Annotated in this window: 43 protein-coding genes, 1 pseudogene and 1 CRISPR repeat array (1 of these 45 cut by a window edge); of the genes and pseudogenes, 13 read left to right on the forward strand and 31 right to left on the reverse strand. The window is 70.7% G+C overall.

Annotated elements, in window-relative coordinates; translation table 11 throughout:
* Nucleotides 1-788, reverse strand: the 5' portion of a protein-coding gene (locus ACEZDE_RS13840) for a cation diffusion facilitator family transporter (RefSeq protein ID WP_380536142.1). Its footprint begins 187 nt before the window's first position; only the first 788 of its 975 coding nucleotides appear in the window; the start codon lies at nt 786-788; its stop codon lies off the left edge, out of view.
* Nucleotides 789-824: 36 nt separating this feature from the next.
* Between ACEZDE_RS13840 and ACEZDE_RS13845 the strand changes: the two genes are divergently transcribed.
* Nucleotides 825-1,025, forward strand: a complete 201-nt coding sequence (locus tag ACEZDE_RS13845) for a hypothetical protein (protein ID WP_380536150.1) — start codon at nt 825-827, stop codon at nt 1,023-1,025.
* Nucleotides 1,026-1,250: 225 nt separating this feature from the next.
* On the opposite strand, the gene ACEZDE_RS13850 is transcribed toward ACEZDE_RS13845, so the two are convergent.
* Both ACEZDE_RS13850 and ACEZDE_RS13855 read right to left on the reverse strand, forming a co-directional pair.
* Nucleotides 1,251-1,718 (reverse strand): serine O-acetyltransferase, encoded by a 468-nt coding sequence (locus tag ACEZDE_RS13850; protein WP_380536048.1) that lies wholly within the window; start codon nt 1,716-1,718, stop codon nt 1,251-1,253.
* Nucleotides 1,719-1,853: 135 nt separating this feature from the next.
* Nucleotides 1,854-2,510: a TetR/AcrR family transcriptional regulator gene (locus tag ACEZDE_RS13855; RefSeq protein ID WP_380536050.1), complete on the reverse strand. Its 657-nt coding sequence runs from the start codon at nt 2,508-2,510 to the stop codon at nt 1,854-1,856.
* Nucleotides 2,511-2,631: 121 nt separating this feature from the next.
* Between ACEZDE_RS13855 and ACEZDE_RS13860 the strand changes: the two genes are divergently transcribed.
* From ACEZDE_RS13860 to ACEZDE_RS13875, 4 genes are all read left to right on the forward strand, one after another.
* Nucleotides 2,632-2,814, forward strand: coding sequence for a hypothetical protein (locus ACEZDE_RS13860; RefSeq protein WP_380536052.1), 183 nt, complete (start codon nt 2,632-2,634; stop codon nt 2,812-2,814).
* Nucleotides 2,815-2,881: 67 nt separating this feature from the next.
* Nucleotides 2,882-3,811, forward strand: coding sequence for an ABC transporter ATP-binding protein (locus tag ACEZDE_RS13865; RefSeq protein WP_380536054.1), 930 nt, complete (start codon nt 2,882-2,884; stop codon nt 3,809-3,811).
* A 14-nt stretch (nt 3,812-3,825) separates the two neighbouring features.
* A complete protein-coding gene (locus ACEZDE_RS13870) occupies nt 3,826-4,653 on the forward strand; it encodes an ABC transporter permease (RefSeq protein WP_380536056.1) in 828 nt (275 codons plus the stop codon).
* Between the two features lie 51 nt (nt 4,654-4,704).
* Nucleotides 4,705-5,124 (forward strand): DUF2218 domain-containing protein, encoded by a 420-nt coding sequence (locus tag ACEZDE_RS13875; RefSeq protein WP_380536058.1) that lies wholly within the window; start codon nt 4,705-4,707, stop codon nt 5,122-5,124.
* 52 nt (nt 5,125-5,176) lie between these two features.
* On the opposite strand, the gene ACEZDE_RS13880 is transcribed toward ACEZDE_RS13875, so the two are convergent.
* From ACEZDE_RS13880 to ACEZDE_RS13900, 5 genes are all read right to left on the reverse strand, one after another.
* Nucleotides 5,177-6,445 (reverse strand): permease, encoded by a 1,269-nt coding sequence (locus ACEZDE_RS13880; protein WP_380536144.1) that lies wholly within the window; start codon nt 6,443-6,445, stop codon nt 5,177-5,179.
* Between the two features lie 138 nt (nt 6,446-6,583).
* A complete protein-coding gene (locus ACEZDE_RS13885; protein WP_380536060.1) occupies nt 6,584-7,507 on the reverse strand; it encodes a hypothetical protein in 924 nt (307 codons plus the stop codon).
* A 92-nt stretch (nt 7,508-7,599) separates the two neighbouring features.
* Nucleotides 7,600-8,034 (reverse strand): hypothetical protein, encoded by a 435-nt coding sequence (locus tag ACEZDE_RS13890; protein ID WP_380536062.1) that lies wholly within the window; start codon nt 8,032-8,034, stop codon nt 7,600-7,602.
* A gap of 110 nt (nt 8,035-8,144) precedes the next feature.
* On the reverse strand, nt 8,145-9,428 hold the full coding sequence (locus ACEZDE_RS13895; protein WP_380536064.1) for an MFS transporter: 1,284 nt from the start codon (nt 9,426-9,428) through the stop codon (nt 8,145-8,147).
* On the reverse strand, nt 9,425-10,570 hold the full coding sequence (locus ACEZDE_RS13900) for a PLP-dependent cysteine synthase family protein (protein WP_380536066.1): 1,146 nt from the start codon (nt 10,568-10,570) through the stop codon (nt 9,425-9,427). The genes ACEZDE_RS13895 and ACEZDE_RS13900 overlap by 4 nt, the downstream gene beginning before the upstream one ends.
* 780 nt (nt 10,571-11,350) lie before the next feature.
* On the opposite strand from ACEZDE_RS13900, the gene ACEZDE_RS13905 reads away from it, so the two are divergent.
* Complete coding sequence (locus ACEZDE_RS13905; RefSeq protein WP_380536068.1) at nt 11,351-11,749, forward strand: nuclear transport factor 2 family protein; 399 nt, start codon at nt 11,351-11,353, stop codon at nt 11,747-11,749.
* Between the two features lie 19 nt (nt 11,750-11,768).
* Here ACEZDE_RS13905 and merB read toward each other — a convergent pair whose 3' ends face one another.
* Nucleotides 11,769-12,755 carry an organomercurial lyase gene (gene merB, locus ACEZDE_RS13910; protein WP_380536070.1) on the reverse strand — a complete coding sequence of 329 codons (987 nt, stop codon included), beginning with the start codon at nt 12,753-12,755 and terminating at the stop codon, nt 11,769-11,771.
* Between the two features lie 84 nt (nt 12,756-12,839).
* Between merB and ACEZDE_RS13915 the strand changes: the two genes are divergently transcribed.
* Together ACEZDE_RS13915 and ACEZDE_RS13920 are read left to right on the forward strand one after the other, a co-directional pair.
* Nucleotides 12,840-13,232: a heavy metal-responsive transcriptional regulator gene (locus ACEZDE_RS13915; RefSeq protein WP_380536072.1), complete on the forward strand. Its 393-nt coding sequence runs from the start codon at nt 12,840-12,842 to the stop codon at nt 13,230-13,232.
* A gap of 144 nt (nt 13,233-13,376) precedes the next feature.
* The gene (locus tag ACEZDE_RS13920) at nt 13,377-13,982 is read left to right on the forward strand and encodes a hypothetical protein (protein WP_380536074.1); all 606 of its coding nucleotides are present in this window, start codon (nt 13,377-13,379) and stop codon (nt 13,980-13,982) included.
* A gap of 56 nt (nt 13,983-14,038) precedes the next feature.
* Here the strand turns inward: ACEZDE_RS13920 and ACEZDE_RS13925 are convergent, their stop codons facing one another.
* From ACEZDE_RS13925 to ACEZDE_RS13950, 6 genes are all read right to left on the reverse strand, one after another.
* The gene (locus ACEZDE_RS13925; RefSeq protein WP_380536076.1) at nt 14,039-15,082 is read right to left on the reverse strand and encodes a serine hydrolase domain-containing protein; all 1,044 of its coding nucleotides are present in this window, start codon (nt 15,080-15,082) and stop codon (nt 14,039-14,041) included.
* A gap of 94 nt (nt 15,083-15,176) precedes the next feature.
* Nucleotides 15,177-16,277, reverse strand: coding sequence for a glycosyltransferase family 4 protein (locus tag ACEZDE_RS13930; protein ID WP_380536077.1), 1,101 nt, complete (start codon nt 16,275-16,277; stop codon nt 15,177-15,179).
* Nucleotides 16,274-16,810 (reverse strand): dCTP deaminase, encoded by a 537-nt coding sequence (locus tag ACEZDE_RS13935; protein ID WP_380536079.1) that lies wholly within the window; start codon nt 16,808-16,810, stop codon nt 16,274-16,276. The genes ACEZDE_RS13930 and ACEZDE_RS13935 overlap by 4 nt, the downstream gene beginning before the upstream one ends.
* Nucleotides 16,810-17,346, reverse strand: a complete 537-nt coding sequence (gene dcd, locus ACEZDE_RS13940; RefSeq protein ID WP_380536080.1) for a dCTP deaminase — start codon at nt 17,344-17,346, stop codon at nt 16,810-16,812. The genes ACEZDE_RS13935 and dcd overlap by 1 nt, the downstream gene beginning before the upstream one ends.
* The gene (locus ACEZDE_RS13945; RefSeq protein WP_380536082.1) at nt 17,343-18,581 is read right to left on the reverse strand and encodes a metallophosphoesterase; all 1,239 of its coding nucleotides are present in this window, start codon (nt 18,579-18,581) and stop codon (nt 17,343-17,345) included. The genes dcd and ACEZDE_RS13945 overlap by 4 nt, the downstream gene beginning before the upstream one ends.
* The gene (locus ACEZDE_RS13950) at nt 18,578-19,858 is read right to left on the reverse strand and encodes a UDP-N-acetylglucosamine 1-carboxyvinyltransferase (protein WP_380536146.1); all 1,281 of its coding nucleotides are present in this window, start codon (nt 19,856-19,858) and stop codon (nt 18,578-18,580) included. The genes ACEZDE_RS13945 and ACEZDE_RS13950 overlap by 4 nt, the downstream gene beginning before the upstream one ends.
* Nucleotides 19,859-20,945: 1,087 nt before the next feature.
* On the opposite strand from ACEZDE_RS13950, the gene ACEZDE_RS13955 reads away from it, so the two are divergent.
* Nucleotides 20,946-22,208, forward strand: a complete 1,263-nt coding sequence (locus ACEZDE_RS13955; RefSeq protein ID WP_380536084.1) for a helix-turn-helix transcriptional regulator — start codon at nt 20,946-20,948, stop codon at nt 22,206-22,208.
* A complete protein-coding gene (locus ACEZDE_RS13960) occupies nt 22,190-22,723 on the forward strand; it encodes a GNAT family N-acetyltransferase (RefSeq protein ID WP_380536086.1) in 534 nt (177 codons plus the stop codon). The genes ACEZDE_RS13955 and ACEZDE_RS13960 overlap by 19 nt, the downstream gene beginning before the upstream one ends.
* Nucleotides 22,724-22,823: 100 nt before the next feature.
* On the opposite strand, the gene ACEZDE_RS13965 is transcribed toward ACEZDE_RS13960, so the two are convergent.
* The 4 genes and pseudogenes from ACEZDE_RS13965 to ACEZDE_RS13980 all read right to left on the reverse strand — a co-directional run bounded on the left by ACEZDE_RS13965 (nt 22,824) and on the right by ACEZDE_RS13980 (nt 26,210).
* Nucleotides 22,824-23,939, reverse strand: coding sequence for a hypothetical protein (locus ACEZDE_RS13965; protein ID WP_380536087.1), 1,116 nt, complete (start codon nt 23,937-23,939; stop codon nt 22,824-22,826).
* Nucleotides 23,940-24,138: 199 nt separating this feature from the next.
* Nucleotides 24,139-24,309, reverse strand: a pseudogene (locus ACEZDE_RS13970) (transcriptional regulator); the annotation flags it as partial.
* Nucleotides 24,310-24,436: 127 nt separating this feature from the next.
* Complete coding sequence (locus ACEZDE_RS13975; protein WP_380536089.1) at nt 24,437-25,363, reverse strand: undecaprenyl-diphosphate phosphatase; 927 nt, start codon at nt 25,361-25,363, stop codon at nt 24,437-24,439.
* A gap of 157 nt (nt 25,364-25,520) precedes the next feature.
* Entirely contained in the window at nt 25,521-26,210 is a 690-nt protein-coding gene (locus tag ACEZDE_RS13980; RefSeq protein ID WP_380536091.1) for a DedA family protein, read from the reverse strand.
* Between the two features lie 160 nt (nt 26,211-26,370).
* Between ACEZDE_RS13980 and ACEZDE_RS13985 the strand changes: the two genes are divergently transcribed.
* Entirely contained in the window at nt 26,371-27,165 is a 795-nt protein-coding gene (locus ACEZDE_RS13985) for a phosphatase PAP2 family protein (protein ID WP_380536093.1), read from the forward strand.
* Between the two features lie 3 nt (nt 27,166-27,168).
* Complete coding sequence (locus ACEZDE_RS13990) at nt 27,169-27,591, forward strand: hypothetical protein (RefSeq protein WP_380536095.1); 423 nt, start codon at nt 27,169-27,171, stop codon at nt 27,589-27,591.
* A 21-nt stretch (nt 27,592-27,612) separates the two neighbouring features.
* Here the strand turns inward: ACEZDE_RS13990 and ACEZDE_RS13995 are convergent, their stop codons facing one another.
* From ACEZDE_RS13995 to ACEZDE_RS14010, 4 genes are all read right to left on the reverse strand, one after another.
* A complete protein-coding gene (locus ACEZDE_RS13995) occupies nt 27,613-28,815 on the reverse strand; it encodes an MFS transporter (protein ID WP_380536097.1) in 1,203 nt (400 codons plus the stop codon).
* 40 nt (nt 28,816-28,855) lie between these two features.
* Nucleotides 28,856-29,785 (reverse strand): M48 family metalloprotease, encoded by a 930-nt coding sequence (locus tag ACEZDE_RS14000; RefSeq protein ID WP_380536099.1) that lies wholly within the window; start codon nt 29,783-29,785, stop codon nt 28,856-28,858.
* Nucleotides 29,786-29,789: 4 nt separating this feature from the next.
* Nucleotides 29,790-30,179 carry a BlaI/MecI/CopY family transcriptional regulator gene (locus ACEZDE_RS14005; protein ID WP_380536101.1) on the reverse strand — a complete coding sequence of 130 codons (390 nt, stop codon included), beginning with the start codon at nt 30,177-30,179 and terminating at the stop codon, nt 29,790-29,792.
* Nucleotides 30,180-30,582: 403 nt separating this feature from the next.
* Complete coding sequence (locus ACEZDE_RS14010; protein WP_380536103.1) at nt 30,583-31,719, reverse strand: hypothetical protein; 1,137 nt, start codon at nt 31,717-31,719, stop codon at nt 30,583-30,585.
* A 593-nt stretch (nt 31,720-32,312) separates the two neighbouring features.
* Here ACEZDE_RS14010 and ACEZDE_RS14015 point away from each other — a divergent pair.
* Complete coding sequence (locus tag ACEZDE_RS14015; protein WP_380536104.1) at nt 32,313-32,627, forward strand: hypothetical protein; 315 nt, start codon at nt 32,313-32,315, stop codon at nt 32,625-32,627.
* Nucleotides 32,628-33,036: 409 nt separating this feature from the next.
* On the opposite strand, the gene cas2e is transcribed toward ACEZDE_RS14015, so the two are convergent.
* The 8 genes from cas2e to ACEZDE_RS14055 form a co-directional block, all read right to left on the reverse strand.
* Nucleotides 33,037-33,351 carry a type I-E CRISPR-associated endoribonuclease Cas2e gene (gene cas2e / locus ACEZDE_RS14020; protein WP_380536106.1) on the reverse strand — a complete coding sequence of 105 codons (315 nt, stop codon included), beginning with the start codon at nt 33,349-33,351 and terminating at the stop codon, nt 33,037-33,039.
* Nucleotide 33,352: 1 nt separating this feature from the next.
* Nucleotides 33,353-34,336: a type I-E CRISPR-associated endonuclease Cas1e gene (gene cas1e / locus ACEZDE_RS14025; RefSeq protein WP_380536108.1), complete on the reverse strand. Its 984-nt coding sequence runs from the start codon at nt 34,334-34,336 to the stop codon at nt 33,353-33,355.
* Nucleotides 34,333-34,986 carry a type I-E CRISPR-associated protein Cas6/Cse3/CasE gene (locus tag ACEZDE_RS14030; RefSeq protein WP_380536110.1) on the reverse strand — a complete coding sequence of 218 codons (654 nt, stop codon included), beginning with the start codon at nt 34,984-34,986 and terminating at the stop codon, nt 34,333-34,335. The genes cas1e and ACEZDE_RS14030 overlap by 4 nt, the downstream gene beginning before the upstream one ends.
* Before the next feature lie 64 nt (nt 34,987-35,050).
* Complete coding sequence (gene cas5e, locus ACEZDE_RS14035) at nt 35,051-35,815, reverse strand: type I-E CRISPR-associated protein Cas5/CasD (protein WP_380536111.1); 765 nt, start codon at nt 35,813-35,815, stop codon at nt 35,051-35,053.
* Nucleotides 35,812-36,954: a type I-E CRISPR-associated protein Cas7/Cse4/CasC gene (gene cas7e, locus ACEZDE_RS14040; RefSeq protein ID WP_380536113.1), complete on the reverse strand. Its 1,143-nt coding sequence runs from the start codon at nt 36,952-36,954 to the stop codon at nt 35,812-35,814. The genes cas5e and cas7e overlap by 4 nt, the downstream gene beginning before the upstream one ends.
* Entirely contained in the window at nt 36,954-37,655 is a 702-nt protein-coding gene (gene casB / locus ACEZDE_RS14045; protein WP_380536115.1) for a type I-E CRISPR-associated protein Cse2/CasB, read from the reverse strand. Before casB ends, cas7e begins: the two co-directional genes overlap by 1 nt.
* On the reverse strand, nt 37,652-39,238 hold the full coding sequence (gene casA, locus ACEZDE_RS14050; RefSeq protein ID WP_380536117.1) for a type I-E CRISPR-associated protein Cse1/CasA: 1,587 nt from the start codon (nt 39,236-39,238) through the stop codon (nt 37,652-37,654). Before casA ends, casB begins: the two co-directional genes overlap by 4 nt.
* Before the next feature lie 198 nt (nt 39,239-39,436).
* Nucleotides 39,437-41,743, reverse strand: a complete 2,307-nt coding sequence (locus ACEZDE_RS14055) for a CRISPR-associated endonuclease Cas3'' (protein WP_380536118.1) — start codon at nt 41,741-41,743, stop codon at nt 39,437-39,439.
* 232 nt (nt 41,744-41,975) lie between these two features.
* Nucleotides 41,976-45,908: a CRISPR direct-repeat array (repeat unit 29 nt; unit sequence CTGCTCCCCGCCAACGCGGGGGTGATCCG).
* Nucleotides 45,909-46,069 lie beyond the last annotated feature (161 nt).

Here is a 46,069-nt window from a genome sequence, read left to right on the forward strand (position 1 = left end):
AGCGCGTGTCCGATCCAGCGCAGTCGCACCTGGCCGGTGCCCAGTACGCCGTCGACCTCGCGCAGCGCGGCTTCGGCGGTGTCGACCAGGGCCGGGTCCACGGAGTCCATCAGGCGGCGGTAGACCTCGCGGGCCGCGCCCTTGAGGACCATCACGATGGCGACGGTGATCAGCAGGCCGACCACCGGGTCCGCCCAGCGCCAGCCGATCGCGGCCCCGCCCGCGCCCAGCAGGACGGCGAGGGAGGTGAAGCCGTCGGTGCGGGCGTGCAGGCCGTCGGCGACCAGGGCGGCGGAGCCGATCCGGCGGCCGGTGGTGATGCGGTAGCGGGCGACCCATTCGTTGCCGATGAAGCCGACCACCGCGGCGATGGCCACCGCCCACAGGTGGCTGACGTCGCGCGGGTTCAGCAGCCGGTCCACCGCCGTGTAGGCGGCGAGCGCGGAGGAGGCGGCGATGGTGAGCACGATGGCGATGCCGGCCAGGTCCTCGGCGCGGCCGTAGCCGTAGGTGTAGCGGCGGTTGGCCGCTCGCCGGCCCACCCAGAAGGCGATCCCCAGCGGGAGGGCGGTCAGTGCGTCGGCGGCGTTGTGGATGGTGTCGCCCAGCAGCGCCACCGATCCGGACAGCGCTACGACGAGCGCCTGGATGATGGTGGTGGTGCCGAGGATGCCCAGCGACAGCCACAGGGTCCGCATTCCCTCACGGGAGGTCTCCATCGCGGAGTCGATCTTGTCCATCGCCTCGTGGCTGTGCGGGGTGACCATGTGCGCGACCTGGTGGCGCAGGCGTCGCCACCGCCCCTCGCCGTGACCGTGCTCCCCATGGCCGTGGCCGTCGGGGGCGTGATCCGCGTGCTCGCCGCCCTCCGTGCCGTGATCGTGGTGGTGCGGCTCGGCGTGCGGGTGGTCGTGGACTCCGGTGGCGGGTGCCACCGCATGGTCGTGATGGTGCCCGTTGTCCTGCATACGGGCTACCGTGTCATGCCTGACCCGTTGCAGCCACTGCCGTCATACCTGCTCTGAGCAGCTGCGATGCCGGTGCTGTTGCGCCTGTGGTGCAGCCGGGTCTACCGTCCTGGCCCTTCGGCAATGACCCGGGCAGTCGATCGGCGTACGTCTGCCTGGGCCCGTAGCGCGTGCGGTCACCACGGCAGGTCCCTCCAGTTGGTCGCACGGATCAGGTTGGAGCGCGTGAGCGGTTGCCTCGCCGAGGATGATGAGGATCGCTGAGATGCCCCGCGCCCCAGCTCACGTGCTGGCGGCGGCTTCGGGGGTGTGCGGTGTGGTGCGGGTGCCGACGCGGCGGGCGGGGGCTCCGGCCCAGATCTCGCCCGGGCCGGTCGAGGTGGTCAGGACGGCGTTGGCGCCCACGATCGTCCCGCGGCCGATCGTCAGGACGCCCTGTTTGCAGACGACCTTCGCACCGGCGCACAGGCACGCGCCGTCCTCGACGACGATCCGTTCCATGGCGCTGTCCTGCTGCGCAACCCAGGGATCGGCGCGGCCCAGGGTGACCCCGTTGTAGAGGGTCACGTCTGCGCCCAGCGTGGTGTAGGGGTGCAGGACCGTGCCGAAGCCTCGGTGGAAGACCTTCAGCCCCGGGCCGATCTCGGCCGCGGCGGGGACCTCCATGCCGTACAGGGCCAGGGCCTCTTGGACCAGGCGGCCAAGGACGCGGTGGCGGCGGCGGTAGATCAGCGCGGTGACCAGGGACATGGGGTCATGCTCGCCGAACCGGTGCCGCTGCCCCGCCAGCTTGGGCGGAAGTCACCGTCACGGGTGACGGGTTGCGGCCCCCTGTGCGATCCCGCGACGTGAACGCCGGAGCAGGGGAAGCCCGCATCGGTCCGGTCAGTGGCGGCCGTGGCGGTGGTGTTCGTGAGGGGCGTGCTGCTGGTCCGCCCCAACGGTCGCGGCGGGGTCACCGGACCCGGCAGCGGGGCGCAGTCCGGCCAGGGTGACGGTCACGAGGCGGTGGACCGCGGCCTCGTCCGGCAGGGTTCCGGCTGCCGAGAGGGCGTGCAGGCAGTAGGTGGCCAGCTCGGCGGGGGTGACGTCGGTGCGCAGGGCGCCGGTGGCGGCTGTCTCGGCGAGGAGGTCCGCGAAGAGGTCCAGGAGCTGCTGTTCGGCGCGGGCCAGGGGTTCGCCGCGGTGGACCAGGGCGGCGAAGTCGGTGCCGGCGTGGCGGGCGCGGTGGTGGCAGATGAGCGCGTAGGCCCCCAGCACCTTGTGCAACCGCTGGCCGGGGGTGCCCGGTTGGTCGCGCAGCTCGGCCAGTTGGGCGAGGTGGGCTGCGACGTGGTGCTCGTGGACGGCGATCAGGATCGCGTCGACGTCTGGGAAGTACTTGTACAGCGTCGCGCGCCCGATACCGGACTGCTCGGCGATCTGCGTCATCTTCACCGACGCCAGGCCGTGTTCGGCGACCAGGGCCGCGGTGGTCTCCATGATCGCGTCGCGCACCGCGTGGCGGTGCGCCTCGATCGTCTCGTTCCACAGCTTCGGCACACCACCATGCTACATGCCGACGCCATCGAGACAGTTAGAGTTGACAGCGACACTATGTCTCGCAAAACTGGCAGTGGTTCCACCGCAGGCGTGCCCCGCACGCGACGACAGGAGAAGTTCCATGGCCGAGTTGCCCGCCCACCACGACACCGGCGACAGCCCCGACGGGGGCCCTGTCCTCGCCGCGCCTCCCGGCGGCAGGCCCGGCTGGCTGGCCCCGGCCGGCATCGCGCTCGCGGTCGGCCTGGTGGTGCTGATGGTGGTGCTGCACCTGCTCGGGGTTTTCGGCCCCGGCTCCCACTAACGAGGACCGACAACGTGTGTTGTCCGCGCAGTCCCAAGGGCACAGCAGACCAGCAGGGAGTTGGACGATGATCGAGGCGATCGGCCTCAGCAAGCGCTACGGCGACACGGTGGCGGTCGACGACCTGTCGTTCACCGTTCCGCCGGGGCAGGTGACCGGGTTCCTTGGCCCCAACGGGTCCGGGAAGTCCACGACGATGCGCATGATCCTGGGCCTGGACGCCCCGACCACGGGCTCGGTGACCGTGGGCGGCCGTCCCTACACCGGCTACCGGCGCCCGCTGTTCGAGGTCGGGGCGCTGCTGGAGGCCAGAGCCGTGCACGGCGGGCGCAGTGCGCGCGACCATCTGCGCTGCCTGGCCCTGAGCAACGGGATCGGCCGGGCCCGGGTGGAACAGGTCCTGGACCAGGTGGGCCTGCGCGCGGTCGCGGACCGGCGGGTGGGCGGCTTCTCGCTGGGGATGGGGCAGCGGCTGGGCATCGCGGCGGCGCTGCTGGGCGATCCGCCGGTGCTGATGTTCGACGAGCCGGTCAACGGCCTGGACCCCGAAGGTGTGCTGTGGATCCGCACCCTGCTCAGGGCCCTGGCGGCGGAGGGACGCACGGTGTTCCTGTCCAGTCATCTGATGAGCGAGATGGCGCTGACCGCCGACCGCCTGGTGGTCATCGGTCGCGGGCGGCTGCTCGCGCAGACCAGCGTGGCGGACTTCGTGGGCAGCGGCACCGGGAGCTTCGTACGGGTCCGCACCAGCGGGCGTGACGCGCTGGCCGCCCTGCTCACGGCCCAGGGTGCGAGCGTCGTGGCCGAGGGCCCGGACACGCTGAAGGTCACCGGGGTCAGCGGTGACGCGGTGGGCGAACTGGCCCGGGTCAACCACCTGGGCCTGCAGGAACTGTCCACGCACCAGGTGTCCCTGGAGGAGCGGTACATGGAACTCACCGCGCAGACCGTCGACTACCGCACGGCCGACGCCGCACTCGCCGCGGCCCCGAACTGAAGGACGCCCCTGACATGCAGGCCACCGCAGTACCGCACCCGGCTCCTTCCCCGCTGACCTCCGCCCGCCGCCCGCTGGCGGGCTTCGCCGACGTCCTGTTCTCGGAGTTCTGGAAGCTGCGCTCGGTGCGCTCGACCCGGTGGACGCTTGTGGCGGCAGTTGCTGCCAACGTCGTCCTGGCGGCGCTGGCCGCCGTGTTCCTGCCCAGCCGGCTCAGCGCCCAGGACATGGCGAGCGTGGACCCGATCCGGCTGAGCCTGGCCGGCCTGCACCTGTCCCAGATCGCCATCGGCGTCCTGGGCGTGCTCACCATCACCAGCGAGTACGGCACCGGCATGATCCGCACCACGCTCACCGCCGTGCCCCGGCGCCGGGCGATGCTGGCCGCCAAGACCCTCGCCTTCGCGGCCACCGCCCTGCTGGCAGGAGTCGTGGCGTGCTTCGCCGCCTACTTCGCCTTCCAGGCATTCGTGTCCCGTGGCCCGTTGGTGTCCTCGATCGGCGACCCCGGCATCGTGCGGGCGGTGGCCGGAGGAGGCGTCTACCTGGCCGTGCTCGGCCTGCTGGGCCTTGGCCTTGGGGCCGTTCTGCGCAGCAGCGCCGGGGCGATCGCCACGCTGTTCGGCTTGCTGTTCGTGCCGGTGATCCTGCTGGACCTGCTGCCGCACACCTGGCGAACCACCATCGGCCCCTACCTTCCGATGAACGCGGGCGACGCGATCTACTCGCTCCACCCCGAAGCCGGCGGCCTCAACGCCGCTGGTGGCCTGGGCGTGCTGGGCCTGTACGCGGCAGCTGCCCTGGTCCTCGGCTTCACCGTCATCAAGCACCGCGACGCCTAACCCGCCGTCCAGCAGGCCGTCACCGCGAATCCCCAGGGTCGGGAGGTCCACATGCACAGCCCCCGCTCACACACCTCGGCCATCCGCGCCCACCTCGGCGCCGCATCCACCTGGCTGCGGGCCCGCGCCACCCCCCGGCACAGGGGCAGGACGGCGACCGCGGCGGGCACCGGCCCGTTGGTCAGGGCCCAGGCCCGTGTTCCGACGGACCGCAGCGCCCGGTACGCCAAGCAGTTGTGCAGCCACGCCGCCTGGAAGACCCCGCACGCGCAGTGGACCGAGCCCCACGGCGTGATCGAGTTCCCGGACGGTGCGGGCACCTGCCGCATCACCGCGGAACCCGACTGCCTGATCCTGGCCGTCGAGGCGGCCGGCCCCGAAGACCTGGAGCGGATCCAGCAGATCCTGGGCAGCAACATCGAACGGTTCGCCGCCCGCGAGCACCTGACCGTCCAGTGGACACCGGCCTGATCCGGCCGCCGGAATCCGGATCCGGTGCTGTTCGGTGGGTGGGGTGGCGGCGTCAGTGGTGGTGCCCATGGCCGTCCTGGGCTCCGTGGTCGTGCTGACCGTGGTCCGGGGACTGCGCAGGGGCGGAGCCGTCGTGCCGGTCGCCGGCGTGCATCTGCTCGTGCCCGTGGTGGCTGTGGTCGTGGCCGGTGTCCGGGGCGCCTCCCATCATGGCGAGCATCGCGCGTCCCCCGGTGCGCAGGAAGCGGACCAGCAGGGCGGCGGCCAGGACCAGGAAGGCGATGTTGAGGAAGGTGGTGTAGTTCCAGCTCACGCCCTCCATCGGGATGGTGGCGGTGGCCTGGTCCGGGATCAGTCCCAGGCCCCCGAAGGTGAACTCGACCACGTATCCGGCGGTCACCATGGCGGCGTAGAAGGTGACGGCGAGGAAGACGGTCATCCGCCACCCGTAGTACTTCCTGTAGATCGACAGGATGGGCAGGATCAGCAGGTCGGCGAAGATGAAGGACACGACGCCGCCGAAGCTGATGCCGCCCTTCCACAGCACCACCGCCAGCGGCACGTTGCCGATCGAGCAGACGAAGGACACCACCGCGACCAGCGGCCCGATCAGCGGTCCCCAGAGCTTCGATGCCAGGGGGTGGCCGTCGAAGAAGAAGGTCCGCCAGAACGAGTCCGGTACCCAGGCGGCGATGGCGCCTGCGATCAGCAGGCCGATCACCAGGTCGCGCAGGATCGCGGCCCACTCCATGACGAACACGTGCGCGACCGAGGTGTAGCCCTCACGGGAGAGCAGCCGCCGCGCGAAGGAGCCCTCGCGTTGGACGGACATGTCCATCGCCGCGTGGCCCTCCATCGACCCGGCCGCCCCGCGGTCGGCCACCTCGCGGGCCTCGCGCAGGAGCCTGTCGCGCAGGAAGATCCGGAACAGCACGGCCAGGACCACGATCATGATCGGGCCGCCGACGAACTCCGCGGCCGTGAACTGCCACCCCATCAACAGCGCCAGGATCACCCCCAGTTCCACCACCAGGTTGGTTGACGCGATCTCGAAGGCCATCGCCGCGGTGAAGTTCGCGCCCTTGCGGAACAGCGAGCGCGCCAGCGCGACGGCCGCATACGAGCACGAGGAGGAAGCCGCCCCCAGCAGCGAGGCCAGCGCGAGGGTCCTGGGCCGGTCATCGCCCAGCAGTCGGACGATGGTGGACTTGCGCACCACGGCCTGCACGACCGCGGACAGGGCGAAGCCCAGGATCAGGGCCCAGGTGATCTCCCAGGTCATCGAGCCGGTGATGGACAGTGCGTGCCAGATCGCGTGCATCGTCGCCCCTGGATGGGTGTCGTGGGCCAAGTCGTGCCGGTCGGGAACGGGAACGAACATACCCCCTAGGGGTATTCCTATGGTGCGACAAGCGGGCCGGAGCGCCACCGCTCGGGCAGCGCCCCGGCCTACCCTCGATCAGCTCACGTGCACGGTGATCGCGGCGGTGTGCAGGGTTCCGGCGGTCTGGAACTGGAGGAACAGCCGCCAGTCGCCAGCTTGGGCGAGCTCGGGGTGGAAGGACAGGGTCGGGCCGCCGTGGTCACCGGTGACGGCAGTGGTGGGGTGCAGGTGCGCGAACGCGCCGTCACCGGAGTGGAAGGCGGTCAGGTGGGCGTAGGTGTCCAGGTAGGGCTGGAGGTTGGTGACGGGCTTGCCGCCCTTGGTGATGGTGACGGTCAGCGGGTGGGCCATGCCCGCCATCAGGTCCCCGGCCAGGGTGACGGTGTAGCCGTCGACGGTGGTGCTGGCCGATGCCGCTGGCAGGGCGGTGTCCATGGGCATACCGGACACGGTGAGTGTGCGGCTGAGGACGAAGTCGGTGCCCTTGCCGGAACCGGTGGCCGGGGTGAAGGTGGCGAACAGCCGCCAGGTCCCGGCGCTCAGGGCGGCCAGGGGCGCGGTCCAGGTCCCGTCGGCGGCCATGGTCGGGTGGATGTGCTGGAACCCGGTCAGGTCGGATCGGATCGCGTAGAAGTGCAGCGTCTTGGTCTGGTCGACCGCGAAGCCGGTCACCGGCTTGCCGTTGGGACCGGTGATCGTGAACCGGTAGCCGGACGCCTTGCCCGCGGGCAGTGTGGCGGTCGTGGAGGTGAGGGTGTAGCCGCCGTTGGTGGCGGCCAGGCCGTCGCCCGAGGCCATCGCGCCCATGCCGTCCATGGTGGGCATGGCCGACGCCGTGGCGGTGGCGCTCATCGACGGCATGGCGCTGGCGCTGTCCATGCCCGGCATCGCGGGCATGGTCGAGGCGGAGGAGCCGCAGGCGGACACGGTGAGCGCCAGCGCGGTGGCCGCGAGGCTCGCGGCCAGCATCCGGCGCGTGGGCAGGGTGAACGAAGACATGGGTGTGGTCTTTCGGGTGGGCGCCGCATCGGCGCGCGGAGGTGGGCAGGAGCCGGTTCCGGAGCCCTCACGGGGAGGGTCCGGTGGTCCTGTCAGGTCCGCGCGATGCACACCCGCAGCAGTATCTGCCGCCCACCGCCCGGTGGACCCCGGCGGCCGGCACGACCGGCTTGCCGGGGCGTGCCGGGTCCGAGCAGGCCCGTAAACAGCACCAGCGCGGTCAGGGCCGCCAGCGCCGGGGAAGCAAGGAACTGGTGGTCGCGGGTCCCGGTGGACAGGCACAGCCCGCTCATCGCATCCGTCCCGGCGGCGCTCTGCCCCTGGACCTGGGCGGCGGGATGCGCGGCGTCCATCGGGTTCGCTGCGGCCATGGGGTGCGCTGCGGCGGGCAGCGTCAGGGTCAGGGCGTCGTGGCAGCCGCCCATGGCGGAGGTCGGGGCGCCGTGCATGAGGAACATCCCGACCAGGACCGCGAGGACAGCAAGCAGCCGGGCGGTGCCCGTTCGCCGTGCCGTGACCTGGTCCACTGCCGCCGGATCCTCTCCGCCACCCGTTCGGTCCTGCTCCAGGACCGTACCAGGCCCACCTGGAGCCCCGCGGCGCCGACTTGGTTCTGGTGACCGGGTGCCGGGGCGGTTCACGCGGGGGCGGCCGAGGCCGTCGGGACCGGGGCCTGCAGCTGCCCGCCGCGCACCAGCGCCGCGACGCTCGCCGCGCAGAGCACTCCGACCGCGGTCAGCACCAGCCAGGGCAGGCGCGGATGACCCGTGCGGGCGGCGGCGTCCCACAGGGCCCCGGTGGCGATGTTGCCCACCGTGATGCCCACTCCGGACACGGTGTTGTAGAGGCCGTAGTAGGTGGCGACCAGCCGCCCGCCGGCCAGCGCGACGATGGTGTCCATCTCGAACGGGTAGACCAGCGCGGTCCCCAGCGCCAGCAGGGCGGCGCAGGCCATCAGCGGCACCATCGCCTGCGCCCAGTGCACCAGCCCGGAGGAGGAGGTGGCCACATGGTTGGCGGCCAGCGGCGGTACGAAGGCCGCCCCCAGCACTACCAGCCCGTAGACTAGGGACCGCTGCTGGGACCAGCGCCCCCTGGCCCACGCGGTGACCTTCAACTGCCCGGCGGCGGCCACCAGTGCGGACAGTGCGAACAAGGCCATCGTCACCGCGTTGCCGTGACCCGGCGCCGCCCGCTCCGCGCCCAGCGGCAGCGCCAGGTAGACCTGGAACGTCAGGATGTAGGAGCCGATCATCGCCAGCGAGAACAGTACGAACGGCCGGTTCGCCAGCACCTGCCGCCAGTCCCCGAGCACCCCGCGCAGCCCGGCTCCGCCCTGCCGGGTCTGCCTGCGGTCGGGCAGCGCCCGCGTCTGCACCACCGTCAGCACGGCGAACAGCAGGGCCGCGACCAGGCACACCGCCCGGAAGTCGACTGCCAGCAGCGCCAGCCCGACCAGCGGGCCGATCAGCATCCCGGACTGGTAGAAGACGTTGAACAGTGCGAACGCCTCCACCCGCCGCTCACCCGCGTCGGTGGCTAGGTAGGCGCGGACCGCCGGGTTGAACAGGGCCCCGGCGAAGCCGGTCGCGGCCGAGGCCGCGACCAGGGCGGGCAGGGAGGCGGTGAAGCCGAGCAGTGCGAACCCGGCGGTCCGCAGTACGCACCCGGCGATGATCATGCGTTTGTAGCCCAGGCGGTCCGCGAGGGTGCCGCCGAGCAGGAACATGCCCTGCTGGGAGAAGTTCCGCACCCCCAGCACCAGCCCGACCGCCCAGGCCGCCATGCCCAGGCCGTGGGCCAGGTGCTCGGCCAGGTAGGGCATCAGCATGTAGAAGGCGGTGTTGATGGTGAACTGCTGCACCATCAGCAGCCGGACACTCCCGGGGAAGGACCGGAAGCGGGCCAGGAGTGTGATCACTGGGCCACCGCCAGCGGGAGGGCGCCGTCCTGGCCGGTGCGCTCGGCGCGGTCCAGCGGGTCGCTTACGGTCGTGCACCGGGTCCAGGTGGTGGCCTCGTGCTTGCCGGGGTGCGCGATGACCCCAGGATCCCCCGGCTCGGTGAGGCCGAGCAGGTCGTGGTCGCGGCAGAAGGTGTCGTTGAACACGGTGCCCGCGTAGCGGGTCGGGCCGTCGGGGAACACCGCGGCGATGACCGTGTCCGGCGGCAGGGTGTCGGCCAACCAGCGGGCGACCAGCGCCACCGCGCCGACCGACCAGCCACCACTGGCATAGTGGGTCCGCGCCAGCGCCCGGCACGCCCACACCGCCTCGGCCGGGGCCACCCAGTGCACCTCGTCGAACACCGGGTAGTCCACGTTGGAGGGGTGGATGCTGCTGCCCAGGCCCCGCATCAGCCGGGGCCGGTCGGGCTGGCCGAAGATGACCGAGCCGACCGTGTCCACCCCCACCACCTTCAGCTGCGGGAACCGCGCCTTCAGCCGGCGCGCGGTCCCCGCGCTGTGGCCCCCGGTGCCCACCGCCGCCACCAGCACGTCGACCCGGCCCAGTTGGCCGACCAGTTCATCGGCCAACGGGGTGTAGGCGGCCGTGTTGTCCGGGTTGTGGTACTGGTCCGGGCACCACGCGCCCGGCTCGGCGGCCAGCAGTTCCCCGACAGCCGTGCGCCGGGCCTGCTGCCAGCCTCCCACCGGGTCCGGGGCCGGCGCCGTGACCACCTGGGCGCCGTAGGCGGCCAGCATCCGCAGCAGCCCCGGCTCCATGCCCGGGTCGGTCACCAGCGTCACCGGGTGCCCGTAAGTGAGACCAGCCAGGGCGAGTCCCAGGCCAAGGGTTCCCGAGGTCGACTCCACGATCCGCGCCCCGGGGGCGAGGTCGCCCCGGAGGCGGGCGCGCTCGACCATGAACAGGGCCGGCCGGTCCTTGATCCCACCCGGATTGGATCCCTCCAGCTTCGCCCAGAAGGCACCACGGGCGGTGAAGGGCGGACCGATCCGCAGCACCGCGGTGCCGCCGACCTGGCCCGCGGGGGTGGACCGGGGCGTGGTGGGTACGGCGTCCGGGCGCGGGAGGGCAGCGCGGGACGATGTGACGGCGTGCATGGGCGCACTCCTCGAACAGGGCGCGCGAATAGAACGCGCGCAGTGACGGCGGGAGACCTGTCGCGCCCGAACGCACTCCCCTTTGGCGGGAGCCGTGTTCAGGACGCGGGCGCCCTCACGTCCGCCAGACGCACACCAACTCGTGTACGGGCACCGCTCTTGGCCACTCGCCGACGCCCACGGTCCACCGGTTCCGGGTCGGACCTGGTGGCTGATCATCAAGTGCTCGGGCACTGGTATCGGCTGCCGGGACCGGCAGCGGCGACTGGGGGCCCGCGAGGCGTACCCCCAGTGCGGCGTGACTGCCGCCGCAGCACTCCCCGGGCGCCGGGGCGCTCGTCGCAGAGACGGTAGGAGTGGCCATCGTGCGCGCTACGGAAACGTACGCCGTCCCACCGAGCCCGGGTCGGGCCGGGGACTGCCCGTCAGCTGCACCGCAGCAGCCGCCCAGGCAGAGCATCGCCCCCAGGATCCCCAGGACCGCCAGCCATAGCACGCAGGCCCCGCGCGGTGATCGACGCGGCACCACAGCGGCAGGCATGAACAGCAACATACGCAGCCAAGAGCCACCAGAAGCCCATTGATACCGGATACCGGCCCAAATACACTCGATCGGTTGGCTGTCCATGAAGTACCGACAGCGCTTGCCGACAAGCGGAGACGGCACCGCGGATCTCGGGTAATCCGCGTCGCCGCGATTTGACGGCATGGCTGGTCTTGCCAGCGGTCCGCTACGGTGCTGTGGTCGGTGGATACCCGATCCAAGCCAGGAGGGACACGATGACATCGACGACCCGGGCTGTCGCCGAACGGCTGCGGGCGGCGTTCGCGGCCAAGGACCTGGCCCTGCTGGGACCGGTGCTGGACCCCAAGGTCCGCTGGGGCGGCCCGGAGGAGACCGAGCAGACCTGCCACTCACGCTCCGACGTGCTGGCCTGGTACGGCCAGGCCCAAGCCGCGGGCATGGACGCCGAGGTCACCGAGACCATCGCGCTCGATGCGGCCGTGGTGCTGGCACTGGCGATGTCCGGACCCGCACTGGGCCCGAACGCGAAGCGTCCCGGCACCGTCTTCCAGGTGTTCCACCTCGCAGACGGCCTGGTCGTCGACATCCGCGGCTTCGAGCGGCGCGCGCAGGCCGTCGCGTTCGCCGACAAGCCGCTCCGCGCCCGGGGCTGACGCCGCCAGCCGCAGGAGACTACCCGGCGGTGGTGGTCTCCAGCAGACCGCCGAAGATCCCGACGCCGAGGGCGACGGCCTGGTCCTGATCCACCACGTCGCCGACGACGTCCGGGTGGGAGTCGGCCCACTGGCGGGCTGAGGCGGGGCTGGTGAAGAAGTTCAGCACGTCGCAGCACACCGCGGCGGCGGCCCCCTCGCAGCAGCGTCGGCCGACGAAGACCACCGCCCCGGCCGGCTCCCACACCATCCGACCGTCGGTGCTGCTGACGGTGACCGCCTCCCCGGTGACCGGGTCCGCGGAGCTGATGACCGCGTCGGCGCCGACCATCGCCGGGATGCCCAGCGCGTCGATGGCGCACATCGACCACACCACGGCGCCGCCCGCGATGGTGGCCTGGTGGGCGGTGGGCACCGCCGAGAACGGATACGCCGCCCGGATCTGACCCTGATCGTCCAGGGTCAGGAAGTCCTGGTCCGCCAGCTCGGCCAGCACCTCGGCCACCGGGCGGCCCGACGGGGCCGCAGCCGGTGCCAGCACCGCCGCGTCGGGAGCCTGTCCGGTGGTGGCGAAGTGCCCAAGCACCGCCTGCTGGACCGCCCGCAGGCCCCGCTCCACCGGCGCGAGACGTCCGCGTCCTCCCCGCCCCACTGGGTCGAGCACGTCCACTACCAACGCCTGACGGGCCTCAACGGTTGCCGGCGGACCGGCCGAGTCCAGAGCCCGGCGCAGGTCCTCCACCCCGGGTGAACCCTCCACACGGCCATCCGCGCCCCGATACAGGCGACAGGACACGCTCGGGTCCGCCCCGGGCACCGCGAACGGGTCCACACCGTCGAGCAGCACGGTCGGCGAGCCGGTCATGCCCCACCGGGCGGCCTGGTCCTGGTCGCTCACCTCCACCAGGTGCACGCGGACGTCACGGCCGTCCAGCGCGGCGGTGATCCGCTCCTGGACCACGGGGCCGTTCGGACAGTCGGGGACGGTCAGCACAGTGATGCGCATGGCTTTGTTCTCCCAGATCAGAGGCTTCACGCCCCACGCTAGACCTTCCAGTGCAGGGGAAGGTCAAGCGTTACCCTGGGGTTCATGCGCATCGGCGACCTCGCGACCACCAGCGGACTGAGCACGAAGACCATCCGCTTCTACGAGCAGGCCGACCTCCTGCCCCCGCCACCACGGACCACCGGCGGCTACCGCGACTACCCCGCCGAGGCCGTGGCACGGCTGGGCTTCATCCGCGACGCCCAGGCCGCCGGGCTCACCCTCGCCGAGATCCGCGGCATCCTGGACCTGCGCGACAGCGGCCAGGCACCCTGCGGCCACGTCTCCGGACTGATCGCGCAGCACCTCGCCGAGATCGAACAGCGCCTGGTCGAGCTCCGCAAGACCCGCACCGCCCTGCGCGACCTCGCCCAACGAGCCGCCGACACCGACCCGGCAACCTGCACAGACATCTGCAGCATCCTCACCCGCACCTGAGTCACAAGTGGTCGGCAATCAATGAGACGAAATCGCGAACGAGAGCCTTCGGTGAGACCAGACATGTGGATCGTCACGTAGCCTCACCCAATGCACCGTGTACGTAACAATGAAGGTGCAGGTCAGGCGGGGCTTCGGCCTTCTGTGAGCGAGGCCGACCTGCACGCGATCCTGCACGCCGGGCGGATACGGCTGCACCAGCTCGCCCTCGCAGAGCAGGGCCTGGCCGAGCAGTTCTACGCCACTCTCGCCAGCCGCCGGGCGGATCTGGCCGTAGCCACGGCCCGCGCCATCGCCGCCAGTCGTTCCAGAGGAATCGCCGAGCTGCAGGCAATGGGTTCCTCTCAGTACGGAACCGCACTCCACGACTCGGACATCGACCTCTACGCGCCGATCCCACCGACCTGCGCGGACCTCGGCACACTGCGAGCGCTGCTGGACGGCCACGCCGAGTACCGCAAGACCAGGTCCGTGCCGACCGCGGGCCCCAGATACCTCTTCGCCTTCCAGCAGGACGGCATGGACGTGGACCTCAACCTTGTCGAGCACGCCGACTACCGGCTGGCCGTCACCGTCGTCCAAGAGATCGCCGCCGCACTGACCGGGTCGGACCGTATCGCCAACACCTGGATCAAGCACCTTCTCCAGCAACGGCGGCAGGCCGACGCCTACGACCGGTGGAAGGACGCTACGCGCCTGCACCACTCCCCGACGCTGAGGCTGCTGAGGTCATCAGGGCACGCTGCCTGAAGCCGACTCCGCATCCGCCGCAGATCCCCGCAGCGAGAGCCGCACATTGGCCACGCTCAGCCGAAGACGAGTTCGCGGAAGCCGTTGCGGATCGTGGTGAGCGGCTCGCGGTCGCGGGTGAGGCGGAGCTTGTTGGTCAGCAGGACGGCCCAGGTTCCCTGTTTGGGGGAGAGCCACATGCCGGTTCCGGTGAAGCCGTAGTGGACCCAGGTCTGGTCGGCCGGGTCGGTGCCGGGTGCCGGGTGCCAGAACAGGCCGCGCACCGGCTCCAGGTCGCCGGTGTGCACGGACAGGGACTCCTGTACCCAGGCGGCGCCGAAACCTGGCTGCCTGGTGGCGGTCTCCGGATTCAGGAGGTAACAGAGGAAGGTGGCAAGGTCGTCCAACACGGAGAAGACGCCGGCGATGCCGCAGACTCCGCCGAGCAGGCGGGCGGAGAAGTCGTGGGCGGTGCCTTGCAGGTGGGTGTTGGTGTCCTGGTCGAGTTCGGTGGGCGCGCAGAGGGGGACCAGGTCTGTTGGGATGGGGCCGAAGCGGGTGCTGGTCATGGCCAGTGGCTCCCAGACTCGGGCCTGGGCGAGTTGGTCGAGGGGCTGGCCGTCGAGGTACTCGGCGAGGTAGCCGAGGATCAGTGCGGCGCGGTCGGTGTACTCGACGGCTTCGCCGGGCGGGCGGTGCAGGGCCTCGTGGAGGACGCCGACGCGGATGGCCTGCGGGTCGGTGCCGTACAGGTTCCGTAGCTGGGCCCGTAGCGGCACGCCCGCGGTGTGGGTGAGCAGTTGGCGGGCGGTGACCTGTCCGAGCGGATGTCCGCCGACCTCGGGCCAGAACCCGCGGAGGGGCTGCTCCAGCGGCAGGCGGCCGTCCTGCCACAGGGAGCCGACGGTTGACCAGACCGCGAGGATCTTGGTCAGGCTGGCGACGTCGAAGACGGTGTCCTCGCGCATGGGCTCGTCGGGCCGGTCCGGGTCGAGCAGGCCGACGGAGCCGCTGGTGCTCGTCCCGCCGGCGTCGCCGAAGGCCCAGACCGCGCCGGGGTACGCGTTACTGGTGACGCCGTCGGCCAGCAGTTGGCGGACGGCGGTGGTGCTTGGTGTCATGGTGTCCCCGGAGTCCTCGGTGGCGGCCTGCCCTGCTCTGCCAGGGTAGTGAGGCCCGCGTACTGAGGCGGGCTGCGGCGCGATTCGGTGTGGGTCAGCCCAGTTGCTTGCCCAGGTCGGCCAGGGCGGCGGCGGTGGTGCTGAGCGGGTAGTGGGCCGCGTTGGCACGGCCGGCCATCTGCAGCGACGGCAGCAGGCTGGGTGAGGTCCGCAGCCGGTCGAGGTCCCGTGCCAGGAGCGGGCCGTTCGTGAAGTCGGTGGCCAGAGCGGAGGCCCCGAGCGTCTCGGTGAGGCCCGGCACCGGCTGGTAGAGCACGGGCAGGTTCCGCGCCTGTGCCTCCAGCGCCACCAGGCCCATGGCCTCCAGGGTGGTGGAGGGCATGACGAGCACGTCGTGCTCGGCGAACGACTGCCACAGCTGGGGTCGGCGGAGCCAGCCCAGGTAGTGGGCGCGGATGCCGTAGCGGTGCAGCACCGGGGCCAGGGCCTGGAACTCGCGGCGGGGTGCGGCAACGCTCAGCTCGACGCCGCTGGCGGCGGACAGGGCGCGGGCCAGTTGCGCTCCGCCCTTCTCAGCCGTCAACCGTCCCGCGTAGAGCAGGCGCAGGGTCTGGCCGGGGCGGTGCGGGGGCCGGGCCGGGGGTGTAGTGAGGAGATGGTCGGGGATGCCCCAGGGGATCTGGGTGATCTTGCGGCGGTCGGTGCCGGGGGCGAGGTCCAGGAGGCGGTCGGCCATCGCTGCGGCGGGCACGACGATGGCGTCGGCCAACCGAACGCTCTCGCGCAGGACTCGGAGTTGGTCACGTTGGGCCTTGGCGAAGATCAGGTCTGTGCCGTGGACCAGGGCGATGCTCGGGTGAGCGGGCAGGGCCCGCAGGAGTGCCGGGGTGGCGCCGAAGGCAAGGTGCTGCAAGTGCACGACGCTGATGCCGGCCGGGTCCAGGGCCTCGGCCAGGGCTCTGCGCAGGGCGGCGACGTAGCGGCGGAAGGCCGGGCCGTCGAGGCACTTGCCGCCGACAGCGAGCAGTTCCAGTCCGGCGGGCAGCGGTGGCCGGAGGCCGGGCGGCTGGAGCATGAACGCCCTGGCCGGGATGAGAGGGGCGGGGCCGGTGTAGAGGTCAAGGAACAGTTCGACACTGCCGCCGGGGCTCCCTGCGGGCAGGTCGAGGAAGGTCGCCACCTGGGGGGAGTTCACGCCGCACCTCCTGTGATCTCTTCGTACAGGCGGGAGGTGTCGATGCCGTCGGTGGCGGTGTACTTCAACCCGAACTGCTGGTAGCTGGCGGGAGCACCGAAGGTCTGCAGGAAGACGAGCTTGCCGAACGTCATGCCACGGTAGACGCGCACGGGCCGGGCGGCGCGGATCTCCAGGGTCCAGCGGATCGCGTGGCCGGCGTGACCGAGCGGGGCGGAGACGTGGACCCAGATGCCCAGGGCCCCCGTGGTGCGGTCGCCGTTGAGGAGCTGCGCGTACCGTTCGGAGCCGGTGCGCTCCAGCGTGACGCCGAGGTAGAGGCGTCCGGGCAGCAGCACCAGTCCGTCGTCGGGGATGCGGGCCTGGGTGAACGAGCTGGGGGCGGCGGCGTCCAGGTCGCTGTCGCACACGAGCAGGGTCTCCCCGAGGTGCCAGTCGTAGGCGTTGGGCGAGAGGCGGCCGGGGTCGTAGGGGTCGATGGCGATTTCGCCGCAGGCCACGGCGGCGGCGATGGCCGGTCCGGTCAGGATCATCAGGCGACCGCCCCTGCCTGGGCCTGGTCACGCCAGTAGCCCGAGGGCTGCGGGCCCAGCGCTGCCTGGTACTTGCCGCGATACAGGTCGACCGGGCCCACGGACAGGAAGAACATGATCTGGCCGATCTTCATCCCGCGGTAGACCCGCAGCGGGCGCACGGGGCTGAGCATCAGGGTCCACTGGCCGTGGAAGCCGATGTCACCGATCGGGGCGGTGATCTCGACGAATAGGCCGAGCCGGCCGACGCTTGAGCGGCCGAACAGCAGCGGAACCAGGCAGTCCGAGCCGACCTCCTCCAGGGTGTGGCCCAAGTAGAGCTCGCCGGGCTGCAGAACGAAGCCCTCCTCGCCGATCCGGTGCGCGGTGGTGGGGTTGAGGCGGTGGGCGTCGATGACGGGCTCCGTGTAGGTCATCAGAGTCTCGCCCAGGCGGACGTTGTAGCTGTTGGGGTTGACCTGCTCGGGCTCGAACGGGCTGATCCGCAGGCGGCCGTCGCGGACGGCGGCGGTGATCTCGGGGCCGGTCAGGATCACAGCGGCCCTCCTTCCTCGGTGAAGAGCGCGGGGTCCGCAAGGACGTGGGCGACGGCCTGGTCCAGCTCCAGGTCCAGGTCGGGGGCCGCCCTGCGGGTACGGCTGCCGGTCAGCGTCTGGGCGAGGTAGTCCGTGGTCATGATGCTGGTCAGCGCTTGGGGGAGCGGTTCGGGGTAGAGCACCAAGGGGCCGGCGCGCTCGGTCAGCCGGGCCAGCAGCGCGCCCTGGTCAGCCGCGAGGTCTGCGGGCAGGTCGACGTGGACGAGCCGGTTGCCGAACGGCTCGATGTCCAGCAGATCCTGCCAGCGCAGCACGCTGCCCAGCCGGGTCGGCCGCAGCGCGGTGTCGTTGAGGACCACGGCGGTGCCGAGGCCACGGTGCAGGCGGCGGGCGACCTCGACCAGGACCTCGCGCCGGTCGGGCACCTGCTCCTGCCAGCGGCCCAGAAGGGGCGCGAGCGGAGCGCTCAACTGCTCGCGCAGGCCCTCGATCCGGCGGCCTATCGGCTCCAGGGCCGGCGGCAGAACGGGGCTGGAGGGCAAGTGGTGGGCGAGGGCAGCCCATCCGTGGGTGACAGGTTCGGCGACCGCGTACCCGGCCGCGTGCTCGGGGCCCTTGACGACCAGGGTGTCGCCGACCGGCTCGGGCGCGTAACGGTCACTGTGGCAGTGACCGGAGAAGACAACATCCAAGAAGGGGCAGGCGTCGGCCAGTTGGAGGTCCTGCTCGAATCCTGAGTGCGACAGCAGGATCCAGGAGTCCACCTCGTGGTGGTGTTCCAGTAGCAGGTCGACCAGAGCACGGCCCGGATCGGTGACACGGTGCCCGCGCCGGTCGGCGGTGGGGATCGCGTCGAACGCCTGCAGGCCGATGATCGCGGTGACGGCGACCGTTCGGCCGGCGACCTGGGCCAGGTGCAGGCGGCGGAACAGCGGCTCGCCGCTGGCGTCGTCGACCGCGTTGGCGCACACGGTCAGCCTGTACAGGTCCGGGGCGAAGTGGTGGGCCCAGCCGTGGTTGCCCGGTGCGACCACGTCATAGAGGCTGGTCAGGATGTCCATTTCGATCGCGCCGCCGCCGAAGCGGTAGTAGCTGGTGCCCTCGAAGAAGTCCCCGCAGTCCACGATCAGCGACGACGCGCGGGCCTGCTGTAGGTGGGTGAGCAGCGCCGATACCTCGCCGAGGTGCGAGTGGACGTCGGTGGTGGCGGTGATTCGCTCCAGGATCCGCGTCACCGGTCGGCCTCGTGGATGTCGGCGCCCAGGGCGCGGAGCTTGCCTGGCAGGTCGGGGTGTCCGCGTCGTAGCTGGTCCAGCCTGGTGACGGTGGTGGTGCCCCGCGCGGTGAGTGCGGCGATGAGCAGCGCGGAGCCGGTACGGATGTCCATGGCCTCCACAGCCGCACCGTTCAGTCGCTGCGGACCGGTCAAGCGGCACTGGGTGGGCGTCAGCGCCTCGATCGCCGCGCCCAACCGGGTGAGCTGGGACAGCAGGTTGCGGTGCCGACCGGGGTTGATGGAGTCGGCGAACAGGTGGGTGCCTGGCAGACCCAGGGCCAAGGCCATGAGCGCGGGTTCGAAGTCCGCGTCGAGCCCGCCCGGGGCCAGCGAGGCGACCACCCGCAGCGGAGCGCCGCTCGGCTGTCCGCCGCCGTGCACAACCACGGCGGCGGGCTCGAAGGAGGAGTTGATGCCCAGAAGGTTCAGGGCCCCGACCACCGGGGCGGCTTCCTCGCCGCGCATACCCTCGATCCGCCCCGCCCCACCGGTGGCGGCCAGCGCGCAGGCCAGGGTTCCGGCCTCGATCTTGTCTCCGGGGACGGTCCACGCCACCGGTGCCTCCTGCTCGCTGACCGGGGGTGCCACGCTCAGCGTCTCGGTGCCCAGGTCGATCTGCCATCCGATCTGCCGCAGAGCGGCCAGCATGCCGGTGAACTCCGGGGAGTGGTTGGGATTGCCCATCAGCAGGCGACGCCCGCTGATGACGGCCCGCAGGACGGCGACCACGCTCGTGCCCCGAGACCGGAACGGCAGGTCGACCATCACCTCCACCGGCCCGTGCTCGGCCACGGTCACCCGGTAACCGTCGTCGTCGACTTCGACCTTGTCGCCGAAGGCCGCATAGACCTTGAAGTGCTGGTCCATCCCCCGGTCGCCGATCCGGCAGCCACCGGGCCAGGGCAGCATCGCCTGGCCGGAGGCGGCCAGCAGGGCAGGCACGAGGTAGTAGGAGGCACGGATGTGGGCGGCTTCGGACAGCTCGGGCACCGGCCCTCGGTCCGAGGCCGGCATCACGACCAGGGCACGCGGGTCGGAAACCGGCCGCGCCAGGTGGTAGCCGGATCGTTGGAGCAGAGCGAGCATGGCGTCCACGTCGGCGATGGCCGGGACGTTCGCCAGGTGGACCGTGCGGCCGGTAGCCGCGGCGGCGGCCAGCAGCGGAAGGGCCGCGTTCTTCGAGCCGTCCACGCGTACGGTGCCGCGAAGCGGCCGACCGGGACGGACTGTGAGCAGGGAACTGGTTGGCTGAGTGACGGCGGGCGACAAGGAGTCCTCCAAACGGAGCGCAGGCACAGGTGGTGATGAAGTGGCGGCCCTGCCCCAGCGGGGCCGCCGAACGGAGGCTGGTACCGGCCCGGCCCGCGCTGACTCACGGGGTACGCGGGCCAGGCCGGGGTCAAAGGGCGTCCGGCGGCGGATGGTCGAGGACGGACATCGGGGTGCTCCCGGCCAGTGGGGCGGGTTCGCATGAACACGGGTCGCTGGACACGGCCGCGAGGATCACGACGACCAAGGCGCTACCAGCGGCCCAGACCGTGCTGAGCGCGATACCCACCCGGTCGGGCTTGGCGTGCCGGGGTTTCACCGGTGTGTCCCCCCACCAGGCTGGCCGCCCCACGCTCCGCGCCGAGCCAGGATCGTCAGCGCTCCGGGATCCTGGACAGGCCAGTCACGCCCGCTGTGGATCGGACGCACGACCAGGCGGCCAGCCCGAATGTCGGTGACGACCAGCTCCGGCCCGTCCTCGCGTTCCTTGACGAGGTCACCGATCTGCGGCCCATCCGGCTCCGGCGCGCCGGTCACGCCGCCCCCTGTAAGCCGGACTCAGACGGGGACAGATCGGCGAGGGTCGCCTCCCACTCCCGGCCCCCGTGGCACGGACGGAGCCAGACCGTCTCGCGGTCCTTCTTCGCAACCGGGCCAGTGGCGTACGGCGGGCCGACGTGTTGAACCTCGCCCACCTGACCGGTCGCCGCGTCCAACACCACGGCACCGCGCTTGATCCACGCGCCTCCGCCTCCTCCTCTGCTTCTTCCCGGTCGGTCTCGGACGCCGGCGGGGAGCGTCCGCTCGCCAGCTGGATGTGAGGGTTGCCGTCCACCGGCCATAGGGGACTCCCGAGTGAGCAGGTCCAAGGTCTGGTCGCCGACAGAACTGCGCAAAGTGATCTGATGTGACGGCCTGTCACTCAAGGAAACCGCTGCCACGTCCACTGAGGCAGGAACAAACAGCCTCGGTCGACTCCGTGCGGATCGGAAGTTTTGACCATCGCATTACCCGCACCGATGCGGGATCCGGCCCTCCGCAATACCGTGGACGGATGGGGGACAACACGGCCTTACGAGAGCGGATCGCGCAGCTGGGCCTGACGCAGAGCGAGTTGGCGCATCAGATCAACACGGCCATCGGCAATCTGACAGGGCGCTACGGCACGGTGTCCGAACGCACGATCCACGGCCTGCTGACCCGCACGCGGTGGCCACAGGCCAAACAACGCGCCGCATTAGAGGCAGTATTCGGCTGCCCCGTCGAACAACTCGGCTTCACCCCGCCCAAGAACCAAGACCAGCACCGATCGCAACCGGAGCAGCCTGTGAGGCGTCGCGCCTTCCTCACCTCCACCACCGGCGTTGCCGCAGCCGTTGCGCTGCCCATACTCGCCCCACCCGCAGTCGGTAGCTCCGATGTCCTGCGTCTCCGCTCAGGATTGGACGCCCTCACCGATCTGGACGACAGGCGGGGCGGACACCGCGCGTTGGAGACCGCAGCACTCGCCGGGGCCGCCACCGCCGTCAATCTCCAGCAGGGCCGAGCCAGCGAGCGCATCCACCAGCGGCTGTATTCACTCGCTGCCGACTACACCGCAGTTGCCGCCTGGTCCTGTATCGACGCTCGGGAACTCGACCGCGCCCAACAGCACCTCGACCGCGCCACGACGCTGGCGGGTCTGTCCGGCGACGCCGTCGTGCAGCTGCGGGTGTGGAACTTCATGGCCATGCTCGCCCACCACGGCCAGCGGCCCGCCGACGCCATCGCCGCCGCGCACGCAGCGGGCGCCACGCAGGCGGCCCGACGTGACCCCCTGTACGCCTCCCTGGTTCATGCGAGGACAGCAGTCGGTCACTCCGACCGGAGGGACCGGCAGGCCGCACTGCGCAGTCTCGGCTTGGCCCGCGACGCCCTGGGCAAGGCCGCTGACCAACCACGGCCGAGCTGGGTCGCCTTCTACGGCCCTGCCGAGTTGCAGGCCATCAACGCCATCGTCCGCCAGCAGCTCGGCGAACACGAACAGGCCGAGGCTGCGTCACACCAGGCCATCTCCGCCATCCCGCCCCAGTTTCGCCGCAACCGGGCCCTGGCTACCGTCCGCCTCGCCCAGGCCCAGCTAGGGCAGGGCGACGTCGACCTCGCGTGCGGCAGCGCCCACCGGGTGATCGACCTCATGGCAGGCGACCCGCTTCCTGGACGGATGCGTACGCTGCTCGGCGACTTCCACCGCACCTTGCTGACCGCTGCACCGCACACCCCTGCCACCCTGGAGTGGGCCGATCGGGCCCGCACGGAATGGAGCCGACAGCCGTGATAGCCCTGCGCCGGTATCACCACGACGACGTCACCCCCGAGCTGAAGCAGACGCTGGTCACCGTCCACGCCGACGCCTACGCGGAGGCGATGGACGACCCGTTCAACCAGCGTTTCGCCTGGTTCGTCGACCACTGGAGCAGTAACCCCGGCTTCGCCTGCGTCCTGGGGTACGACGGCGACGAGCCGGTCGGCTTCGCCTACGGTGCCGCCGCCGTGCCCCAGCGGGAATGGTGGCGAGAGCACTGGACCCCTGACGGTGCCGCTCCCACCTCTACCTTCGCCTTGTCCGAACTCATGGTCCGGCCCAAGTGGCGCAAGACCGGAACCGGCCGCCAGCTCCACGAAGCCCTCCTCCAAGGCAGGAGCGAAGCCCTCGCAGTCCTTCTGGTCGACACCACCCACCCCAGGGTCCAAGACCTCTACGAGTCCTGGGGGTACCGAAAGGTCGGTAACCGCCAGCCCTTCGCTGACTCCCCTCTCTACGCCGTGATGCTCAAGCAGTTGCAGACCTGACCTGGCCGCAGTTCACGCGCGAATACCAGGCCGCTGCGAGACAACCACTACGCTCCGGTCAAAATCCCCTTGGGACCTCCGGAAGCACGGTGACGCGGGGTCAGCCTTGGCGCAGGGCGGGCATCGGAAGGGGAATGCCGTAGGTGGTGGATCCGACGCCGACGCCGCCCTGGCAGGTGTTGGGCGGGTCGGTGGTCACTCCGCGGGTGGAGGGTTTCTCGGCGGCCCAGAACATGTAGCCGAGCATGCCCGGCGTGGTGCCCGCACCGTTGGGGGCGGCGCTCTGCAGCCAGCTGCCGGTGGCGTTCTGCACCGAGGTGGCGAAGTTGTTGCACTCGGGCCGGACCTGGGAGCCCTCGGCGATGTAGAGGCCCCCGGTGAACTTCGCCGGCGCCAGCGGGCCGATCGCCGGGTTGTAGTTGGACTTGCCGGTGATGTGCTCCTGCCAGTTGGACTCGGCCGAGCTGGCAGAGGGCTGCTTGCTGGGGACCATCGCGTTGGCGTAGTCCAGCACCGGGTTGGACGTGGTGAGCCAGTTGGCGGTGGCGTACTGGTCCAGCGCGATCAGGTAGCGGTCGCCCGCGGCGACGTCCAGGGTCAGCCGGGCGGTGGGGTCGGCGCCGCTCGCGTCGTAGGGGTGGGCGGCCCGGTAGGCGCTGATGAAGGACTGGAGTCCGGTCAGGTTGGGGCTGGAGCTGTTCTCGTAGTCGATCTCGATTCCGACCCCGAGCTGGGTGGCCAGCGCCGCGGCCTTCTGCCCCAGCAGGGCCGCGTTCTGGGTCAGCGCGGTGTCCCAGTCGCCGGTGTAGGTGATTCCGCCGATCGAGAGCATCACCCGGATGCCGTGGCTGGTGAAGTAGTTGACCACGGCGGCGTTCATACCGACCGGCGCGCCGTTGACGTCGCCGCTGTCAGTGGTGCCGTTGAGCAGCTTCAGCGGGTTGACGAAGCTGAGGACTACCAGGTTGACCGAGGGGTGGCCGTCGCCCCGGTCGATCAGCCAGTGGTTGTTGGTGTCGAAGTCGGTCATGTCGCGGACCGTGGCCCAGGTGCAGGCGTCGTCCCCGCAGTGCCACGCGCCGTAGACCTGGATCGGCGACGACGCCACCGCCGGCGCCACCGGGACCGCAGTCGGAGCCGCCGCCGTCCCAGTCGTCATCGCGGCGGCAACCAGTACCGCCGCGCCCACAACCGACTTGAGTCTGCCTGAGTGCATGCGCATTCCGCGCCTCCCGGCGATCAGAACGTCCATTGGTGGATCACACAGTGAGGCTGCATCAGGTCCACGTCAATGGTGCAGACCAATTCGGTTGGAGTCCCGCCGTCGCTGGCTATCCCATGTCGGCGAAATGGATCCTGGCCGCCTGCGTACACGCTCAGGAATGACCTGTAGCGGGTCGGCTCCGAAGATCGGGTCAGTCGGCGGTGGCGGTGTCGTTAGAGTCGGCCAGGCCCAGTCGAAGGTGTTCGACGTGGTAAATGGCCTGGTCCAGGAGCTCGGCGACGTGGTTGTCGTACAGGGCGTAGACCATCGAGCGTCCCCGGCGCTCGACGGCGACCAGTCCAAGGTTCTTCAGCAGCCGCTGGAGCTCACCCGTCGCCACCGGGTCCACCGGTGCCCTCATCGCCCGCTCCTCCACCACCGCCCGTCGCCGTAGCGGCGACGGGCGTCCCGCGCGCACGATACGCGCCCGGGGCCGCGCCCGCGCTCGGTCAGGTCACGGTGAGGTAGGCCAGGCTGCCCAGCCCGGCCAGGGTGCAGTAGATCGCGAAGGGGGTCAGGGTACGTGTCTCGAAGTACTTGGTCAGGAACCGCACCGCGACGTACCCGGCGACGAACGCCGCCACCGCCCCGGCCAGGACCTGACCCCGAATGCCGTCTCCCTGATGGCCCATCAGCGAGGGCACCTTGAGCAGGGCGGCCGCCCCGATCACCGGGGCGGCGAGGAGGAAGGCGAAGCGGGCGGAGTCCTCGTGGCGCAGGCCCTTGAAGATGCCGGCGCTGATGGTCACGCCGGAGCGGCTGATACCGGGTAGCAGGGCGAGGATCTGCGCGGCGCCGATGACCAGCGCGCGGCCCCAGCCGAGCTTGGTGATCCGCAGGTCTGAGAGTTCGTCGGTGTTCAGTTGCCTCTCACCGGGGAGGAGCATGCGCTGGTCGGTGGCACGGCGTTGGCCGGTGCCGCCGCGGCGCAGGCGTTCGGCGACGAACAGCACCAGGCCGTTGAGGGTCAGGAAGATCGCGGCGGGGATGGGCTTGCCCAGGTGTTCGCGGAAGACCTTGTCGAGGGCGAGTCCGGCGATGCCGACGGGTATCGTCGCCACGATCAGCAGCCAGGCCAGCTTCTCGTCCACGGTCTCGATCCGGCGGTGGCGTATCGAGCTGAGCAGGCCGGAGATGACCCGCACCCAGTCCCGCCGGAAGTAGACGACCAGCGCCAGCGCGGTGGCCAGGTGCAGGCCGATCAGCACGTTCAGGTACGGGGAGTCGGCAGCGGAGACGTTCAGGTCCGCCTTCCAGTGCCCGCCGAGCAGGGCTGGCACCAGGATGCTGTGACCGAGGCTGGAGACGGGGAAGAGTTCGGTGACGCCCTGGAGCAGGCCGACGCCGATGGCCTCTGGGTAGGAGAGAACGGACATGGGCAGCCTTCGCAGCAAAGGGGATCCGAGGAGCGGGCGGGCCCGAAGCTACTACAGCTTGTAGGAGTTTTGGCGGGGCGGCGGACGCTGTTCGTCGGACCGTCGCCCGCCGTTCATCGCGTCCGCGCCCACGTGGTGGGCATCCCGTGCGCAGTGGTCAACGGTCCCGCCCCGGGTCGTCATGTTGGTCCGCGTCGGAGGCACGGGTCCGGCGTCGGCGCCGAAGGTGCCACACGACAAGGGCTGCCACCACGACGACGGCGAGGCCGATCGCGACGTAGTGCCCGACCTGGGCCTCGATCCTGCTGTAGGCGTTGCCAGCGAAGTAGCCCAGCAGGGTGTAGCCGACGCCCCAGGCCAGGCCGCCGAGGGCGTTGAAGAGCAGGAAGCGGCGGTAGGGCATGTGGGAGATGCCGGCCAGGGCGGGCATCATCGCGCGGAAGAAGGCGATGAAGCGGCCCAGGAACACCGCCTCGGGCCCGCGGCGCCGGATCAGGTCCTGGGCCTTGGCGATCCGCTCCTGGTGGCCGCGCAGCGGACGGGTGGTCAGGATCCTGGGGCCGAAGCGGTGCCCGACCTCGTAGCCGACGCTGTCGCCCGCCACGGCCGCCAGGACCACCACCGCGGCCAGCCACCACACCGAGACCTTGCTCTGGCTGGCCAGCACTCCCGCGAGCACCACCGCCGTCTCCCCGGGCAGGACGAAGCCGACGAACAGTGCGTCCTCGCAGAAGACCAGGGCGAAGACGACCGCGTAGACCACGGGGCCGGACAGGGAGCCGAGCCAGTCGGTGATCGCGCCCATCGGCCGTCCTCGGGTCTGCGGGATCCGGGTGGAACCATCCATGACTCTACAACGTGTAGTAGCTTATGCCGGGCGGTCGCCGTCTCGTCGTCCAAGTGTCACGTGCTATTCACCTTTCCCCCGGGGTGCACTGCCGTGCGAGCGCGGCGGCGACCGCCCGGCACCCGCTGGTGCCGCTCTCCTGCCGTTGGAAGGACCCCGCATGCCGTACGTGCGCCACTGGTTCCGCACCGCTCTGCTGCTGTTCGTGCTGGCTCTGGCGATCGGTCTGGTCGCGGCCCATACCTCGCTGCTGCAGCCGCACGAGCTGAGGTGGGACCGCCATCTGCAGCTCGACACCCGCACCGGTTGGCTCAACCAGGTGATGCTCGGTGTCAGCGACGTGGTCTCACCGGTCGGCGGCCTGATCATCCTGGCCCTGTGGTGCGGCTGGCTGCTGTTCGTGCGGCACGACCCGGTCAAGACGGTGACCACGTTCCTGGTGGTCGCGGTGGGCTGGAACAGCTCGGAGATCGCGAAGATCCTGGTGGCCCGCAACCGGCCCCCGGCCATCTACTCCCTGGACCCGGAGATCGGCTCCAACAGCTTCCCCAGCGGCCACGTCGCCTTCACCGTCTCCGCCGCCATCGCCGCCTACCTCCTCGCCCGCGGCACCCGCCGGCAGCGGCCCGTCGCCTTGGCCGGTATCGCGGTCGTCGCCCTGGTCGCGTTCTCCCGCCTGTACATCGGCGCGCACTACCCCACCGACGTGCTGGGCTCCCTGCTGGTCTCCGGCTCGGCCATCATCTGCCTGACCGGCCTGTGGCACCGGTGGCTCCAACCGCGCCTGGCCGCCATTCCCGTCCTGTCCCCACTGCTCGCCCGCTTCGGGCCCCTCGACTCCCCTCCGGCGCTGGTCGGCGGCCCGGTGGCATCTGAGCCCACGGCTGCGGCCTACCGGCAGGACGGCTGGCCCGTGGCCGACAGCGGGCACCGCCGACGGCACGCGGCGAGCTGACCGGTGAGCGACCTCACCGCCCGCCGATTCGGTGGCTCCGACCTGGAGCGACTGACTCACGCGGTGGAATCGGCCGCCCGCACCGGCATCGTCGACGCCCAGTTCGCCCAGGCCGCACGGGAGGCGGCCAGCGGGCGCGGGCGCGTGGCCCGCCTGGCCGGTGCGGTGACCGACCTGCTCCAAGCCCTCGCCCGCACCCAGGAACGCGAGCACCACAGGACCTGTTCGGCGATCCAGAGCCTGCGCGAGCCGCTGACCGCCATCAAGGCCCACGTGCAGGTCCTGGGCCAGCACCCCGACCTGCCGACGGCAGCCCGGACGGCCCTGCTGACCGACCTGGACGCTGAAGTCGCCTGCCTGTGCGAGGAACTCGATGCCCTGGCCGCCGCCGTGCGCAAACCAGTACGACCGGATCAAGGCCGCTGACCCCTCAGTCCTGACGGCTTATCAGGACGTCGGCGGCGGCTGCTCGGCCTGTGGCTCAGGCGGTCGGCCAAGGAGCATGGGCGCGGCACCGATCAGCACGGCCAGAGCGGCGAAGCCGCCGGTGAGCGTGGTGGCCGCAGCCACTACCGCGACCAGCAGCGGTCCGCCCGCATCACCCAGCTCACGTCCCAGTTCTGCCGCTCCCATGGTCTGCCCCAATCGCTCGGGAGCGGCGGAGGCAGCCAGGGCGGCGAAAGCCAGCGGAGTGATCAGACCGGTGCCAGCCCCGATGGCCACGGCCGCCAGCAACAGCCCGACCACCCCGGGCAGCATCGCCGCCGCCAACCCCAACCCAGTGACCACCAGGCCCACGCGAATACCGGCGAGTCCGCTGATCCGTCCCGAATCCAGTGCGGTACCGGCGCGCGGCTGCACCACCGCAGCGCACAACGCGAGCACCGAGACGGCCGCCCCGGTGGCCACCGTTCCCAGATGCGCCGCAGCCCCGGACACCGGCAGGAAGCCGACCCCGACCGACAGGGCCGCGGTCGCGCACGCCAGGGCCACGGTCGGCCGCAGGAATGCCCCGTTGCCCAGCGAACGGGCCAGGTCCAGCACGGTCTGGCGACGCCTCGGCAGCGGGGCCACAGCAGGCACCACCAGCAGCGCCCACCCCGCGACCGCCGCCGCCAGGACAGCCATCACCGTGAACAGCAGCGGCAGCCCGCCCGCCCACACCAGCACCCCGCCCAGCAGCGGGCCCGCGGTGTAGCCCAGGCTCTTGTAGAAGCCGTAGGACCCGAACGCCCGCCCCTGCTTGGCCTTCGGATTGAGCCGGGCGACGAGAGCCGAAGCGGCAGGGGAGAATGCGGAAGCCGCAGCGCCCTGCCCCAGGCGCGCCAGCCACAGCAGCCCGGTGTCGTCCGCCAGCGCGAACACCGCCGAGAACAACGCGAACGCGACCAGGCCGCCCAGCAGCACCGGGCGCGCCCCGATCCGGTCCGCCAGGGTCCCGAAGACCGGCTTCAACAGCACCTCAGCCCCGTCGTACAGGGCCAGCAGCCCGCCCAGCACCAGCAGCGACTCGTGGCGTCCCGAGGTGAAGGAGCCCAGGTTCGCCGCGATGCCGTGCGCGCCGAACGCGGTGGTGAGCCCGGCTGCGTACAGAGGCCACATCCGCCACCGCGCAGCCGCCTTGGACGGAGTGGGGGCCGAGGCGGTCATAAGGGGGTGCTCCTGAAGGTGGCCCTGCTTGGCGGGGTGGTCAGTGGCTTGCGGTGTAGGCGTGCTGGGCGCCCTCGAACATCTTCTCCGTGTCGTGGGCGGCCTCGGCGAGGCTTCCGCAGCACAGCGCCAGCAGCAGTGCGAACACCACCAGCGGCATCCGGCGCGGCACCGGCGGCGCGGCCAGCAGGGCCTTGACCCGGCGCGGCACCGGACCCCCGGTCGCGGCCAGCACCCCCGCCCGGCTCCCTGTGTCCTTCTTGGCCAGCGCCGCGCGGGCCACGGCCCGGGCAACCAGTCTGCGGTCCCCGACCGCCTCGGCGGCGTCCTCGTCTGCCCACCGCTCCACCGTGAACGCCCCCTCGCTGACCAGAGCGAAGAGCAGCGGGCAGGCCGCAGCCGACAGCTGGAGGGCCAGCAGGAAGAAATGGTGGTGGCTGCGCAGGTGGGAGCGCTCGTGTGCCATCAGCGCCCCGCGCTCCGCACCGTCCAGTGTCCGCAACATCCCCGTCGAGACCACCACCCGCCCCGGCAGGCCCGGCAGCCCGGGCAGGGCGAACGCCTCAAGACGGGCGTCGTCGATCACCGCGAGTTCCCCGTCGCCGGGCATGCGGTGGCACTCCAGGAATGCCGCTATCAGCACTCGCCCCCGCCGCCAGGACACCACCCCCAGCACAACGGTCGACGCCACGAGCACCACCGCGCAGATCGCGGCAACCGTCCGGGTGACCGGGTCCTCGGCATCCAGGACCGTGGTGGACCACGAACCGAGGAACGCCACCACCGGAATCTGCCCGAACCCTGAGAACGCCAGCAATGCCAGCGCGCCTACCCAACTGCCCGCCGCCACCAGCGCGGCCGTGGCCAGCGCCCAGGTCGCCTGGCGCGGCGCAAGCCGCCGGGTCAGGCGGGGGGCGAGCACAGCAAGCAGGGCTGCGACCACGAAGGGAATGTAGACACTGATACGCACCGGACTACGGCCCCTCGTCCCCGCGCAGCAACTCCTGCATCAGCGCCTCGTCCTCACCACTGAGGGTGGACACGAACCGGGTCAGCACCGCCTTGCGGTCCAACCCCTGGTCCAGCAGGGACGCCATCCGCCGGGCCGTGTCCGACGCCTGGTCGCGCACCGGGGCGAAAGCGTAACCGCGCCCCGAGCGAGCCCGGGTCAACTGCTTCTTGTCCACTAGTCGAGACAGGATCGTCAGCACCGTGGTGTACGCCAACTCACCCGGCAACCGCTCACCCACCTGCGCCGCGGTCAGCGCCGAATCGGCTGCCCACAGCACAGCCATCACATCGGACTCCAGCTCGCCTGCAGCCCGGCGGCTGGCACCGCCACGCCCCTCACGCTCCTGCGACACCCTGTAATCCCTCCTCCGGCACGCCACAGCAAACTCGCACAAGACATCGAAGCCAATGAAGAGGACCAGTCGGCCATCCACCGGCAGTCGCCTAAATCCATGCTGCACGGAAGCCCTCAAGCTACTACGCAGTGTAGAGGTACGGATACTGGTGCCCATCGAGCAGGTTGACTTCCGGATCCGGCCCCCTCCCCAGTCGTGGTCAACCGGATCGTCGGCTGCCGCCCGTGCAGCCCTGGGTCACCGCTGAGAAGAACTCGCGCGAGAGCTGCTTGCAGTTGCGGATTGCCGGGTCAGCACCTCGATGAAGACGGAATCCCACGGGTGGAGCTCGTGCACCTGCGAGAACTTGGCTACGGCCTCGCACTCGATGGGCTTGCGCGCCCACGTTGTTGACTTCCGCTCACGTATTGGCCGCTGAGGGTTCTTCATCCTCATAGATGGCGAACGGATGGACGTAACGGCCCTTGTTGAAGGGGGTGAACCAGTCCTTGAGGCCCATGGGTGCGATGCCGAGGTGGGCGGCGGCGGGGTCCTGCTCGATGCCGTCCATGGACGGGTCGTACAGCCACTCGTGGTCCATGTCCTCGTAGACGCCCTCCGCGAAGTACTCCCAGGCGGTGGCTACGTCCTGGTCCATGAGGCCGTACAACTCCAGCGTTACCTCGGCCGTTTGGAGGAGGAGGCGGAGCAGGAGTTCCTCGGCGACGCAGTTGAGGTTCTCGAACCCGGATTGGGTCATGCGTCCGGTGAGGGTGACGGCGGTGACCACGAGGTGCCGGGCGAAGCGTTCGTCGTACCGGAGTGCGAACTGGCTCGGCAGGCTGTCGAGCTGCATCATCGGCCCGTCGCACTGGGCTGCGTTGGAGTTCTCCTCCGTCAGTACCGCCAAGTCCATGAACAGCTCGTCCAGGAAGATTTCCATCGAGTAGGCCAGTGCGCCGGCCGCAAGCTCGGCGACCTCATATGACACCAGGGGTTCGCCTGGTGCTTCATCGTCTTCCTCGTCGGACTCGGTGAAGTGGCCGAAGGAAGCCACACTGAATGCGGCGAGGACGGGGGCCATGGCACAGATCCTGACCCGAAGGGCCTCCCGCTCCTCCTCGGAGAGCCCGCTGGGAGTGGTGTCCTCGGCAGGGCCGGAGACACTGGCAGAAGAGATGCCGGGCTCGCCGTCCTCGTCCAGGCTCTTCTCCGCGAGGTCGGGGTGCAGCTCGACCTCGCACTTCGATACCACCCATTCGCTGAGCAGGTCGGAGCCTTCCAGGAGCTCTTCGGTGATTGCGCGGACAGCCTCCTCGGCGGCCTCCAGCGACGGGGCATCGACGACGACCTTCAACAGGGCACCCGCGGGGTGGACTGCCAGAAACGAATCGAGCAGTTCGACCTCGGAGCCGTCCTCGCCCTCTATCCCTGCAAGTATCCCTGCAAGCGACTCCAGCCCGCTGCGCAAAAGGTGGATGACGCCGGCGCGCTGCAGGGCGTCCAGCTCGGGGGCGTCTGCGGGCGGCTGGGTGTCCACGCTCACGGTGTACTTCACGCTCCCCAGACTGCCCGAGCGCAGGGCGAACGCGTGTGGGATCGGATGAGTAGGTCTGCGGGATCTGTCAGGTTCGGCCAAACGGACACGGCCGGTCAGCCGGGGGTGGGAGACTGCGGGCTTCGCGGGCGATAGCGGGTGTGGCAGGATGATAGGAGGCCGTGAGGCTGAAGGCGACGCCTCTGAGGCCATGATCAAACCGCGTGCCAGATCCGTGCCAGATGCCCCGGTAAACAGGGGTCAGCAGCGGACAGACAGAACGCGCCGGGCGCGCAGGATTCGTGACATAACCGCAGGTCAGACGGTCTTCGCTGGTAAAGCTGGCGAGCTTCCCAAGCTCAGAGCGCGAGTTCGATTCTCGTCACCCGCTCCAACGCAAAGCCCCAGGCCAACGGTCTGGGGCTTGCTCGTTGTCTAGACCAATTTTCGAGCACCGCAGGAGTCCGGAAGCCGGTCATCGGTTCGCTCTTCTGATCCGTCTCCCGCTGTCTCCTGTCGAACGGCCGCTTCCAGGCGGCCCGACAGCTGACCCACGACGCCGCCGACTACCTCGAGCGCGGCCTGGAAACCTCACCCTCTTCCTGGTTGGGGCAATGGCCGCCGCCCAGGACGATGACCGGTCCTCCGTCAACGACTTCCTGCTCCGAGCTGAAGTTGCAGCCCAGCGCCTGGGTCGCGACGCCAACCACCTGTGGACCGCCTTCGGTCCGACCAACGTCGTTATCCACCACGTCGCCACCGCTCTTGAGCTCGGCGACGCGCAACTCGCCAGCACACTGGGGCCGAGCGTCGACACGACCGGACTGCCCACCGAACGCCGGGTGCGACACGCCATGGAGCTGGCCCGAGTCCAGGGCGCCCCGAACCGAACAGACGAGGCGCTGACGCTGCTGCTGGGGGCCGAGTAGCTCGCACCGGAGCAGGTCCACAGGGGTTGAGTGATTCTCAAGGGAGGGCATCGTAGTCTTTACACACATCCAGGCTTTGCTTAACTCTTGGCAAGGCCCCCGCTTCGGCGGGGAATTGAGTTGCCGCATTTCGCGGCATCACACAACCAGGCGGATCACCCCCACGACAGCGAGGAGCTTGCCATGTTACCCATAGATTCGCCGCCCGAGCCTGACCGTGAGAAGGATCGCCACCCCAGGTGGGACCCGAGCACCATGCAGGGTGCGATCGTGGCAGCGATAGTCGGTGGAATGATCGTGTGGCTTCTGGTGACCGTTGCGCCGCACATCCACTTCTACTGGCGGTGACGGGGCCCTTGCTGTTCGGCCTGCGCCCCGATACGGGTAGCCGCAAGGTGCGCCTGCTGGATCAATGATTGAGCACTTCTGGTGTGCGGGGTTGGGCGGTCATGCGGATCAGGGTGAGCCCGTCGTAGTCGGTGGGGTGTCGGCGGCGGGTGCCTGCGGTGCGGAGGGTGAAGCCTTGTTCGTTCGCTGCGGGGTGGACGAGGAGGGCTGCGCCGTCGCCGACGACGGCGCTGGTGGCTTCCCAGAGTTGGTCGCGGACGCGTGCGGAGACGGTGCCGACGAAGATTCCGGGGGTGACCTCCAGGGTCCAGCGGCTGAGGGCGCCGCGCAGGTGGTCGGGGACGGCGGTGGTGGCGATGACGACCATGGAGGCCATGTCAGGTGTCTCCTGCGTAGTTGACGCCCGCGGGCAGGACTCCGAGTTGGGGGTCCCAGAGGTGGACCATGTCGACTCCTTGGCGGTCCGGTGCCGGGTCGGGGTCCTCGGCCCCGGTGTCGGGGGCGAGGAGGGCCTGGATGTCGGTGACGATCCGTGGGAGGAGTTTGACGAGGCGGAAGCCGTCGCGGAGTTTGCGGCGGGCTTCCTGTTCGGGGTTGCTGGAGTTGTGGAGGGCGAAGGCGAGGGGGATGGTGGTCTCGGCTTTGTAGAGGTCGGCGATGTCGTAGACGAAGGAGTGCTGGGTGCCGGCGTGGACGAAGCCGAGGGCGGGGGAGCAGCCCATGGCGAGCAGGGCGGCGTGGACGACGCCGTACAGGCAGGTGTTGGCGGAGGACAGGGCGAGGTTGACGGGGTCCTGCTGGTCCCATTGGTCAGGTTGGTAGTTGCGGCGGAAGCGTCCGATGCCGTGCTGTTGGGCGAAGTGGCGGTAGAGGGCTTTCATGCGTTGCCCTTCCATACCGCGTAGTTGGGCCAAGGTGGTGCCGGCCGGTACGGGGGTGGCGAAGCGCTGTCGGTACATGCGGACGGCGACGCCCAGGCGGGTGGCGGGGTCGGCCCAGCTGCGGGCTTGGTGTTCGAGCCAGGTGGTGGTGAGGGAGTCGGGAAGGACGCCGGCGTAGGCGCGTACGCCGCCGGAGCCGGTGCAGACCACGGTGGTGCCGTGGCGGGCCAGGGTGCTCAGGGCTCGGGCGGTGATGGAAGTGCCGGGGCCGAGCAGGACGCAGGACAGTGCCGCGGTGGGCAGGTAGACGGTGTCGGTGCCGTTCCTGGTTTCGATCTGGGCGCAGACGCCGGTGTCGTCCTGGACGATGCGGACGAGGTCGAGGTAGAGGAACGAGAGCGAATCGGCGATCTTGGGGAGCATCGCGAGGGTGGGGGCGGCCAGTTTCGCCCTGGCGTCGGCGCTGCGTTGGACGCTCATCCGCAGCCTGCGGGGGCCAGGCTGAGGAGTCCGGCGCCGTAGGGCTTTCCTTTGCCTATGCCCGTGACGATGGCGGCGGCAAGGGCAGTGGGGTCGGTGACGGTGGCGGTGCCGTCGAAGCGGGTGAGTTCATGGCGGGGGCCTGCCGCGGTGCGGGTGCAGGCTGGGCGCAACTGGGTGGCCAGGACGGTGTGGACGTCGAGTCCGGCTTCGGCGGAGCGGCGGCGCCACCAGGCCGCGGCTTCCTCGCCGTGGAGCGGGACGACTTTGCCGTGGGTGCGGCCGGCGGCTTCCTGTTCGGCCGGGGGGCGCAGGCGTTTGGCGGCGTTGCCGGCGATGCGGTAGCGCACGTGGATGCCTGCGGTCAGGGCTTTGAACATGGGGCCGAGGTCGCGGGTGTCGGCGTGGCCGTAGCCGGCGGGCAGTTGGCCCAGGTCGGGCAGGTGGGTTGTCTGGACGAGCAGGACGGTGCCGCTGGGGTCCTCGTCGAGGCGGAAGAGCACGCCGCCCTGCCGGCGCGGGTGCTCGCCCAGGTGCTGGGGGGCCAGGCGCATAACGGTCTTGTGCAGGCCGATCGCGTCGGCGAGGTCCTTGCGGACGGCGGGGTGACGGGGGTTGAGCTGGATGCGGGTCAGTGATGCGAGGGTCACCGGGCCCCTTCCTTCGTGCTGCGCGCCGGCGTGGATGCGGCCGGTGCGGTGGTGGGTGCTGTGGTCATGTGCTCTGCCGCAGTGCGTAGTCGATGAGGCGCTCGGCAGGGTTGCGTCCGGCGTAGAGGTCAGTGGGGAGGTCCTCGTCGGTGCGCCACAGGCGTCGGGCGCTGTAGCTGCGGTTGTCGGGTGCGAAGCTGGTGGGGACGTCGGTGACTTCGTACAGCTGGGCGTCGGCGGCGAGGCCCGGTGGTGGGCTCTCCCACACGAAGCCGACGCGCACGGTGCTCTGCCCGGACGCGGGGGGTCGGGCAAGGCAGAGGGGGACGGCGGTGCGCAGTTCCGTCAGCGGGTCGGTGACGTTGTCGCGCAGCAGGAGCGGTTCGTCCGGCACGCAGGAGCGTCGGCCCAGATAGGGGGCCCAGGCGGGTCGCTCCAGGGCGGCGGCGAGGCGTTCCAGGAGGGGGTCGGGGCCGGCCAGGGCGATGGTGAAGGCGGCGTCGGCCAGGTAGTGGCGGCGGGTGACCATCGTGGCGGCGTCGGCGGGCCGGTGTCCGCCTTCGCTGGTGGGGACGGTGTGGGCGGCGGGCAGGCCGCCGCCGACGGTGTGGAAGTCGATCAGTCGGTTGCCGGGGCGGTCGATTCTGACGGTGACTTCCAGCGGTGCGTAGTGGTCCAGGTCGGCGTAACGGCTGCGGCCCTCAGCGGCAGCGAGCATGCCGATCAGGGCGGACCGGGTGGGGAACGGAGCGGTGTCGCGGGTGTTGAACGCTGAGCGTTCACCCCAGGACTGCAGCGGGCCGGCCAGCCGCAGAATCAGGGCGTTCATTCGGGGTCCGGCTGGGTGAAGGCCGTGTCCAGGGCGGCGTCGGTGAAGTCGGCGAAGGAGCTGTGGCGGGTGCCCAGGTTCTCCAGCGGTTTGTCATCGATGCAGGCGTGGCCGTGGGCCAGGCGTCCGCGTCCGCCGGTCAGGCGCTGCACTGCGGCGGCGTAGGTGTCCAGGTCTCGCCTGGCGGGTTCGGCGAAGCCGCCGGCCGAGGCGCGGACAGGCTGTTCGAAGGCTGCGGCGAAGGAGACCGGGCGTCGGTCGCGGACGGCGAAGTAGGCCAGATCGGGCAGGGTGTGTGCGGCGGTGCTGTTCTTCTTGGCCTGCGGGATGGACATGAGGTAGGCGTCGATGAACAGTTCGACCAGTTCCCTGGCCCGGGTGCGGTCCTGGCCGAGGTTCTTGAGCAGGTCGGTCAGGTTCACGGTGGCGAAGCGGTAGAAGTTGCCGGTGGCGAACTCGCCGGTCTGCATGTGGCCGCTGCCGGTCTCCACGGCGGGCAGCCAGTCGTCGACGGCGGTGAAGAAGTCCCGCTGGGGGTCCGATCCGTGGGTGGTGAAGGCGTGGGCGACCTGGACTGCTCCGTCGACCTTGCCTCCGGGCAGTTCGGCGAGCATCCGTCCGAACAGGTCGATGGTGGCGGTGCGGCTCTTGAGGATGTTGTTGACCCGGTCCCTGGGCAGCAGCGCCGCGTCCTTCGCCTTGGCGGCCTTGGCCTTCGTGCCGAGGGCGGCTTCCAATTCGGGGCGATGCTCGGCGCACAGGACGGCGAGTTCCTCGATACCGCGTTGGGGCAGGTAGAGCAGGACGGAGGTCTTGCCGCCCTCCTCGGTTTTCAGGCCGTCCTTGCCCGCTGAGCGGGCGACCTGCTCGCCCGCGAACTTGGCCAGGTCCTCGGGCCAGCCGTGGTCGGATGCGACGAGGGTTTCGGCGACCTTGGCCGGGACCAGGCGGGTGCGCCGGGCGTACTCGCCCAGCCGTTCCTCGACCTCGTGGCGGATCTCGCGCTTCCAGGACTGGCTGGAGACCCGGACCCGGTCGGTGCTGCCGTAGCGGACGGTCTTGGGCGAGCCCAGGTCGTCGCGGTTGAGGTTGGAGAAGGGGACGGACTGCAGTACGTGCAGGTCGATGTACAGGGCCATCAGCGGGTCTCACTCTCTTCGGTCCGGGAGGACTGCGCGTCTGCGGGGGTGTCTGAGCCGGGGCGCGGGGCATGCAGGGTGCGGTAGAAGGACTGGAGCCAGCGGGTGGCGATGGCGTCGCGTGCCAGGTCCCAGGCCGAGAGGTCCTCCAGCAGGACTGCCCAGTCGACTTCGGTGCCCTTGTCCTGGACGTACCGCAGCAGCGACGGCAGTCGAGGGTGGACCGAGATGAAGCCCTGGCGGGTCAGCAATCGCAGATGGGACTCGGCGGAGCCCTCCTTCATCCCCGCCAGCACCGCCTGTCCCAGCCCGGTCCCCAGGTTGGGCCTGTGGTGCCAGGGAACGGGTTGGAGGGGTGCGGGCTCGGTGACCGTGGCGGACCCGGTACCGGGCGCGTTGGCGGGCTCGGTCGCCGCACGGGCGGCCTGCGCCTCGCGTACGGCGCGGGGACGGTCGGCGATCAGCGAGGCGACCGCGTAGTGCGCCCGCTCGCCGAAACTGTCCTGCGGCACGCGCCAGGCCAGCCACCGGTGCATGCGTGCGCACTGCTCCAACGGGCGCCCCAGTCCACTGCGCAGGTCGGCGCGGGTGCCGGTGTCGGCGCACATGGCGACCACCGCGGTGACGTACTCCTGCGCCGACCGGTGCCGCTTCTCCGACCGTGATTCGGTGCCGGGTTCGGGCGGGGCGGGCGTGCTCATGCTGCCTCCTTGGGGCCGGGCCGGGCGGGAGTTGCGGCGGGGATGACGGTGCGCAGGATGCCCAGGGCGTGGCTGACGGCGCGGGCCGCCTTCTGCTCCTTCTCCGCGGTGCCCACGGCAGCGTGCAGGGCCTGCCCGGCGACGCGGGTGAAGGCGCGGTAGGGCTCGGTGGCGGTGTCCTGCAGCAGGGCCCAGAACGTGGTCTCCGCCTGCGGCCAGTACTCGGCCCAGGCGCGCTGGCGCCAGGGACCGGGCCTGCGGGTGTCGGCCTTGACCTGCGAGCCCTCCTTGGGAGGGGGCAGCGTCGCCTCGGCCCAGGCGATCGCCGCGGCGAAGCCGAGCTTGTTGGCGACCTCCTCGGCCGCCTCGCGGCACAGGGAGATCCGCCGGGCCGCTGCTGGGTCCTGCTCCTCGGTCCAGCGCAGCAGCGGCGGGGTGACCGAGGTGAACCAGGACGTGTCGACCTGCTGGCCGTCCTGTTCGAAGCCGTAGGCGCGCACCCGAAGTGCGGAACGCAGGTCACTGGGAAGGTCGTTGAGGTCCTGGAAGATCGTGGGACGGTGGAACCCGGCGGTTGCGTCGCTCTTGAGGAGCAGGGCGTCCAGGTCACGCCACAGTGCGCGGGCCGGATCCGCCTCCCGTGAGTAGCGGTTGCCGGCGTTGGGCCCGGTACGCACGGTGTTCATCACCAGGTACGGGTCGGTGGCGGCCAGGGCGGGGTGCCGGGTGCCCCAGGTCAGGTAGGCGTCGGTGACGGCGCGCCCGTCGGCGGTGGGCAGCAGCAGCAGTGCGTGCCGCGAACGACCCGTCAGCAGGCGGCCGGGCCAGGTCAGCGGGGTCGGCGTGGGACGGGGGTCCGGCGCGTCCGGTTCCTCCCACGGACACAGGTCCGTTGTGCCCGTGGCGCCTTCGGTCAGCCGCGGGACCGAAGCCAGCAGCGACTCGTGCAGGGTGCGGCCCAGGGGGTGGAAGGAGATGGTCTTGCGCAGCGGTCCCGCGGTGCTGTTGGCGTCGGTGCGGCCGTCCACCGTGCGCGCCGAGCAGCGTCCGCTGGGGCCGTAGAAGTGCTGGACGAGCAGGTACCAGGCGGCCTGGTCGGCGGGCAGGGGCTGTGGCTCGGTGTCGTGGAAGGGCCCCCACCAGGTGGGGTTGTTGCCGGCGGCGCGGCCGAAGGCGAGCTTGTTCACCCCGGCGCGCTTGGAGCACTGCTCGCTCAACGCAGGGTCCTGCAGGAACGGGCGGTCCCGGTCGAACAGCCCGAAGCGGTGCACCAGGTCGGGGCGGTCGAAGTAGGCGTGCACGGCGGCCGCGTCGAATCCGCCGCGGCGCAGCAGCGCAGCCTTGCGGGCGTCCAGCCAGTCGTCGGCGTACAGGTCCGGGTCGTCCAGAGCGGTGATCCGCGCCGCGATCACGGTCAGCACGCGCAGCAGGGCGGAGGCGGCCGGGGGGACCGGCAGCGCGAGGTCCTCGATGTCATGGGCCCGCAGGAACAGTTCCCGCAGACCCACCGACACCGTCAGGTCGGCGATGCGGACCGGGATCCAGGGCTCCTCCCGCAGGTCATAGCGGGGCGGGTCAGACATGTGCGGCTCGCTTTCTTCAAGAGCGCGGTGTGTGGGCGCTAGCGTGTGGGCATCCCCGTCGACGCGGGGGTGATCCGCGTTGATGCGGCGGTGACGAGCACGATGGGGTGTCGCACCGGTCCCCGCCGTTGTGGGGGTTCAATCAGTGGCACCTGAAAAGACCGTAGCTTCAAAAGCGTTGATTGGGAGGTGATTTGCTCAATCCCGGAGGTGCACGAGGCCGAGTTCGGGGTCGAGCCGGAACACGGCGGCGCCGATCCGGACCCCCTCGGCCTTGCTGCCGACCACCGGATGGGCGAGCAGCAGCAGGTCGCTTAGTAGGGGATGATCCCGCCACGACACCGGGGCGTCCTGCTCCGCTGTGCGTGCCTTGAACAGGCCGGCCCGGACCGGGAGCGTACGGCGCATCACGGCCCGCACGTCCGCGGCGCTGAACCGTCCCGCCTTCGGCTGGGGAAGTGGGTGCTCGCCCCGCGGGTCGAGGGTCGTGCGTCCGTCCAGCTGCTGGTAGCAGCCCAGTACCCGTACCGATTCCACCACCATCCGCTCCGGGCGCCGGCCGATGCGCCCCAGCGCTTCCACCACCGTCCGCGTCACCTGCTCCCGCTGGTCGCCGGGGAAACGCGCGTGCAGCAACACGATCTCCTCGCCGGCCTTCAGCGCGAACCGGTGTCTGAGGAAGGCGTACGTCTCCTGCGCGTCCGCCACCGTCGTGCACACCACCGCCGCGCAGCCTCCCCCGGCGACCAGGGGATCCAGGACCTCCTCCAGCACCGCCAGCCGGGCATCGCCGGGCAGCGCTCCGCCGTCCCGGGGCTCGGGCAGGTGCCGCACCAGGCGCACATCCACGCGCAGCCGGTACCGGCGCTCGGCGCTCTGCTCCTCCTGGCGCCGCTGCGAGATGGCCGTCGACCTGCCCGAGGCGTTCACGAAGAGCCAGCCCGGATAGGGCGGCCGAAACGGCATTTGCCCCAGCGCCGTTGTGCCCACCTGCTTGCCGCCCTCGAGGTAGGCGCGGACCAGCCGCTCGCCCACCGAGGACGGCAGCGTCGCCGACAGCAGCACCACCGGACAGTTGTAGGACCCCAGCCACTGCAGCAGCCGGCACAGCAGGACCTGCATGTACGGGTCGTACGCATGCGCCTCGTCGACCACGAAGGTCTTCCCCGACAGGGCCAGCAGCCGCAACGCGTTGTGTCGGACCGGAAGGACGCCCAGCAACGACTGGTCGATGGTCCCCACGGCGAACTGCGCCAGCAGGGGACGCTTGGCACCCCGCAGCCACCTGCCCGGCAGCGTCGCGCGCACACCGCCGTCCGGTGTCGACTCCTCGTCCGAGACCACGTCGTCGCCCGCTACCGCCAGGTCCTCATCGCTGTACGCCGTGTTCAGCCACGCCATGCTGTGCGTCAACGTCACCGCGGCACCCGCATCGGGCCGCATCTGCGCGGCCACGACCGCGGCCACCCGCTTGTACATCTCGTCGCTGGTCGCCATCGTCGGCAGCACGAAGCACAGGCCCGACGTTCCCGCCGCCTGCGCCAGGATCCGCTCGGCCTCGAGCGCCGTTTCCGTCTTCCCGTCCCCCGTCGCGGCCGTGACCACCAGGATCCCCGCACCGCTGCCCGCCACTGCCTCGGGCAGCTCCTCCATGATCGAAGCCTGCAGCGGATTGGGTCGCTCAATGCCATGCACCTGGGTAAAGCCCTTGCGCGATAGGCCGACCCGCACCAGACCCGCGTCGGCCACCAGGCCCGGCGCCGCGACACAGGCACGCGCGAAGTGCTCCGCCGCACCGATCATCTGACCCCCGGCCCAAGGCCGCCAGTAGTGCTCCTGACTGACCAGCCAGTCGGCAAGGATCACCAATCCCGTGATCAGCACCGCGCTGGGAGCAGTCATCCGCTGCGGAACCACTGGCACACCGAGCAGACCGTGAACAGCGCCGACGTAGTCCTTGCGCAACTGCCGCCACTGCGCGCCGCCGAGACCGTCATCGACACCCGACCGTGCGAGCTGCTGAAGGCGTGCCAGATCCATCGGCTGGAACCGCCCGTGGTGACCACCCAGGATCTGGGCCGCCCGCACCCCCGGATCCTTGTTCGCGTCCGCCGCGTACCCGAGGTCCGACAGCGGGCCCAGCACAGTGTGCATCGACGCACGGTCGTGCCGCATGCCGTCCACCTCGCCGACATCGTCGCGTAGCACCTTGCTCAGGCCGGTATACGCCTCCGCCACGCACTGCTGGAATCCCGGCGTCAACTTCCCCAGGTCATGAAGCCCCGCCCAGAACGCCACGACCACACGGGCCTCAGCCTCCGAGATGCCTAACCCTGCGGCAATGCAAGCCCGCTGATTCGAAGCCAGGAACCGATCCCACAGCTCCTGCACCACAATCGCCGTGTCCAGCAGGTGAAACAGCAACGGATAAGCCGTCACTGGCCGTTGAGTACCTGCCTTGCCCCACGGGCTCACATCCTCGCCGCACCCGTCCCACTCCAACATCCGCGCCCCACTTTCGAGTCAGCAACACGGACCGCATCCAAGCACCCACCACTGACATCCGCTCCGCAATGAACCTCCCGTCCGACAGCTGGGTCTGCGTGCCACCACCTCCTCGCGGCTGCGGAACTCCGTACCGGCGGAGTCCCGGCTAGGCTGGGAACGTGACTAGCTACAGTCGGCGACCGATAGTCAAGAATTCGCAAAGGCCCGTCTAAACCGCAGGTCAAAAAGCCTGCTCCCCGCCAACGCGGGGGTGATCCGCTGTTCCCGAGGCGCTTGGCGTAGGCCCGGCCCTGCTCCCCGCCAACGCGGGGGTGATCCGCTGGCGCCGGAACTGCGGTACACCGCGGGCGCCTGCTCCCCGCCAACGCGGGGGTGATCCGGCGGGGTCATAGGCGACGACCAATCAGGAAGGCTGCTCCCCGCCAACGCGGGGGTGATCCGCTCTCCAGCTACCACCTGATCGCGAGCAGCAACTGCTCCCCGCCAACGCGGGGGTGATCCGGATGAGCCCATGAGGCCCAGCACAACCGCCCTCTGCTCCCCGCCAACGCGGGGGTGATCCGGCGACGGAGAACCGCAAGGCCGTCCAGCTGATCTGCTCCCCGCCAACGCGGGGGTGATCCGCTCCAGTGGACGTCCACCACCGCCGGCGGGGCCTGCTCCCCGCCAACGCGGGGGTGATCCGGCCCAGGAGACCGGCGGGGAGAAGAACCCCTACTGCTCCCCGCCAACGCGGGGGTGATCCGACGGCTGGGCAGGGAAAACACCCATCCGGGGGCTGCTCCCCGCCAACGCGGGGGTGATCCGACCATGCTGACGTAGATGATCAGGACGAGGATCTGCTCCCCGCCAACGCGGGGGTGATCCGCGACTGGACGAGATCGACGCGGAGTACGACCGCTGCTCCCCGCCAACGCGGGGGTGATCCGCCCGCGGCATCCGGGAGCGCCTGGACACCCGGCTGCTCCCCGCCAACGCGGGGGTGATCCGTGTGGGTGGAGCGGGGCGGGACCCGCACGCTGCTGCTCCCCGCCAACGCGGGGGTGATCCGTGGTTCCACCTGCCCGTGTGGCTGTGGGCCATCTGCTCCCCGCCAACGCGGGGGTGATCCGACGTACACCCCGGTCGGGCGCGGCATCATCGTCTGCTCCCCGCCAACGCGGGGGTGATCCGTCGACCACCGTGTTCGCGTCCGGGGTCCAGAGCTGCTCCCCGCCAACGCGGGGGTGATCCGGCCCAGGAGACCGGCGGGGAGAAGAACCCCTACTGCTCCCCGCCAACGCGGGGGTGATCCGAGACGCTGCGGGGGGAGGAGTGGGGAGGCTACCTGCTCCCCGCCAACGCGGGGGTGATCCGCTGGTCAAGCTCGCGGAGGCGTACGGGACCCACTGCTCCCCGCCAACGCGGGGGTGATCCGGTGGATCATCTTCTCAGCCATGCGCAGATGGTCTGCTCCCCGCCAACGCGGGGGTGATCCGCAGCGGGTCCAGGGGACCCAGCGGGACATGCACTGCTCCCCGCCAACGCGGGGGTGATCCGACCTGCTGAACCGGCTCTGGACCCCGGACGCGCTGCTCCCCGCCAACGCGGGGGTGATCCGGTGGATCATCTTCTCAGCCATGCGCAGATGGTCTGCTCCCCGCCAACGCGGGGGTGATCCGTCGAGCTGACGACGTGGCCACCACCGGGCCGGCTGCTCCCCGCCAACGCGGGGGTGATCCGTAGTAGTTGCTGCTGGACCAGAACGGGTTCATCTGCTCCCCGCCAACGCGGGGGTGATCCGGCGGAGTCCACGGAGTTGATCATCTCGGTGGTCTGCTCCCCGCCAACGCGGGGGTGATCCGATCACGTTGTCGAACGCGTCCAGCCGGTACTGCTGCTCCCCGCCAACGCGGGGGTGATCCGCTTGACCAGCATCGCGCCGGCGTCCTGGGCGGCTGCTCCCCGCCAACGCGGGGGTGATCCGATCACGTTGTCGAACGCGTCCAGCCGGTACTGCTGCTCCCCGCCAACGCGGGGGTGATCCGTCGACCACCGTGTTCGCGTCCGGGGTCCAGAGCTGCTCCCCGCCAACGCGGGGGTGATCCGTCGGGGCTCTCCCCGGACGCGGGGTCGATCAGCTGCTCCCCGCCAACGCGGGGGTGATCCGGCGACGGCCGCGACGTCCAGCGCCGACCCGGGCTGCTCCCCGCCAACGCGGGGGTGATCCGCCCTCCCAGGGGGGTTCCGGGGAGGGCTTCGGCTGCTCCCCGCCAACGCGGGGGTGATCCGGCCCCGCAGGGCGGCGGCGGGGGCGGCAAGGGCTGCTCCCCGCCAACGCGGGGGTGATCCGATCACGTTGTCGAACGCGTCCAGCCGGTACTGCTGCTCCCCGCCAACGCGGGGGTGATCCGTACGGCGCGGCCGGCGCCGCGGCCATGTGGTACTGCTCCCCGCCAACGCGGGGGTGATCCGCGCCATCAGCAGCCCCAGCCAGTCCATGAACCCTGCTCCCCGCCAACGCGGGGGTGATCCGGTGGATCATCTTCTCAGCCATGCGCAGATGGTCTGCTCCCCGCCAACGCGGGGGTGATCCGACGGCTGGGCAGGGAAAACACCCATCCGGGGGCTGCTCCCCGCCAACGCGGGGGTGATCCGACGGCTGGGCAGGGAAAACACCCATCCGGGGGCTGCTCCCCGCCAACGCGGGGGTGATCCGAGATCGGCAACGGCGGCATCCTGCTGGAGAACCTGCTCCCCGCCAACGCGGGGGTGATCCGGCGGAGTCCACGGAGTTGATCATCTCGGTGGTCTGCTCCCCGCCAACGCGGGGGTGATCCGCGAGCGTGCTGTGAACCTGACCGACCCCTTCCCTGCTCCCCGCCAACGCGGGGGTGATCCGTCCATCGGGGTGCCCTCGATGATCCGGCAGCTCTGCTCCCCGCCAACGCGGGGGTGATCCGCCCAGGAGCAGGCCGGCGACGTACATGGTCAGCTGCTCCCCGCCAACGCGGGGGTGATCCGGCGATCAGGAAGGACAGGCCCAGGCCCTCCGCCTGCTCCCCGCCAACGCGGGGGTGATCCGTCGTAGTTCGGAGCGGGCATGGCTGGTCTCCTCTGCTCCCCGCCAACGCGGGGGTGATCCGGCCGGGTGACGCTGATCTCGTCCGGGGGCGGCCTGCTCCCCGCCAACGCGGGGGTGATCCGTCGCCGTTGATCGCCTTCTCGGCGATTCCGGGCTGCTCCCCGCCAACGCGGGGGTGATCCGTCGGTCACGACCAGGTCCCCCCGCCCGTCGACCTGCTCCCCGCCAACGCGGGGGTGATCCGCAGATCGAGACCGGCGCGGAAAACCTGGGCATCTGCTCCCCGCCAACGCGGGGGTGATCCGGGTGTGACCGCGTTCCTGGCGGACTACCTCGGCTGCTCCCCGCCAACGCGGGGGTGATCCGTCATCTGCGAACAGCTGCCGTCCGGGGTTACGCTGCTCCCCGCCAACGCGGGGGTGATCCGGCGACCACGCCAGCGATGAAGAGGGCGAGGCTCTGCTCCCCGCCAACGCGGGGGTGATCCGCCCTGTACTACGCGAGGAGTTGACCTGATGGCCTGCTCCCCGCCAACGCGGGGGTGATCCGCCGATGAAGTACGCGCCACGGCTCTGCCGGTCCTGCTCCCCGCCAACGCGGGGGTGATCCGCGGGAGGTGGCGGACACCGTCCTTGACCGCGGCTGCTCCCCGCCAACGCGGGGGTGATCCGATCGGCGGCGTGACCGCGACCGAGATCACCGACTGCTCCCCGCCAACGCGGGGGTGATCCGTAGGCGCGGGCTCTGTCGGCCGTCTCGGCGTCCTGCTCCCCGCCAACGCGGGGGTGATCCGCAGACCCGCTGTTGCGGGAAGTACGCGATGAGCTGCTCCCCGCCAACGCGGGGGTGATCCGACCATCGAGACTGCCAGCGGGCCGTCGAGCGGCTGCTCCCCGCCAACGCGGGGGTGATCCGGGACTGGATCTCAGCGAGACGCTCCTCGCTCACTGCTCCCCGCCAACGCGGGGGTGATCCGTACGGGGCCGGGTCGGCCGCCTTCGGCACCACCTGCTCCCCGCCAACGCGGGGGTGATCCGCCACGGCCCTCGCCTGGCGGACCCGGCGTGCCCTGCTCCCCGCCAACGCGGGGGTGATCCGACCCACCTCGCGCTCGCCCTAGCCGCCACGGGCTGCTCCTGTCAGCGACGGCGCTTTTCCCCTACTTCGGGCGGTTGCTGTCGGCGTAATTCCCCACCCTGACGGCGGTCGGTTCCCCAGGGGGATCCCGGTCGTCGGCAGGGGCCGGTCTACTCCCGGTT

Source organism: Streptacidiphilus cavernicola (genome assembly GCF_042510955.1).
GTDB lineage: Bacteria > Actinomycetota > Actinomycetes > Streptomycetales > Streptomycetaceae > Streptacidiphilus > Streptacidiphilus cavernicola.

Coding starts and splice junctions, on each gene's coding strand:
- ACEZDE_RS13845 (WP_380536150.1), top strand. CDS start 825: ATGGCCGTGGCCGTCGGGGGCGTGATCCGCGTGCTCGCCGCCCTCCGT.
- ACEZDE_RS13850 (WP_380536048.1), bottom strand. CDS start 1,718: ATGTCCCTGGTCACCGCGCTGATCTACCGCCGCCGCCACCGCGTCCTT.
- ACEZDE_RS13860 (WP_380536052.1), top strand. CDS start 2,632: ATGGCCGAGTTGCCCGCCCACCACGACACCGGCGACAGCCCCGACGGG.
- ACEZDE_RS13865 (WP_380536054.1), top strand. CDS start 2,882: ATGATCGAGGCGATCGGCCTCAGCAAGCGCTACGGCGACACGGTGGCG.
- ACEZDE_RS13870 (WP_380536056.1), top strand. CDS start 3,826: ATGCAGGCCACCGCAGTACCGCACCCGGCTCCTTCCCCGCTGACCTCC.
- ACEZDE_RS13875 (WP_380536058.1), top strand. CDS start 4,705: ATGCACAGCCCCCGCTCACACACCTCGGCCATCCGCGCCCACCTCGGC.
- ACEZDE_RS13880 (WP_380536144.1), bottom strand. CDS start 6,445: ATGCACGCGATCTGGCACGCACTGTCCATCACCGGCTCGATGACCTGG.
- ACEZDE_RS13885 (WP_380536060.1), bottom strand. CDS start 7,507: ATGTCTTCGTTCACCCTGCCCACGCGCCGGATGCTGGCCGCGAGCCTC.
- ACEZDE_RS13900 (WP_380536066.1), bottom strand. CDS start 10,570: ATGCACGCCGTCACATCGTCCCGCGCTGCCCTCCCGCGCCCGGACGCC.
- ACEZDE_RS13905 (WP_380536068.1), top strand. CDS start 11,351: ATGACATCGACGACCCGGGCTGTCGCCGAACGGCTGCGGGCGGCGTTC.
- merB (WP_380536070.1), bottom strand. CDS start 12,755: ATGCGCATCACTGTGCTGACCGTCCCCGACTGTCCGAACGGCCCCGTG.
- ACEZDE_RS13915 (WP_380536072.1), top strand. CDS start 12,840: ATGCGCATCGGCGACCTCGCGACCACCAGCGGACTGAGCACGAAGACC.
- ACEZDE_RS13925 (WP_380536076.1), bottom strand. CDS start 15,082: ATGACACCAAGCACCACCGCCGTCCGCCAACTGCTGGCCGACGGCGTC.
- ACEZDE_RS13935 (WP_380536079.1), bottom strand. CDS start 16,810: ATGATCCTGACCGGACCGGCCATCGCCGCCGCCGTGGCCTGCGGCGAA.
- ACEZDE_RS13955 (WP_380536084.1), top strand. CDS start 20,946: ATGGGGGACAACACGGCCTTACGAGAGCGGATCGCGCAGCTGGGCCTG.
- ACEZDE_RS13960 (WP_380536086.1), top strand. CDS start 22,190: ATGGAGCCGACAGCCGTGATAGCCCTGCGCCGGTATCACCACGACGAC.
- ACEZDE_RS13965 (WP_380536087.1), bottom strand. CDS start 23,939: ATGCACTCAGGCAGACTCAAGTCGGTTGTGGGCGCGGCGGTACTGGTT.
- ACEZDE_RS13975 (WP_380536089.1), bottom strand. CDS start 25,363: ATGTCCGTTCTCTCCTACCCAGAGGCCATCGGCGTCGGCCTGCTCCAG.
- ACEZDE_RS13980 (WP_380536091.1), bottom strand. CDS start 26,210: ATGGATGGTTCCACCCGGATCCCGCAGACCCGAGGACGGCCGATGGGC.
- ACEZDE_RS13985 (WP_380536093.1), top strand. CDS start 26,371: ATGCCGTACGTGCGCCACTGGTTCCGCACCGCTCTGCTGCTGTTCGTG.
- ACEZDE_RS13995 (WP_380536097.1), bottom strand. CDS start 28,815: ATGACCGCCTCGGCCCCCACTCCGTCCAAGGCGGCTGCGCGGTGGCGG.
- ACEZDE_RS14015 (WP_380536104.1), top strand. CDS start 32,313: ATGGCCGCCGCCCAGGACGATGACCGGTCCTCCGTCAACGACTTCCTG.
- cas2e (WP_380536106.1), bottom strand. CDS start 33,351: ATGGCCTCCATGGTCGTCATCGCCACCACCGCCGTCCCCGACCACCTG.
- cas1e (WP_380536108.1), bottom strand. CDS start 34,336: ATGAGCGTCCAACGCAGCGCCGACGCCAGGGCGAAACTGGCCGCCCCC.
- cas5e (WP_380536111.1), bottom strand. CDS start 35,815: ATGAACGCCCTGATTCTGCGGCTGGCCGGCCCGCTGCAGTCCTGGGGT.
- cas7e (WP_380536113.1), bottom strand. CDS start 36,954: ATGGCCCTGTACATCGACCTGCACGTACTGCAGTCCGTCCCCTTCTCC.
- casB (WP_380536115.1), bottom strand. CDS start 37,655: ATGAGCACGCCCGCCCCGCCCGAACCCGGCACCGAATCACGGTCGGAG.
- casA (WP_380536117.1), bottom strand. CDS start 39,238: ATGTCTGACCCGCCCCGCTATGACCTGCGGGAGGAGCCCTGGATCCCG.
- ACEZDE_RS14055 (WP_380536118.1), bottom strand. CDS start 41,743: ATGTTGGAGTGGGACGGGTGCGGCGAGGATGTGAGCCCGTGGGGCAAG.